Origin of the sequence: Rhodococcus sp. IEGM 1330 (genome assembly GCF_033142445.1) — a bacterium.
Taxonomy (GTDB): Bacteria; Actinomycetota; Actinomycetes; order Mycobacteriales; family Mycobacteriaceae; genus Rhodococcoides.
On record NZ_JAWLSB010000005.1, the window covers coordinates 283128 to 340798 of the forward strand.

Genomic DNA, 57671 nt, shown 5'->3' on the forward strand with positions numbered 1-57671 from the left:
CTCGACAATGTTCACGGTGCTCGCTGCCGCCTGGGCAAGCGTGCTGATGCGCGTATCCGGTCGATCCGACGTGGTCTTCGGCACCGCCGTCGCGGGCCGACCGATGGAGGTGGCGGGATCCGAGCGCGCGATCGGGGCGTTCATCAGCACCGTGCCGATTCGAGTCACGGCGCAGGGATCGGACACAGCCGCGAACATCGCTGCGCGGGTGCAGGATCAGCGACTGGATCTGATGCCGCACGACACGCTCGGCCTCGGCGGTATTCAGAAGGCGATTGGTGCGGGTGCGCTGTTCGACACCCTGTTGGTGCTGCGCAACGCAGCCGGTCCCGCAGCCGATGCTGCCGGCGCGCCGAAGCGGCAGGTGCGGCACATCTCGACCGTAGACGGCTCGGAGTTCCCGGTGTCGATAGCCGTCGACCCCGGGACGGAACTGAACCTGTCGGTGACCTACTTGCCGACGTCGGTGGACGACGAGAGGGCGAGCCACCTGCTCGATTCTTTCGAGCACGCCTTGAATACCGTTGCCGAGCAATCCGATCTGCCGATCTCACGGTGGCCTGCCCCGGCCACCGAATCGGCGAGCATCGCAGACAACGGTTTCGGCGACAGGCTCGAGAGGCTGCGCGATTCCACGATCGCCGAGTTGCTCGCCGACCGCGCCGCGTCCATCCCCGAGACGACGGCGCTGGTGTTCGGAGACGAACGAGTGACGTTCGGAGAAATGGACGCTCGGGTCAGTGCATGTGCGGGTGCTCTGCTGCGCCGCGGTGCCGGCCCGGAGCGAATCGTCGCCCTCGCGCTCCCGCGGTCGATAGAGATGGTGGTGGCGCTCTTCGCGGTGCTGCGCACCGGCTCGGCCTACCTCCCCCTCGAACTGGACTACCCGAACGATCGACTCGACGTCATGTTGGCCGATGCGAAGCCGGCCATCCTGGTGACGACCACCGAAACGCAGTCGCGTGAACTGACGACCGACGCCACCGTGATGATCGTCGACGATCCCTCGGTGGCAACGGAATTGTCGATCCGCGTCGACGCCTCGCAGTTCGCCCGCGGTCCGTTCGCACCCGGTACACCCGGTCGCCTCGAGCACCCGGCCTACGTCATCTACACCTCGGGCTCGACCGGCACGCCCAAAGGCGTCGTCACCCCGTATCGGGGATTGACGAACATGCAGATCAACCACCGAGACGAGATCTTCGTCCCCACCGTTGCCGCGGCCGGGGATCGGACGCTGCGGATCGCGCACACCGTCTCGTTCTCCTTCGACATGTCGTGGGAAGAGCTGCTGTGGCTCGTCGAAGGCCACGAGGTGCATGTCTGTGACGAGGAATTGCGCCGCGACGGTGAGGCATTGGCGCGATACTGCGAGCAGCACCTGATCGACGTGGTGAACGTGACGCCCACGTATGCCGGGCACCTGCTGGATCTGGGACTGCTGAACGAGCACGACGGGCATCGGATTCCACTGGTTCTCCTCGGCGGGGAGGCAGTTCCCGATTCGTTGTGGCACCAACTGGGAGACGTCGGATACAACTTGTACGGCCCCACCGAGTACACGATCAACGCGCTCGGTGCCGGCACGCGGCAGAGCAGCAGCCCGTCGATCGGTGGGCCGATCCTCGGCACCCGCGCCTATGTTCTGGACCAGTGGCTGCGACCCGTTCCAGTGGGATCCGTGGGTGAGCTGCACTTGTCCGGTGTGGGTCTGGCCCGCGGCTATCTGCACCGATACGGCCAGACGGCAACCAGATTCGTCGCGGATCCGTGGGCGCCGGGTGAGCGGATGTACCGCACCGGTGATCTGGTTCGGATCAGGCCCGACGGCCTGTTCGACTATCTGGGCCGTGCCGACGACCAGGTGAAGATCCGTGGTTATCGAGTCGAAACAGCAGAAGTCGAACGGGCAGTGGCGAACTGCGATGCGGTTGCCGGCGCGGTGGTTCGGGCGGTGGAGATCGGCGCGGGTACGCGTGCGCTCGCGGCGTACGTGGTCCCCACAGACGGCGCAGCGTCCGTGGACCGTTCCGAGCTGTTCGGATCGATTCGGGACGAGCTGGCGGCAGTGTTGCCGGAGTACATGGTTCCCACGTTGTTCGCTGCGCTGGAGCGTATTCCGATGACCATCAACGGCAAGCTCGATGTACGGGCTCTCCCGGCTGTCGATGCGGCAGGAGGCGGTACCTTCGTGCCGCCGCGCACTCCGGTGGAGACGATGCTGTGCGAGATCGTCGAGGCGGTTCTCGGGGTCGGCCGGGTCGGCATCGACGACGATTTCTTCGCCCTCGGCGGCGACAGCATCACCTCACTCGCCGTGGCGTCGCGGGCGCGCAAGGCGTCCATCCCGCTGGCACCGCGCGAGGTGATGCGCAAGCGGACGGTGCGGATGTTCGGGGCGGAGCTCGTCACCGAGGACCACGCCCGACCTGCGGTACCTGCCGAGGCGGCCACCGTGGATCTGTCCCAGGACGAGCTCGACGAATTCGAAAGCAGTATGTGAGTGACGAACACGACGGCCGAGACCGCGGGAACTCCGCAATCCAAGATCGCTGCGGTTCTGCCGCTCACGGCGTTGCAGGTCGGTATGTATCTGCAGTCGAGTCTTGCTGCAGCGAACCAGGATCCGTATCTTTCTCAGACGGTGCTGGACCTGTCCGCCCCGATTCGGATCGACCGCCTCACTCGAGCTCTCGAGCACCTACTCGAGCGTCATCCGAACATCAAGGCCTTACTGCGCCAGCGCCGCAACGGTGATCTGGTGTGGGTGGTTCCGCGCGCATCGACACCGGAACTGACAGCTGTCGAAGGTGACTGGAACGATCATCTCGGACGCGACAGGGCCGCCGCTTTTGCGTTCTTCGACGGGCCGTTGATTCGGTTCTCGTATTCGGTCGGTCCTCGGCCGCCGCGGGTACTGATCACCTACCATCACGCCCTGATGGACGGATGGTCCGAGGCCATCTTCGTTCGTGAGCTCATCGCTCTCTATGAGGGCGGGGAGTCGGCTGCGTTGCCGCCGGCACCCGACTACCGCAAATACCTTGCCTGGACGGCAGGTCAGGACCGCGATGCGGCCAGGGCGCACTGGGCGGATCACCTCGACCGCTTCGAGCGTCCCACGCTGATCGCCGGCGATGCGCCGCAATCGAATTCGTGCTCTCGTATCGATCTCGACATCGACGAGGCGCTGGCACGACGCGTGGCGAAATACGCACGCAGCCGCGGTGCGACGACGAACGTCGTGGTGCAGGTTGCCTGGGCGTCGATGCTCGCGACTCGGACCGGAGCAGGCGACGTGTCGTTCGGAATGGCGGCTTCCCTGAGGCCGTTCGATCTCGAGGGTGCGGAGGCAATGGTCGGTCTGTTGCTGAACACCGTGCCTGTTCGGATTCGATTCGGTACGAGCGAGTCCGTCGCCGACGTGGTCGATCGCCTGCAGGCAGATCACCTCGACCTGGAGGAGCACCGATTTCTGGGACTGTCCGAGATCGCCGGAACCGTCGGAGGCAGTGAGCTGTTCGACACGATCGTCGTGTATCAGAACTACCCGGCAGCGGTCCCGAATGCGAACGAGGGTGACGCCGTCTCCGAGCGACCCGTCGTGGACGAGGTCACGGTGCTGGGCGCTCACATGAGTTTCCCGATGGCTCTGATCGTCGGTCCCGACCCTGCTCTGTGGGCCTTCGTGCTGCACGACGACGCAGCCGTCGATCATGGTTCGGCCACGTTGTGCGCCGAGACCTTCGTCGAGATGCTCGACCGGATGACGAGTCGTCCGGACGTCGATGTGCCGCAACTCCTGTCGGCCCCCGATGGCCAGGGATACAGCGTCGGAGCGTCTCGGCGGGTGTCGACACTGGAGGCGGCCCTCGCCGACAGGTTCGCGCAGTCGAGCGAGGACATCGCGTTGACGGTCGGCGGTGAGGCGATCACGTACGCCGAACTCCGATCCCGGGTGGCCGAGGTGTCGACCCGGCTACGTAGCTGGGGTATCGGGACCGAGAGCCGCGTCGCTATCGCTCTCGGCAGAGGCATCGATATGGTGGCTGCGCTGCTGGCGACCATCGACGTGGGTGCGGTGTTCGTACCCATAGACATTCGCTACCCGCGTGAGCGATTCGACTACGTGCTGGCAGACTCTCGCCACGACATTCTGTTGGTCGACGACGCCACCCCCACGACGCTGACCGCTTTCGAGACCGCGACGAGAATCCATTCGAGCTCGACTACCGAGGTGGTGGAAGAACCCTTCGCCCGGAGCATCCCGGGTGACTGCGGGGCCTATCTGGTGTACACCTCGGGTTCGACCGGTATGCCCAAGGGAGTGCTCGGAACCAGAAGCGCGCTGGCCAATCGTCTGTACTGGGCGATGCTGCACTGGGGCGGTCCCACGAGTCGGATTGCCAAGAGCTCACTGTCGTTCATCGACGGAGCAACCGAACTGCTGACCGGAATTCTCGCGGGCCAACGCCTGGTATTGGCGCAGGATCACGAGTATGCCGATGCGAGGGCATTGGTCGAGCTCGTCGCTCGATCCAGGGCCGAGCAGGTCACCACCGTCGGATCACTCGCCGCGGCATTGGCGACGACCTCGCCGCAGGAATGCTGTTCGCTGACCAGTTGGATCCTCAGCGGAGAGCCGTTGACCGGCAGCACGATCGAAGCGATCCGACGCGCCACCCCCAATGCGTCGGTGCACAACTCCTACGGTTCCTCCGAGGTGGCGGGCGACGTTGCCGTGCACAGGGTCGCAGGCGACTCGGCCGTCATCGGAACGGCGGTGGACAACACGGTCCTCGGCGTGCTCGACGACCGAATGCGACCCCTGAGAACAGGGATCGGTGGCGAACTGTACGTCTCGGGCGTGCAGCTCGCCCGCGGATATTTCGGTAGACCGGCCGAGACCGCCGCACGGTTCGTCGCAGACCCGGGCGGGGACGGCGGCCGGATGTATCGCACCGGAGACCGCGCCCGCATCCTCGATGACGGTGCGCTCGAATTCCTGGGACGTGCCGACCGGCAGGTCAAGGTCCGGGGCCATCGCGTCGAGCTGGGAGAGGTCGAAAACCGCACTGTCGATATCGAATCCGTGGATGCGTGCGCTGTGGTCGCGGTGACCGACGACGGGGGTGCAACCGTGCTCGTTGCTTACGTGACCCCCGGCAATGTTGATGCCGCCGCAGTACGCGACGTCCTGCGCGGCCGGGTGCCCGACTATCTGGTGCCGGCGTTCTGGGTAGCGATCGACCGGTTACCGAGTACTCCCAACGGCAAGACGGACCTGGTGACTCTGACGCAGCGCGGGATTCCCGAGAACGGACCGAGCCGGTCACGAGCAGCTGTCACCGACGACGAGCGTTGCCTCGTCGACCTGTTCGCCGATGCGACTCGTGCAGGTGCCGAGTCGATCGGGGTCGACGACGACTTCTTCGCGTTGGGCGGCGACAGCATCACCGCCATCACCATGGTTCATCACGCACGGGGTGCCGGATTGGCGATCACGACCGCCGACGTCTTCGAGTGCCGGACCGTCGCTGGACTGGTCGAACGAGCTCGGAACGCCGAAACTGAGAGCGCTGCAGCAGAACCCGAGAACACTGCGCCGTTACTGGACGCACAGGACCTGACCGAGTTGCGCGCACTCGGTATCGATCCCGAGCTCGCACGTCCCGCCACTCCGTTGCAGCAAGGGTTGGCATTCCAGTCGGTCGCTGCAGGAGACGGACTGGAGGAAATCTACGTCATCGCCACCGAGTTCGAGGTATGGGGCGAGCTACACATCGGAAACCTCGAGGACGCGCTCGACGCATTGTCCGAGCGCCACCCGGCTCTGCGCTCGCGCTTTCTGACCCTGAACACCGGGGTCACCGTCGCGGTCCGCGACACGGAACGAGTGCACGTGCGCAGGCACACGGTCGACGACCCGGATTCGCCCTCGGCGCGCGCGCTGGTCGACGCGGATCGAGGCACCTTCGATATCGAGCACGGCCCCTTGGTGCGAGTTCTCCTGCTGGACTGCGGAGAACAGCTGCATCGTGTGGTTTTGACCGTGCATCACCTTCTCGTCGACGGTTGGTCGATGGCGACCGTCGGCACCGAGTTGTTCATGCTCTACCGTGGCCGGGATCTACCGGCTCCGGCGTCGTTCGACGACTATCTGCGATGGCTGTCGCGGCGGGACGGCTCGTCGATCGATGTGTGGCGTCGAGCGCTCGGTGCCGACGTGGTGCCCACAATCCTGGCCCCGACCGCGTTGGTGTCCGAGGAGCGATCCGAGGCTCGGGAGATCGAGATGCGTTGGGATGTGCAGGACACTGCACGCCTGACTGCCTCCGCTCGTCGTCGATCGGTGACCGCGAGCGAATTGGTCAATGCGGCATGGGCCGTGGTGCTCTCGGCGTTCACCGATTCCGGATCGGTGGTGTTCGGATCCACTGTGTCGGGACGCCCGACCGACCTGGACCGCGTCGGCGATATGGTCGGGCTGTTCATCAACACCATTCCGGTACGTGTCGACATCGGTCCCGACGCCACCGTGTCGTCGGTTCTCTCGGGCCTTCGGGACTTCTCCGTCGCCGTGGCCGCACATCATCACGTCGGTCTCGCAGACGTCCAGAAGGCCCTCGGAGGGGGAACGCTGTTCGACACCCTCGTGGTGTTCGAGAACTTCGCTGCCGCTGATACCTCTTGTGTCGATACCGAGGACTTCTCGGTCTCGGTCGCCGGGTTCCACACGGTGACGCACTACCCGTTGACGTTGACGGTGTTTCCGGGCGAAGAACTGCGGTTGGTAGTGGAATATCGAAGCGACGCAGTATCGGTCGAGCGTGCACGGGCGGTGGCCTCGGCCATGACGGCGGTGCTTCGGACATTTGCCGAGGCGGGCGATCCTTTCGTTGCGTCGGTGCCCCTCGTGGACGAGGCAACGGCGCTCAGGCTCACCGCCGAGCAGGCCGGCATCGCGCGCCCCTATCCGTCCGAAACGTTGGTCGAACTCTTTTCCGAACAGGTGGCGCTGCAGCCCGATACGATCGCCGTTCAGGACGCCGCCACGGCATTGACGTTCGCCGAGTTGGACTGCTTGTCCAACAGAACCGCACGGTGGCTCATCGGTGCAGGCGTGGGTGCCGAGGACCTCGTGGCCGTCGTGGCCCCGCGCACGGTGATCACGATGGCGGCGATCCTCGGCGTGATGAAGTCCGGGGCCGCATATCTGCCGATCGATCCGAACTGGCCGGCCGACCGCACCCGCCAAATTCTCGACGACGCAAAGCCGGTGGTCACGGTGACCGCGGATTCCGTTGTATCGCTTGCTGCCTCGTCCACCGATTCGGTAGGCATCACCGATGTCGAACGGCGGGCGCCGTTGCATCCCGACCACCCCGTGTATTCGATATATACCTCGGGCACGACAGGTGTGCCCAAGGGCGTTCTGGTCCCACACCGTGGCCTGACGAACCTGTACCACTCGCATCGCGAGAACGTGCACGAACCGGCTGCCCGACGCGCGGGTAAGTCGACTCTGAACGTGGCGCACGCGTGGTCGATGGCCTTCGACGCATCCTGGCAGCCGCAGCTGTGGCTGTTCGGCGGACACACAGTGCATTTGATCGATCCCGAGACAGTACTCGACCCAGTGGAACTGACTGCTCGGTTGACTGCGCTGTCGGCAGACTTCATCGAGGTCGTGCCGTCGTTGCTCGAGCAGATGATGAGATCGGGTTCGATCGACACACTCTCGACGGTCGGGGTCGGGGGAGAAGCGGTGTCCGCCGAGCTGTGGAATCGGTTGCGTAGCAGGCAGACCCTGGTGGCGTACAACTTCTACGGGCCGACCGAAGCGACGGTCGATGCGGTGTACACCTCCACCGAACTGTCGAGTGATCCGGTGATAGGCCGGCCGGTGACCAACATGCAGGCCTATGTGCTGGACAGAAGTCTTCGGCTGGTGCCGCCGGGCGTGTTCGGCGAGCTCTACCTCGCCGGGCCAGGCGTCGTGCGGGGATACCGGAATGCGCCGGGGCGCACGGCGCACCGCTTCGTTGCCGATCCCTTCACGCCAGACGGCACGCGGCTGTACCGGACCGGGGACCTCGTCGCGTGGACCGAGAACGGCACACTGCGGTACGGGGGCCGCTCGGACGATCAGGTGAAAATTCGCGGTCATCGCGTCGAAGTGGGCGAGGTCGAGGTCCGGCTGCGCGAGTTCGACGCCGTGGTCGACGCGCGGGTGGTGGTGCGAGGATCCGAGAACGGGAATGCCGTACTCGCCGGCTATGTGGTGGCAGAACAGGGATGTTCGCTGGATCCGAATGTCGTTCGTGCCCGCCTGCGCAGTCTGCTGCCGTCGTACATGGTGCCGGCGTCGCTGACAGTGCTCGATGCGTTTCCCGTCCTGCCGAACGGCAAGCTCGATGCTTCTGCGTTGCCCGAACCCGAGCTCGCGACGCGCTCCGGTCGTCCCCCGAATACCGATGCGGAGCGGCAGATCTGCAGGGCTGCAGCCGCGGTGTTGCACGTGACCGAGATCGGTGCCGACGACGACTTCTTCGACCTGGGCGGCGACAGCATCATGGCGATGGAGCTGGCCGCGAGGCTCCGGTCGGTAGGCCTCACGGTATCGCCGCGGCACATCGTGTCACTCCGAACACCGGAAAGCATTGCAGAAGGAGTCGTTTCGGCAGGGTCACAGCCAGAAGTCGTCACGATCGATCCGTACGGAACCGTGCCGTTGACACCCGTAGTGCGGTGGATGGACGCACTCGACGGGCCCATCGACGAGATCTCGCAGGCGGTGTTGCTGGAGGCTCCGGCGTCGCTCACCGAAGGCTCGCTGACGGAGCTGGTCTCGCTGCTGACCGACCGGCATCCGATTCTGCACTCGTGCTTCGAACGCAATCCTGGCTCCGAGTCGATCTTCACGGTGTTGCCGGGCGGTGCCGACGTGCGTCCGTGGATACGCATCGTCGATGTCGACGGACCGACCGAGTCCGAGCTGGCCGACCGTGTCGGTGTCGAATCACGAGCTGCGCGTGCTCGATTGAACCCGGCCGACGCGAGGATGGTCGACATCGTGTGGCTGCGACACCGAACCGACCCCGAATCGTCCGGAGAGCTGCTCATCACGCTGCATCACCTCGTGGTCGACGGCGTGAGCTGGCGAATCTTGTTGCCCGATCTGGGCGCTCTGTGGAAGCAGACAGCCACCGAACGAAGCCCGATCGGTCCGTCGATGCGGCAGTGGGCGCACGAGGTGCTCGCTCTCGCAAGCGCACCTCGGGTTCTCGCCGACCTCGACTACTGGGCGAGCGTCGGCGACGGAGCGACATCGATCCCTCTGACGCGTCCGCTCGACCCGGCAGTCGATACGGGGGCCCGCGTGCGCACCGTCGACTTTGCGCTGCGGGAGGACGAGAGCGCGCACCTGTTGTCGGCCGCCACAGTTCGCCTCGGCGTCTCCGTCGAACACCTGTTGTTGGCCACATTCGCTGCTGCGACGGCGGAGTGGATCGACAGTGAGATCACCACGACGCATTCGTTCCTGGTGGACGTCGAAGGCCACGGACGGACGGGGGTCGCGTCGGATCGGGTGGATGGTTCGTCGGTGGTCGGCTGGCTCACGGCAGTGTTCCCGCTGCGCATCGCCGCGCAGGGTGGGGATCACCGCACCTTGATCGCGCACGAGTCGAATCCCGCTGCCGCAGAAACTGTTCTGCATGAATTGGCGGAATCGGCCAGGGAATCGAGGGAGTCCGTGCCGGGGGATGGATCCACCTACGGAATGCTGCGGTGGATGGGCGGCGATGCCGAAGAAGTGCTGCGTCGAACTCCCGATGCAGCAATCGAATTCAACTACCTCGGTCGTTTCGACGCGGCAGCCGACGGGCCGTTCGGTGCCAGCCGACTGCGCAGTAGCCTCGACTCGGCCCCCGGCGTGAACACCCCCTGCAGCTATGCGCTGATCGTGGACAGCTACGTCCACGATCACCATGGCTCGTCGGTGATGGGTGTGACGATGGCGTGGGCAGAGGGGGTGGTCGACGGAGTCGAGGAACTCGCGAAGCTCTGGCACGAGGCGTTGTCGGCAACGTGTCGAATTCTCGACACCGCGACCGGCTAGTGAGGCAAGCATTACCTCATTAGTGTTACCTTGTCAGTCGCCTCACCCGGTCGGGTGTGGGACGCAGCAGTGCGTGGTCGAGTCGAGAGGTGCCGAGCAACGATGAAGGTTCGTACGAAGTGGATGAGGAGCGCTGCGTCGATTGCGCTCGCCGGAGGGCTCACCATCGCTCTCGCCGCCGGTTGCAGCAGTACCGAGGAAGCGCCTGCAACCGAGTCCACCACCGCCGCGCAGGAATCCGCATTTCCGGTCACCATCGATTCCGCACTCGGATCCGCAACGATCCCCGAGGCTCCGACGCGCATCGCCACCTGGGGTTGGTCCAACCAGGACGCCGTTCTCGCCCTCGGCGTGGTGCCCGTCGCCATGCCGACCTTCGACGGCGCACAGTACGGAGCGGACGACCGCGGCATCTTGCAGTGGGACGCCACGGTTCTCGCTGACCTCGGCGGCGAGACCCCCACGCTGCTCTCCGGTGACGGAACCGGAGCGGTACCCGTCGAGCAGTTCGCCGCTGCCGCCCCCGATCTGATCTTCGCCCCGTACTCGGGATTGACCCAGGAGGAGTTCGACAAGCTCTCCGACATCGCACCGGTGGTCGCGTACCCGGACGAGCAGTGGACGGCATCCTGGGAAGACCAGCTCACCATCGCGGGCAAGGCGCTCGGCAAGGAGAAGGAGGCCGCAGATCTGGTGTCCGGAGTCGAGAACTCCATCTCCGAGGCGGCCGCGAAGTATCCGGCGCTGCAGGGCAAGACGGTCACGATCGCGCTTCCCAACGCGCCCGGCACGTTCGCCGTCAGCAAGGACGACGACGTCCGTGTCGAGTTCCTCGAACAGCTCGGGCTGGTGAACGAACCCACCATCCAGGAGGCTGACCCGGCCAATGATCCCGAGGCGGTGTACTTCGAGCTCAGTCTCGAGCAGGCGTCCCTGCTGAAGTCGGATGTGTTGTTCGTCGTCGCCTACGACAAGGAATCGCTCGGCGGCTTCCTGGTCGAACCGGCTGTGGCCTCGCAGCCCGTGCTGGCGCAGGGTCGTACCGCGTCGACCGAAAGTCTCAGTGCCGACAAGAACTTCGCGTTCGGTGGTCTGACGGTGCTGACCATTCCGTACATCCTCGACGACGTGGCATCGGCGCTGAACACCGCCGCCGAGAACGTCCAGGGCTGATCCGAGCGCAGGCCCACCCGGCGCACCACACATATGCATTTTCGCGAAGGAGCGTGTTTCACCGTGGCAAGGTCTCATCGACTTCAGGTCGTCTTTCCCGAAGTCATCCGAACAGCCTCGGTGATCGAGACACGGCAACTCAGTTCGGGAATGCGCAGGATCGTGTTGGGCGGGCCGCAGCTGCGGGAATTCTCGCGAGATGGATTCGACTTTCCGGCGCTGCGTAGTGAGGGATTCGACGACTTCGTCCGCTTGTTCTTCCCGCTCGACGACAACGGCACGATAGCTCTACCGGTGCAACACGAGCGCACGGTGGAGTGGCCGCGGGAGCCGCGGCCACTGACCCGCAACTACACCGTGCGCAGCGTCGATGCCGAGACTGCCGAATTGACTCTCGATTTCGTCACTCACGACACCGGAATCGCGTCGACGTGGGGGCGTCGCTGCGCCGTGGGTGATTCAATCCCACTGCTGGGTCCGGTGCGCTCGGGTCACGCACCCGCCGAGGTGGATTGGGTGTTGCTCGTCGGCGACGAGACCGCGTTGCCTGCTATTGCTCGTTACCTCGACGAAGCCGGAGCCGGTGAGCGAATCCGGGTGTTCGTCGAGGTGGCCGACGCCGAGCGAGAACTACCCCTCCCGACGGCCGCCGACGCCGAGATCACCTGGGTCCATCGCGACGGCGCGGTTGCAGGCACCGGTGATCTGCTCGAATCTGCCGTGCGTAGTGCGCCCTGGTGGGAGGGAGCCGTGTTCGCCTGGGTGGCAGGCGAATCCACAACCCTCAAAGGCATCAGGCGATACCTGCGCGAGGATCGCGCGATGCCGCCGGAGATGGTCGAGGTCACCGGCTACTGGCGTCGCGCAGAGGTTCTCACTCGCGCGGACGATCCGGAAGTTCCCGATCTGAACGCCCGCGAATCCGAGCCGTTCGACAGACTCGCCGAACGAGCGGAGATGTTCTCCCCCTTTGCGATCAGGGCTGCCAACACGTTGCGCATCCCGTTGCATGTCTCCCGAGGCATACGCACCATCGACGAACTGGCCACGGCCACGGGCACCGATACGCGGGCCTTGGCGAAATTCGTCCGCTACCTGCGGTCTGTCGACGTGCTCACCGAGGATTCGGACGGCGGTGTGATTCTCGCCGATATCGGTGAAGCCATGCTCGGTGACGACTGGATTTCGCACTGGCTGGATTTCGACGGCATCGAGGCGCGAGTGGAATTGTCGATCACCGGACTCGTCGAGAGCCTGCGCACCGGCGCTGCCAGTGCGAGCCTGCTGACCGGCAAGACGTTGAGCGAGGACCTCGCCGGCTCGCCTCGGCTGACGGAATTGCACCACAACCACATCGCCGACGAGGCAGCGTTCCTGGGTCCTGCTCTGGTACAGGACTATTCGTTCGGCGGCATGTCGACGTTGGCGGTGACCGGTGCGGCATCCGGGGTGGTGCTCGGCTCGATCCTGACGCGCCACGACGCAATGTCGGCAACTGTTCTCGGATTGCCCAGCGAACTCGACCTCGTTCGACGCGATCTGCAGACGTGGCCGGATCTGCACGGGCGCGTCACCGAATGCGCTCAGAGTGTCGTGTCCGAACCGCGCAATGGCCCCGCGGGCGGGTTCGACGCCTACCTGTTGCTCGAGGTCACCGGCCACTACCGTGACGACGATCTGGCGTTGCTGCTGGCGAGCGCGGCAGGGGGCCTGTCCGAGAGCGGGAAACTGGTTGTGGTGGAACGCCTGTCGGACGACGGCGTGATCAACGAGGATCAGGCCGAGTTCGATCTGTTGATGCTCTGTATGCATGGCAGTGGAGTGCGAACCAGAGCCGAGTTCGAGGCGGTGGCAACCGCAGCGGGCCTGGTGGTGACCGCATCTCGTCTCGTCGGCTGGGGTATCGCGGTCCTCGACCTGCAGCGTGCGCCCGAAGCCGTTGTGCGCCAGGTCTAGTTAGGTTAGCGTTGCCTATCGAAGGCGCGCAGCAATGCCGCGAGCATGTCGGTTGCGCGCGATGCGCGGTCGTGGACCGAATCACCGTCAGGAGTGCACACACAATGAGCGTTGTCGAAGAAACGGCGTCGGGCACGGCCGAGACCACCATCCTGCAGCACGGATTGCAGACGGTGGTCACATTGGCCGGGTCCGGCTTGTTCGACGAGTACGTCGTGTACGAGGACAGAGGACGCTGGGTGTTCGCGGGCGGCGTGGTCGCTCGCATCGTCCTGCAACCGGATGTCGTCACGACCACGTGGGGGAGCGGCGAGTCGACGGTGCGTCGGTGGTCCGGTAACCCGTCGACGGCGCTGCGTGAGGCCTGCGACGGTCTGACCCGAGAATCCTGGAATGCGTACGGATTCGTCGGATTCGGGTTCGCGGCCCACCTGCATGGTGTGACGGGCTCGTGCGAGTCCGACGAGGTGCTCGGCCATCTGGTCGTGCCCCGCGTCGAGGTCCGATTCGGTGCCGACCACGACGTCGAGGTGACCGGGAGCGAGGAGGACCGCGCCGCGGTACTGGCCGTACTCGCGGACGCCTCCGCCGAGGAGCCGCCGACGGTGCACTCGCTCGATGTCGGCGGCGATCTCGACGACTATCGCGCTCGGGTACGGCAGGCCGTCACCGAAATTCACCGCGGCGACTACGCCAAAGTGATTCTCTCTCGCACGGTGCGCATTCCGTTCGATCTGGACATGCCGGGTACCTACCGGGCCGGCCGCGCAGCGAACACCCCGGCTCGCTCGTTTCTGCTGCACCTGGGCGACCTGCGCGCAGCCGGCTTCAGCCCGGAGCTGGTGGCCTCCGTCGACGCGCACGGCGTGGTCACCACCGAACCGCTGGCAGGCACGCGGGCCTTCGGTCTCGGCACCGAGGCCGACTCCGCAGCGAAGACCGATCTCGAGCAGGATCCCAAGGAGATCACCGAACACGCTGTGTCCGTCCGTACCTCGTTCGAGGAGCTCGAATCCATCGCGCGCCCCGGGTCGACCGCGGTCTCGGACTTCATGAGCGTGCGCGAGCGCGGAAGCGTCCAACACCTCGCGTCGACCGTGCGGGCACGCCTGCGTGATGACCTGTCCTGCTGGGACGCCTTCGGGGCGCTGTTCCCGGCCGTCACGGCGTCGGGAATTCCCAAACGCGAGGCCATCGAGGCGATCGGTAGGCTCGACGACTCGCCCCGCGGCCTGTACTCGGGTGCCGTCGTGAAGGCATCGTCCACGGGGGAACTCGAAGCAGCCCTGGTGCTTCGAGCCGTCTACGAACAGCGCGGATCGGCATGGCTGCGTGCCGGTGCCGGCATCGTCGGCCAGTCGACACCCGATCGCGAATTCGACGAAACCTGCGAGAAGCTCGCCAGCGTTGCCCCATATCTCGTCCGCAAGAAGGAGGAAGACGCCTGATGCATCGCACCATGTTGGGTGGAAAGATCCACCGCGCCACTGTCACTCATGCCGATCTGCACTACGTCGGCTCGATCACCATCGACTCCACGCTGATGCACGCCGCCGATCTGATCGAGGGCGAACAGGTCCACGTCGTCGACATCACCAACGGAGCACGCCTGGTGACGTACGTGATCGAAGGACCCCCCGGCTCCGGTGTCATCGGAATCAACGGTGCCGCAGCGCATCTGGTGTCCCCGGGCGACCTGGTGATCATCATGTCGTTCCGGCAGGTGGAAGATTCGGAGCTGTCGGCGCACAGTCCTTCGGTGGTGCACGTCGACTCTGCCAACGAGATCGTGGCCCTCGGCGTCGACCCGTCCGAGCCGGTTCCGGGCGCACTCGATCAGATGTCGGGGGCGAGCGTTCGATGACCTCACACAACGATTGTGCCGATGAGAACTACGACATCGTCGGAGTCGGATTCGGGCCGTCTAATCTCGGTCTGGCCATCGCGATCGAGGAACACAACCGAACGTGCGCGCCGGCCGAGCGGCTGACCTCGTGCTTCATCGAGTCCAAGGACGAGTTCGCCTGGCATCCCGGAATGCTGTTGCCGGGGACGTCGATGCAGATCTCGTTCCTCAAGGACCTGGCGACCCAGCGCAATGCCGGCAGTGAGTACACCTTTCTGGCGTATCTGTCGGAGCAGGGTCGGCTCAATCACTTCATCAACCTGCAGACGTTCTTCCCGAGCAGGCTCGAGTTCCACGACTACCTGGCGTGGGCCGCCGGAAAGGTCGACGCGACGGTTCACTACGGCACCCGGGCGGTGGACGTCGTCGACACCGGCGACGGCTACGGCGTCCGCACCGAGGGCCGACGAGCCGGGACCGTGCAGGGGCGCAACATCGTGCTCGCCGGAGGACTGACCGCCACCCTGCCCGACGGAGTCACGGCGTCGGCGCGGCAGTTCCACAACCACGATCTTCTCGGCCATCTCGATCGGTTGCCGTCGCGGTCGCATCGCACGTTCGTCGTCGTCGGTGCCGGGCAGAGCGCCGCCGAGGTGGTGGACTACCTGCACTCGACGTACAGCGACTCCTCGGTGCATGCGGTGCTGCGCAAATACGGGTACAGCCCGGCCGACGACAGCCCCTATGCCAATCGCATCTTCGATCCGACGGCCGTGGACGACTTCTATTCGTCGTCGCATACCCTGCGCGAGCAGCTGCTGCAGTATCACCGCGGCACCAACTACTCCGCCGTCGACCTGCCCCTGATCGAGGAGCTGTACGCGCGCGAATACGCCGAGCGGGTCAGCGGGCAGCGCCGGTTGTTCGTGCACGGAGCATCCCGGTTGATCGGAGCCACCGAGGAGCCGTCGGGCGTGCGTGCCTCCGTCGAGCACGGCCCGACGGGTCTGGCCGAGGACATACTGTGCGACGCTGTCGTTTATGCCACCGGCTTCACGTCCCTCGATCTACCCGAGATCCTCGGTCCACTGTTCGACGCCGTCGAATACGACTCCCGCGGTCCTCGCGTGACGCGTGACTACCGACTCGTGACGCGTGAACCGAGTGCGGGTTCGATCTACCTGCAGGGCGGCACCGAGCACACGCACGGTCTGACCTCGTCGTTGCTTTCGAACATCGCTGTTCGCAGCGGTGAGATAGTGAAGTCCGCTGTGAGCGCGAGGGTGCGATCGGTGGTGTGAATCGGGTGAGCACGAGCGTGGGCGACGGGCCGGAACAGGGAGGTGTTCCGGCTCGAGTCGGTGGTCTCGCTCGCACCGATGCGCGTCGGGCCGCGGGGTTGTTCGTCGTCCTCGGTGTGCTGGCAGCGCTGTGCCTGGTGAGCATTTCGGTGGGCACCGAGTACATCCCGATCGGTGAGGTGTGGCACGGGCTGTTCTTCGCCGACGGATCCACCGAATCCGTGATCGTCCGCGAACTACGGCTTCCGCGTACCGTTCTGGGGTTGCTCGTCGGAATCGCCCTCGGGGTGGCCGGTGCGCTGATTCAGGCGATGACGCGAAATCCGCTGGCCGACCCGGGAATTCTCGGCGTCAACGCCGGGGCAGCGTTCTTCGTGGCGATCGCCGTCGGCGTGCTGGGTGTCACCGGTATTCGGTCCTACATCTGGTTCGCGTTCGCCGGGGCAGTGGTCGCCACGATCGTGGTGTACGCGTTGGGGTCGATGGGGCGAGCGGGAGCCACTCCGATTCGGTTGACGCTGTCCGGAATTGCGCTCGGTGCGGTACTGGGCGGCGTCACCTCGGGCATGCTGTTGCTCGATCCGGATGCCTTCGACAGGATGAGGTTCTGGGGAGCGGGGTCGTTGGCCGGTCGCGGTCTGGACATCGCGTCCGAGGTTGCCCCGTTCATCGCGCTCGGAGTCTTCCTGACGGCGCTGATCGCCCGTCCCCTCAATGCGATCGCACTCGGCGACGATCTGGCCCAGTCGTTGGGGGCCAACGTGGTTCGTACGCGAATCATCGGTGTCGTCGCAGTGACTCTGCTCGCCGGTGCCGCGACGGCGGCGGCCGGGCCCATCGGATTTGTCGGACTGATGATTCCGCACATGGTGCGGTGGTTCGTCGGGCCGGACCAGCGTTGGATTCTGATCTACACGGTGTTCGCGGCACCGGGCTTGCTGCTGCTCTCGGATGTGGTCGGACGCATCGTGATCAGGCCGGGGGAGCTGCAGGTCGGTATCGTCACCGCCTTCGTCGGCGCGCCGGTGTTGATCGTGCTGGTTCGCCGGAAGAAGGCGAGCGGACTGTGACCCGTGAACGACGCGGCGGCGAGATCGATTTCGGCCGAGCGCTGTGGGTCGTGCGAGTGCGGGATCGAGTGGACGGCCGCATCGACATCCGAACAGTGGGCGTCTGCGTGGCCTTGCTGCTCGTGACGGTGGTGGTCTCCGTCGTCGCGGTCGGTACCGGCGACTTCTACATTCCGCCGAACGAGGTGCTCGCCGCGGTGTTCGGCGATGCTCCACGCCTCACCGAGATCGTGGTGATGGAGTGGCGGTTTCCCCGAGTGGCACTGGCCTTCCTGTTCGGAGCCGCCCTCGGCCTATCGGGCGCGGTCTTTCAATCCTTGACGCGAAACCCGTTGGGCAGCCCGGACATCATCGGATTCGGCACCGGTGCCTACACCGGCGCGCTCGTGGCCATCCTCGCTCTCGGTGGTGGCTACTACCGGACCGGAGCGGGCGCGCTCGTCGGCGGACTCGCAACGGCTGCTGTGGTCTACCTGCTCGCCTACCGGCGCGGGGTGCAGGGCTTTCGTTTGATCATCGTCGGGATCGCCGTCAGCGCCGCCCTGTCCTCCGTCAACACCTGGCTCGTGATCAGGGCCGACCTGGACGACGCGATCGCGGCCGCAGTGTGGGGTGCGGGCACCCTCAATGGGTTGGGGTGGGCGCAGGTGGGGCCCGTGCTGGGCGTGTCGGTCGTCATCGCGTCGTGCTTGGCGGTGCTCTCGCGTCGGCTGCCGATGTTGGAGATGGGTGACGATGCGGCGAGGGCGCTCGGTGTGCGCGCAGAGCCGACCCGTCTGATGCTGGTGTTCCTGGGCGTTGCGCTGATCGCGATGGTCACCGCGGCCGCGGGACCCATCTCGTTCATCGCGCTCGCCGCGCCGCAGTTGTCGCGCCGCCTCACCGGCACCTCGGGAGTGGCGATGGTGCCTGCAGCGTGCATGGGAGCGCTGCTGCTGGTCATGAGCGACGTTGTTGCGCAGCGCGTCTTCTCTCCCACCCAGCTGCCGGTGGGTGTGGTGACCGTATCGGTCGGCGGCGCATACTTCGTGTGGTTGTTGGCGCGGGAAGGCAGGAAGCAGTGACGGAGCCTCGGTTGCACACCGACGACATCACGGTCGGATACGACAGGAGCGTCATCAGCGAGAACCTGACCGTCGAGATTCCCGACGGCAAGTTCACCGTCATCGTCGGACCGAATGCCTGCGGCAAATCGACTCTGCTGCGGGCACTCTCGCGGCTGTTGAAACCCTCCAACGGAACCGTTCTGCTGGACGGGAAGGCCATCTCGTCGTATCCGGCGAAAGAAGTTGCCCGCCGCCTCGGCCTGCTTCCGCAGACCTCCATCGCGCCCGACGGTATTTCGGTGGCCGATCTCGTTGCGCGGGGCCGTTATCCGCATCAGAAGCTGATCCGGCAGTGGTCGACGACGGACGAGGCTGCGGTGATCGAGGCCATGAACGCCACCGGAGTGACATCACTGTCCGCTCGTCCGGTGGACGAACTGTCCGGCGGACAGCAGCAACGCGTCTGGGTGGCGATGGTTCTCGCGCAGCAGACGCCGCTGTTGCTGTTGGACGAGCCGACGACCTTCCTCGACATCGCCCACCAGATCGAGCTGCTCGACCTGTTGGCCACTCTGAACCGCGAGAACGGCCGCACTCTCGTTGCGGTACTGCACGACCTCAATCACGCCTGCCGTTACGCCGATCACATCATCGCGATGAAGGACGGCGCAGTGGTCACCGAGGGCGCGCCCGCCGTCGTCGTCACATCCGAGCTGGTCGAGGCGGTCTTCGGGCTGCCGTGCCGCATCATCGACGATCCGGAATCGCACACTCCGTTGGTGATTCCCAAGGTGGTCGGTCGTAGGCTAGGCAAGGCTTAGTTTAGAATCGAGGGAGAATGGCCGCCGAGTCAGCCTGAACGTTCTCGCAAGAGTGACGACGAGATATGTATCGAGGATCGAGATGAACGAACAACCGCGTGGTTACTACTACGCCGATGTCGTTGCGGTGGAACGACTCACGGTGCACATGGTGCGTGTGACGTTCGGCGGCGAGCATGTCGCCGGCTACCGCACGCTCGGTGTGCCCGACGAATGCGTCGGAGTCTATTTCCCCAGGGCAGACGAAGTGATCCCGCCGCCGATGACCGAGGTCGACGGGTTCTGGTGGTTCCACGGTCTCGACGATGCTCCCGAAGGCCGCAACTACACCATCCGTCGTCTCGATCCGGAGCGCGGTGAGCTGACCATCGACTTCTTTGCACACGAGGGCGGCGTCGCATCCACCTGGGCTCAGCAGGCCGTCCCGGGGCAGACGGTGCTGTTCACCCGTCCGCGATCCTGGTATTCACCGCCCGCCGACGTCGAATGGCTGCTGTTGGTCGCGGACATGACCGGGTTGCCTGCCCTCGGCCGGCTCGTCGAGCAGTTGCCCGCGGGAATGCGTGCGCACGCGATCGTCGAGGTGCTCGAACGTGGCGACATCCAATCCCTCGAGACCTCGGCCGACGTCACGTTCGACTGGCGCATCGGATCCGGAAACGGCGACAGCGCAAGCGTTCTCGACGACGCTGCGCTGGCATACCCACTGCCCGAGGGGCGCGGCTACGTGTGGTTCGCCGGCGAGGCGTCGTCCTCGCGTCGGGTGCGCAAGCACTTCCGTAAGGAATTGGGTTACGACATCGCGTATTTCGACATCATCGGATACTGGCGCGCAGACTCCGAGAAGTGGCTCGAGAAGTACAAGCAATACCAGGAGGAGGCGCTGGCGGTGTACAACGGCGTCATCGAATCCGGCCGCTCCGAGCAGGAAGCAAGCGAGGCATTCGATGCGCTGCTCGAGCGGGTGGGGCTCTAGCCTGCGTTGTCGAACTCGTAGTCCGGCAGCTCGAGTGTCGCCGCGTCGGGGCCGAGGAACTTGCTGGTCACGGCCTGTACAGGCTTCGATCCGGCCAGGCGCAGCACAGTGCGGAATGCGGCCACTCCTGCCGAGGTCTTCGGATGCGCGACGCGAGGCACCCCGGGTGGGAGTTTCTGCGCCTGCTCGACGAACGGACGCATCCGCGCCTCGAAGGCCTCGAACCCGGCTCGGTGATCGCTCGCCCGCGCCAGCTCGCCGGCGAGAACGTACGCGCCGGTGACCGACAACGTTGTGCCCATGCCGCTCAACGGTGTTGCGCACCAGGCGGCATCGCCGAGCATGCCGATTCTGCCGTCGGACCAACGCGGGGCTTTCACCTGCGCCAGATAGTCGACGTACAGTTCCGAGTCCGGTCCAAGGGAGTCCAGGATTCGGGGCACTTCCCAACCGGCATCGGCGAACTGCGCGCGCAACGCAGCGACGACCTGTTCGTCCGACGCGCCCTCGAACCCGCCTGCGTCGGACACCCAGGACAGGCTGAATCGCGTCGTGCCGAGGTTGTCCGGTCGTAGATTCGCCACTCGGGATCTTGGGGCGTTGTACCAGCGCCACCAGCCGTCGTCGCTCGGTCCCTTCGGCAGTACGCCGTAGGCGGTGTACAGGCCGACGGGTGTGGTCTCGGCCTCCCCGTCGAACACCAGTTCCCTGCTGCTGGAGCGGATTCCGTCGGCGAAGAGAACCAGGTCGAATCGCTCGGACGGTCCCGACGCGAACGTCACATCGACTCCGTCGGCATCCTGGGCCACGCCGACGACGCGATCGCCGTAGCGATACTCGGTTCGTGGTCCGGCGGATTCGACCAGTATTCGCGCGAACTCGCCGCGCAGAATCTCCAGCTCCGCCGTCGGGCCGTCGTGGGTTCCGTCGCCGGCCGGGAAGGCCGCGATGGTGGCGTCGGCGTCGTCGACGAATCGGGTGCCCTTCTCGGTGGTGCCGTTCGCGAGGAGGGTGGCGTCCAGGCCCATGCGCCGCAGCACCTCGCGGCCGGAGCCGCGGACGTCGATGTTCTGGCCGCCGTGTCGCAGTTGCGGTGAGCGTTCGAGGACGGTGACCTCGAAGCCCGCCCGGTCCAGCCAGAACGCCACGGTGGGACCGGCGATGCTGGCACCGGTGACGAGAACACGAGAAGTCATGGAGTGGGAATGCCCGGGCGGCTGGTCGTTCAATCCCGGAGGGAAAGTAGCTGAGCCTCACCTTTGTGGTTTACTTTCATCAAATTGTCCGAATGACCCGTTTTCGTCAAGGAGAACCGTGTTCACCGTTCGCCGTCTGGCGCTGCTCTCGTTCAGCGCAACCCTCGCCCTCGGTCTCGTCGCGTGCAGCTCGGACGGCTCGTCCGACGAAGGCACGTCCAGCTCCGAGTCCGCCACCGCAGAGTCCGCACTCGTGGTGTACTCCGGCCGCGGGGAAGAGCTCGTCGACCCGCTGATCGAGCGCATCGGTGGCGGTATCGAGGTCGACTACTCGGGCAACACCAATGCCCAGGCCGCAAAGATCCTCGAAGAGGGCGACGCGACCCCGGCGGACGTGTTCTACGGTCAGGACGCAGGCGCACTCGGTGCCCTGGACGAAGCAGGCGCTCTCGCACCGCTGCCCGAGGACATCCTCTCGCTCGTTCCCGAGCAGTACCGCGGTGCCGACGGCACCTGGGTCGCCACCTCCGCACGGGCCCGCGTGCTGGCCTACAACTCCGATTCGGTGCAGGCAGCAGACCTGCCCACCGGTATCGACGGACTGCTCGACCCGCGCTGGCGCGGACAGATCGGCTACGCACCGACCAACGCGTCGTTCCAGGCCTTCGTCACCGCCCTGCGCGTGCAGCGCGGCGAGGACGGTGCCCGCACCTGGCTCGAAGGTTTCGTCGCCAACGAGCCCGTCGCCTTCGAGGGCAACGGCCCGCTGCTGACCGCGGTCAACGACGGACAGGTCTCGACCGGCCTGCTCAATCATTACTACTGGTACCCCTTCAAGGACGAGAACGGCGATGATGCCCCGGTCGAGCTGCACTACTTCGAGCCCGGCGACCCCGGCGCGCTGATCAACGTCGCCGGTGCCGGTGTGCTGGCTGCCTCGGACAACCAGGAAGCGGCCTTCGACTTCGTGCGCGAGTTGCTCTCGACCGAGTCGCAGACGTACTTCGCGAACGAGACGGCCGAATACCCCGTCATCGACGGAGTCACCTCCGACTACGACCTGCCGCCGCTGTCCGAGCTGGGCTCGACCGATCTCGATCTGGGCCGGCTCTCGTCCCTCGAGGCCACCCAGACTCTCCTCACCGACGTCGGAATCATCTAGTCGGTGTTCCCGTCTGCACTCCAGCCGCTTCGGCGGCGCCACTTCGGCGGTCGTCCCGTTCTCGGGACGACCGCGTTGTGCGTGGGAGCGCTGACGCTGACACCCTTGCTGTATCTGTTCGTTCGCGCGTTCGACGGCGGAACCGAGAAGGTTCTCCGACTGCTCCTGCGGCAACGCACACTCGACCTCGCCATCCGCACGACGACCCTGACGCTCACCGTGCTCGTCGCGTCGGTCGTGATCGGGACGCTGCTGGCGTGGTTGACCGTCCGTACCGATCTACCGGGGCGACGTTTCTTCGCGATGGTTCTTGCCGCTCCACTCGCCATCCCGTCCTACGTGTCCGGGTACCTGTGGATCGCCGAATTCCCTTCGTTGGCAGGCTTTTCCGGTGCAGCGCTGGTGCTCACGTTGTCCTGCTTCCCGCTGGTGATGCTGCCGGTGTCCGCGGCGTTCGCCACCGCGGACCCCTCGTTGGCCGAGGTCTCGCGAACCCTCGGTCGAGGCGCTGTGCGCACGGCGCTGACCGTCGAGTGTCGTCGCGTCGTTCCCGCAGCGGCGGCGGGCGCGCTCCTGGTCGCGCTGTACACCATCAGTGACTTCGGGGCGGTGGCTCTGATGCGATACGACGCCTTCACACTCGGCATCTACAGTGCGTACCGCGGGGGACTCGATCGCACTGCGGCCGCCGTCCTCGGGCTGGTGCTCGTGGTGGGCGCGTTGGTGCTCACCCTCCTCGAACGGCGTGCCCGACGCGGCGCCACGGCGAGGGTTGGATCGGGAACCGACCGGATGGCAGAGCCGATCGTCCTGGGCCGGTGGCGTGTGCCGGCTCTGGCCGTTGTCGTTGCGGCACTGAGTTTTTCGGTGCTGGTGCCGATTCTGGCCTTGGCGCGATGGCTGAGTCGATCGTTGCGGTTCACCTTCGACTGGGTGGACGTGCTGGCCGTCACGGCCAAGACCGTCCAGTACTCCGCGACCGCCGCAGTGGTGGTGGCCGTGCTCGCGTTGCCGGTCGCGCTGTTCGCGGCCCGATCCACGTCGAGGGCCGCCCGCGGCGCCGAGTTGTCCACGTACATCGCGCACGGACTACCGGGTATCACCGTCGGGCTCGCCACGGTCTTTCTCGGAATCAGGTTTCTGCCGTCGTTCTACCAGACGGCGGTCCTGCTGGTACTGGCATACGTGGTGCTGTTCCTGCCGCTGGCCGTCGGCAGCACCAGAGCGGTCGTCGACGCCACTCCCGTTGTCCTCGAGGATGTCTCACGGACCCTGGGCGCGGGCCGGCTACGCACCGACCTTCGAGTGACCATTCCGATCGCCGCACCCGGCATCGCAGCCGGGGCTGCGCTGGTCTTCCTGACCGTGGCCAAGGAGCTACCTGCGACGTTGATGCTGCGCCCTCGGGGAGTCGACACGCTCGCGACCACGCTGTGGTCCACCACCGAGGCGTTCCGATACGGCGAGGCGGCCCCCTACGCCCTGGCCCTGATCCTGATCTCGGTGGTCCCGACGGTCGTACTGACACGGGCGCTGGGGCGCACGACGCGGAAGCGAGTAGCACTGCCATGAGCATGGTGATTTCCGGACTCGTTGCTTCGTACGGCAGTACGGCTGTGCTGCACGGGATCGATCTCGACCTCGGCGACGGCGAGATGCTTGCCGTCCTCGGCCCCTCCGGCTGTGGCAAGACGACCCTGTTGCGATCCATCGCGGGACTGCACCGCATCGACGCAGGCCGGATCACCTCCGACGGGCGGGACATCTCGGTTGCGGGGCAGATTCAGGTGCCACCGGAGAAGCGGGGAATAGGCCTGATGCCGCAGGAAGGTGGATTGTTTCCACACCTGACGGTACGCAGGAACATCGAATTCGGTTTGCGTGCAGGGTTTCTGCGTCCCTACCTGTCCGGTCGCGCGGAGCGCACCCGACGGGTCGACGAGATGCTCGAGCTGGTCGGACTACCCGACGCCGGCGGGGTCAAACCCAGCGAACTCTCGGGCGGCCAACAGCAGCGTATCGCGTTGGCGCGTGCGCTCGCGCCGGCTCCGTCGGTGGTGTTGATGGACGAGCCGTTCGCCGCCCTCGATGCGGGGCTGCGTACCTCCATTCGGCAGGACGTACGAGAGTTGTTGCAGTCCAGCAAGACCGCGTCGATCCTCGTCACCCACGACCGGGCCGAGGCGCTCGGAACTGCCGATCGGGTCGCTGTGCTGCTCGGTGGTCGCTGCGCCCAGATCGACACACCGCGTGAGGTGTACGAGCGACCCGCCACACCCGCCGTCGCGCGTTTCGTCGGCGACGCCTACTTCGTCGATGCTGCAGCCCAGGGCGGCCACGTCGACACCGTCCTCGGGCGTCTCGAATCCACCACCCGAGCGACGGGACACGGGCAGGCGTTGCTCCGGCCCGAGCAACTGGTGGTCTCGGAGCGCAAAGGCGGCGCATTCGTCGTCGATCACGAGTTCTTCACCGGTCCCGAATCCTCGGTCACCCTGCGGCACAGCGACACCGGGCTGCGGCTTCGAGCCATCGCCAGGACCGCCGACCGATTCGCCCCTGGCACCGCCGTCGAAGTCTCCGTGACGTCTCCGGTGCACTGGTTCGCGGGCTCTGCGGACTAGGGTCGCAACTCCACGAGCGGGATCGGATCCTGCTGGCCGGGCCAGGTGCCGAACAAGTGCGGCAGCTCGGTGGCATCAGCGTCGATCGCCCGTCGGACATTCAGGCGTGGTGACGGCGTCGTGCGCCCACCGGTACCTCGGACCCGCGTAGTGGATTCACGCACCGATCGAGAACCGTCGGCCGACTGCATCACCAACTCTGCCTGACGTGTGCCCTCGACTATGGCCGCGGTGGTGACCGCCACGTAGACCGGATCGCCGACGCCGTCGTACACCCAGCGTTTGCCGAGGACCGAATGTTCCAACGTGGCAACGAGATACGCGTCTGACCCGTGCAGCGGTGCGCTGCGGTAGGTCAGTGGCACCTGAAACACGGTGCCCGACGCCGAACGCAGCAGATGTGTCTCGATACCGACCTCGCCGTCGGGATCGTCGAATCGATACGCGCCGACGGCTTCGAGTCCGTCGGCGCTCCGACCGGCTGACCACTCTTGCGTCGGAAGCCACGCTGCGATGGCGTCCAGTTTCGATGGAACGAGCGTCGCGGGATGGATGAGGGCCATGCAGAAAAGCTAACCGAAGGGACGCTATCGGGTCGGTTCGGCGGCACGCTTGGGCATGAACAGTGCCGCGATGGCCATCACCGCTGCCGCCGCCAGGACCCCCAGAAAGACTGGATGGATGGCGTCGGACAGTTGTTCGGGACTCGGGTCGTCGGAGATTCGTGAGTTGACGATGGCACCGAACACCGCGACCCCGACTGCGCTGCCGATGGAGCGGGCGAACATGTTGGTCGAGGTGGCGACGCCGCGCTCGGACCATTCGACGCTCGACTGGGCGGCGATGAGGGTGGGGCTCGCGATCAGGCCCATACCGAGGCCGATCACGAAGCACACCGCGCCTACCTGCCACACCTGCGAGCCGGCTCCGAGGCCAGTGGCGAAAGCCGCTCCGACTACCGCTATGAAGGCACCGATGAGCGCCGTGGTGCGGAAACCGAACCGGAGGTACACCCGCCCGGAGAGTGATGCCGCTATGGGCCAGCCGAGCGTGAGGGTGGACAGCGCGAAGCCGGCGACGATCGCCCCGGTTCCGAGAACGCCCTGCACGAACGTCGGAACGTAGGACGTCAGGCCGAGGATCAACGCACCGACGAGCAGCGAGATGGTACTGCTGACCACCAGGACTCGACGCGTGAACACCCACAGCGGCAGGATCGGCTCCTCGACTTTGGTCTGAACCACTGCAAAGGCGGCGAGCATCGAGATCCCGGCGGCGAAGATGGCGATGCTGACGGGGGAGTTCCATGCCCACGACTGTCCGCCCTCGAGCAGCCCGAGCAGCACCATCGCTGCGCCCACCGTCAGCAGCCCGGCACCGAGGTAGTCGATCTTGGGCTTGGTGCGTTCCACGGCTCCCTCGTCGAACTTGCGCCACAGCATCATCGCGGCCAGTGCGCACAGCGGAATGTTGACGAAGAAGATCCAGCGCCACGTCAGGAACTCGGAGAAGATACCGCCGAGGGCCGGGCCGAGTACCGAGGACATCGCCCATACGCTGGCGAGGTAGCCCTGCACCTTGGCGCGCTCGGCGAGGGTGTAGATATCGCCGGCGATGGTGATTGCCATCGGCTGCACGGCACCCGCGCCGAGACCCTGCACCGCCCGGAATGCGATCAGGGCGGGCATACTCCAGGCCAGGCCGCAGAGAATCGAGCCGAGCAGAAACACCGCGATGCCGAACAGCATGATCTTCTTGCGGCCGAACAGGTCGGCCAGTTTTCCGTACAGCGGCACCGACACTGCCTGCGCCAGAAGATAGATGGAGAACAGCCACGGGAACTGGGTGAACCCGCCCAGGTCGTCGACGATGGACAGCACCGCGGTGGCGATGATGGTCGAGTCGAGGGCGACCAAAGAGGTGCTGAGCATCAACGCAACCAGTACCGGTCCGCGTTCGGAGCGGAATCCGACATCCGACGTCGTGTTTTTCGTTGCCACGGCTACCAGTCTGATGCCTACCGGCACCCCCGCCGCCACCGGCCCAGATAGTGTTGAACACCGTGCGACCATCACTGAGTAGCTACGAGCATCTGGCCGGCGGCAAGGTCCGCGATCTGTACACGATCGACGACGCGCATCTGTTGCTCGTCGCGAGCGACCGAATCTCGGCCTACGACCACATCCTCGACACCCCGATCCCGGACAAGGGACGCGTATTGACGGCGATGAGCGTGTTCTTCTTCGAGGAGCTCGGCGGCGTCAACCATCTGGCCGGCGATCCGCTCGACGAACGCATTCCCGCCGAACTGCTCGGCCGCGCCCTGGTGGTCAAGAAGCTGAGCATGGTGCCGGTCGAATGCGTCGCCCGCGGCTACCTCACCGGTTCGGGTCTGTCGGATTACAACGCGACCGGAAAGGTATGCGGCGTCGAACTCCCGCCGGGGCTGATCGAATCCAGCAAGCTCGGCCAGGCGATCTTCACGCCCGCGTCCAAGGCCGAGCTCGGCGACCACGACGAGAACATCACCTTCGATCAGGTCGTCGAGAAGATCGGTGCCGAACTCGCCTTCAAGCTGCGCGAGGACACCATCGAGATCTACTCGCGTGCGGCCAACTTCGCTCTCGAACGCGGAATCATTCTCGCGGACACCAAGTTCGAGTTCGGCACCGATGCGGACGGCAACCTCGTGCTCGCCGACGAGGTGCTCACCCCCGATTCCTCGCGCTACTGGCCTGCCGATTCGTACCAGGAAGGTCGCGTTCAGCCCAGCTTCGACAAGCAGTTCGTCCGTGACTGGCTGACCGGCGAATCCGGCTGGGACCGCAGTTCCGACACCCCGCCACCACCATTGCCCGACGACATCGTCGCAGCCACACGTAGCCGCTACATCGAGGCCTACGAGCGCATCTCGGGCCTGAACTTCGACGATTGGGTCACACCATGACGATCACCCCACCTATTGCCAAGAAGGTGCCGCACGAGCGCACCCATCACGGCGATACGTTCATCGACAACTACGAATGGCTGCGGGTCAAGGACGATCCCGAGTTGATCGCCTACCTCGAAGCCGAGAACGCCTACACCGAGCAGCAGACCGCAGGCCTGGAGTCGTTGCGCGGCAAGATCTTCGACGAGATCAAGTCGCGGACCCAGGAGACCGACCTGTCCGTACCGACGCGCATGGGGCAGTGGTGGTACTACTCGCGCACTGTCGAGGGGCAGTCCTACGGCCTCCAATGCCGTTGCCCCGTCGACTCTCCCGACGACTGGACTCCGCCCACCCTGTCGTCCGACGTGGACGTACCCGGAGAGCAGATCCTGCTCGACGCCAACGAAGAGGCGAAGGGTCACGACTTCTTCTCTCTCGGCGCGTTCTCGATCAGCCTCGACGGCACGCTGCTGGCGTACTCGACCGACACCGAGGGCGACGAACGCTACACGCTGCGCTTCAAGAACCTCGAGACCGGCGAGCTGCTCGCCGACACCATCGAGAACGTTGCACCCGGAGCCACCTGGACCGCCGACGCGACCCACGTGTTCTACCTGACGGTCGACGAGTCCTGGCGGCCCGACACCGTCTGGCGGCACACTCTCGGCAAGGCCGAGGATGTCACGGTCTTCCATGAGCCCGACGAGAGCTACTGGGTCGGCTTCGGGACCACCCGCAGCGAGAAGTACTTGATGATCTGGGTCGGCTCGAAGATCACCTCCGAGTGTCTGGTGCTGGAATCCACCGATCCCGAGGGTGAGTTCCGCGTCGTGCTGCCACGCACGGACGGCGTCGAATACGGCATCGAGCACGCCGTCGTGGCCGGTGAGGATCGATTCCTCATCACCCACAACGGCTCGGTGAACGGTTGGGGCACCGAGGGGGATAAGGCCGAGAACTTCCTGCTCGCCGAGGCTCCGGTCGAGGATCCACTCGACCAGCGCATTCTGGTTCCGCATCGCGACGACGTCCGAGTCGAGGATATCGATGCGTTCGCCGGCCACCTGATCTTCACGTACCGACGAGAAGCCCTGACCCGCATGGCGATCTGGCCACTGACCGACGAGGGTTACGGCGAGTACCGCGAGCTCGAATTCGACGAGGAGCTCTACTCCGTCGGTGCAGGCTCGAACCCGGAATGGGATCAGCCGCTCTTGCGGATGGTCTACACCTCGTTCATCACTCCCGGCCAGGTCTACGACCTCGACATCGCCAGTGGCGAACTGCTGCTCCGCAAATCGCAGCCGGTTCTGGGTAAGTTCGATGCCGGTGACTATGTGCAGCAACGGGAATGGGCCACCGCGCCGGACGGCACTCAGGTTCCGTTGTCGGTCATCCGCCGCAAGGATGTATCCGACGGTCCTGCGCCGACGCTGCTCTACGGCTACGGATCGTACGAGGCCTCGATGGATCCGTCGTTCTCTGTCGCTCGGCTGTCGCTGCTGGACCGTGGCATAGTCTTCGTCGTCGCCCACGTCCGCGGCGGCGGTGAGATGGGTCGGCACTGGTACGACAACGGCAAGACGCTGAAGAAGAAGAACACCTTCACCGACTTCGTCGCTGCCGCACAGCATCTCATCGACACCGGACGCACCTCGCCGAAGCATCTGGTCGCCGATGGCGGCAGTGCGGGTGGACTGCTGATGGGCGCGGTGGCCAACCTCGCGCCTGAACTGTTCAACGGCATCCTCGCCAACGTTCCGTTCGTCGATCCGCTCACCTCCATCCTCGACCCGTCGCTGCCGCTGACGGTCATCGAATGGGACGAGTGGGGAAACCCGTTGGCAGACAAGGAGGTGTACGAGTACATGAAGTCGTACAGCCCCTACGAGAACGTCGAAGCCAAGGACTACCCGTCGATCCTGGCGATCACGTCCATCAACGACACTCGCGTCCTCTACGTCGAGCCCGCGAAATGGGTTGCTGCACTGCGGGCAACGAAGACCGGTGACTCGGATCTGCTGCTCAAGACCGAAATGAGCGCCGGACACGGGGGAGTCAGCGGACGCTACGAGAAATGGAAAGAGGCGGCCTTCGAGTATGCGTGGATCGTAGACAAGACCGGTGCCCATGTGAACGGTTGACTTTCGGGTCGTTCCGCAGGCTCCACTCCTGCCTCGTAGCCTGCTACGAATTTCCACTCACATGCGGCGCAGCCGCTCTAACGCCACACGTAGCGGACCTGCGGTCGCCCGGCCTTGCCGTATTCGGTGTGCCGGGTGACCAGGCCGTCGTCGGCGAGGCGCTCGAGGTAGCGCCAGGCCGTCACTCGGGAGACTCCGACGACCTTGGCGGCCTCGGACGCGTTGAGTCCGTCGGCCGCTTCCTTGATGCTCGCGGTGATTCCGTCCATCGTCTGCGGGGCAATGCCCTTGGGGGTCGAGACGCGTTCGTCGGCCGTCCGCAGGTGCGCCATGGCGCGGTCGATGTCGCGTTGACTCGACGCGTTCTCCCCGGCCGGCAACGCAGCGTGGAATTCGCGATAGCGCTCGAGCTTGTCTCGAAACGCGGCGAACGTGAACGGCTTGAGCAGATACAGCACGATGCCGTGCGCCACTGCCGACCGCACCACCGACAGATCCCGCTCGGAGGTGATGGCGATGACATCGGGACTCGGGCGCAGACCGCCGAGAGCTGCCGCCACGTCGATGCCGCTCGCGTCGGGTAGGCCGATGTCGAGCAACACCAGATCGACGGCCTCGGTGCTGGCGAAACGCATGGCCGCAGCGCCGGTGTGCGCCACCCCGGCCACCTCGAAGCCCGGGGTCCGCTCGACGTAGGTCTTGTGTGCCTCGGCGATCAGCGGTTCGTCGTCGACGATCAATACCTTGATCACGACGAAGATCCCGGAATGGTGGCAACCATGACGGATCCGTACGTCACCTCGGATGTCAAGGTGCCGCGATGGCGACCGATCACCTGAGTCACCAGGGCCAAGCCCAGCCCGCGTGACCCGGACTTGGTCGAGTAGCCCCGCCGCAGAGCAGCTTTGAGCGTCTCCGGCGGCATTCCGGGACCACTGTCGGCGACTCTCACGACGAGTTCACCATCGGCGTCGCGGACCGTCACTTCGACCCACGGCTGGTCGGATTCTTTCGAGGCATCGATGGCATTGTCTATCAGATTGCCTACCAGCGTGACCAATTCGCGTGCAGTGAGCACACCTTCGTGCTCCATCGCCGTGTCGTCGGTGATCGTCAGCTCCACGCCCTGCTCGGCGGCCTGACTGACCTTGCCCAGCAGCAGCGCAGCGAGTGCAGGTTCGCTCACCGCGTTCATCAGGCGATCGATGAGCGCCTGCGAGAGTTCCAGATCGGCCGTCGCGAACTCGACGGCCTCCTCGGGTCGGCCGAGCTCGACCATGGTGATGACGGTGTGCAGCCTGTTCGCCGACTCGTGAGCCTGCGAACGCAGCGACTCCGCGAAGCTGCGTACCGAGTCCAATTCACCCATCAACGAACGCAATTCGGTCTGATCGCGAATCGTCAGCACATTGCCCAGGCGTCGGCCCTCCCACATCACGGGATCCTGGTTGACGACGAGTACGCGATCCTGCGTCAGATGCAATTCGCCGCGCACGATGCCGGTGTCCATCTGCTGCATCGACTCCGGCAACGACTCGAACGAGACCGGGCCCTCCGGTAGATCGAGGAGGCGTCGGGCCTCGTCGTTGACCAACTCCGCCTCGTCGCCGCGGCCGAATACCAACAGTCCCTCGCCGATCGAGTGCAGGACGGCGTCGTGATGTTCGTACATGGTGCGCAGTTCCGCCGGTGCCATTCCCAGCGTCTGACGCCTGAGCCGTCGGCTGAGCAGCGTCGATCCCGCCGCGGCGACGACGAAGGCGGCGAGCACTACCCCGATGATGAGCGGCAGGCCCTGGAAGAACTGATCACTGATCTTCTGGCGAGTGACTCCTGCCGAGACGAGGCCGACGATTTCGCCGGACGAGTCGGTGACCGGGGTGACCGACCGGATCGAGGGGCCGAGGGACCCGACATAGGTCTCGGTGAACGTCTCGCCCTGCAACGCTCGATCGATGTTGCCGCTGAACGGTTTACCGATCAGGTCGACGGTGGTGTGGGTGAAGCGGGTCCGATCCGGTGCCATGACGACGATGAAATCGACACCCGTGACCTGACGGATCTTCTCCGTTTCCGGCTGCAGACGCGACGTCGGATCGTCGGATTCGATGGACAGAGGCGTCGACGGTTCGTTGGCGATGCTCACGGCGATCGCCGTGACTTCGCGTCGGGTCGCGTCGTCGCTGTTGGACCGTTCGTTGAGCACCGTCAGGATGCCGCCGGCGAACACGACGACAGCCATGACGACGAGCTGCAGCACCAACACCTGGCCGGCGACGCTCAGCGGACGTTTGGTGGACAACGAATTCCTTTCGCGCAAGAACAGTCGGTGTGAACGAAATGAACGTATAGGTGACTCCTGTCACTGCGTGCAGCAACATCATCTCTCAGCAGGGGTGATGCACCTCACTCCACTCCCAGTAGTTACGAAGTCAGCCAGTTCGACTCGCGCTTCACCAGAAACCAGAAGGAACACTCATGAGTATCAGCACCGATGCTGAGCGGTTCGACAACCCGCCCACCGAACCCAAGAAGAAGCGCGACAAGACTCACTGGCTCTACATCGCCGTGATCATCGCGGTGATCGCCGGAGTCATCGTCGGTCTGACGGCCAAGGAATTTGCCGTCGAACTCGCGGTGCTCGGCACGCTGTTCGTCAGCCTGATCAAGATGATGATCAGCCCGGTCATCTTCTGCACCATCGTGCTCGGCATCGGATCGGTTCGCGCCGCCGCCAGCGTCGGTCGCGTCGGCGGTCTCGCACTGGCCTACTTCATCAGCATGTCGACCATCGCCCTCGGTATCGGCATGGTCGTCGGCAACCTCATCCAGCCCGGCGAGGGGCTGAACATCGTGGCGGGCGGCGGAGATCAGTACGCCGAGACCGCTGAGGGTGCAGGCGGCACGATGGACTTCATCGCCGGAATCATTCCGGAGACGCTGGTCTCTGCCCTTACTGCCGGAAGTGTGTTGCAGACTCTGTTCGTTGCGATCCTCGTCGGCTTCGCATTGCAGGCCATGGGCAAGCAGGGTGAAGGCATCCTCAAGGGCATCGGCGCAGTGCAGAAGCTCGTCTTCCGCATCCTGACCATGATCCTGTGGCTCGCCCCGATCGGTGCTTTCGGTGCGATCGCCGGAGTCGTCGGCAAGACCGGTTTCGACGCCGTCATCCAGCTCGGCACCCTGATGCTCGCCTTCTACATCACCTGCTTCATCTTCGTCTTCTTCTTCCTCGGCCTCATCCTCAAGTTCGTCTCCGGATTCTCGATCTTCAAGCTGGTCAAGTACCTGGCCCGCGAGTACCTGCTCATCGTCGCCACGTCGTCCTCCGAGTCGGCCCTGCCGCGTCTGATCGCCAAGATGGAGCATGTCGGAGTCGAGCGCACCACCGTCGGTATCGTCGTCCCCACCGGATACTCCTTCAACCTCGACGGCACCGCGATCTACCTGACGATGGCCTCGATCTTCATCGCCGACGCCATGAACATGCCCCTCTCGATCAGCGAGCAGTTCTCGCTGCTGCTGTTCATGATCATCGCCTCCAAGGGCGCAGCCGGAGTGTCCGGTGCCGGCCTGGCTACCTTGGCCGGCGGACTGTCGAGCCACCGCCCCGAGCTGCTCGACGGAGTCGGCCTCATCGTCGGCATCGATCGGTTCATGTCCGAGGCACGTGCTTTGACGAACTTCTCGGGCAATGCCGTCGCAACCCTGCTGGTCGGCACTTGGACCAAGACCATCGACAACGATCGTGTCAATACCGTTCTCGACGGCAACCTGCCGTTCGACGAGGAGACCATGGTCGACGACCACCTCCCCGAGGACGATCGACCCGCGGACAAGCAGGTCATCATCGAAAAAGCCGCCGCCAAGGCATAAGACCTGCCGGGCGACGCGCATCCCCCCGTCGCCCGGTTCGGAGAAACGCAAGTACGACCCCGCTACCAGCGGGGTCGTACTTGCTTTTGTGCCTCGGTTCCATTCTGTCGGTACTCACAGGTAAGTTCGGATGATGACTGAAGTTCAGAACATCGGCATCAACACGCTGGGTGGTGCGCCCACCTCGCTCGACGAGTACGCCGGAAGAGCCGTTCTCGTGGTCAATGTCGCGTCCAAGTGTGGCCTGACCCCGCAGTACGAGAAGCTCGAGAAGCTCGCCAACGAGTACGCGGCCAATGGCCTGTCGGTCGTCGGGGTGCCCTGCAACCAGTTCGGTGGCCAGGAGCCCGGCACCGCCGAAGAAATCGAAACGTTCTGCTCCACCACGTACGGCGTCACGTTCGCGATGACCGAGAAGGTCGATGTCAACGGAGACAACCGGCACCCGCTGTATGCCGAGCTGACCAAGACCGAGGATGCCGAAGGCAAAGCCGGAGATGTTCAGTGGAACTTCGAGAAGTTCCTGATCTCGCCCGAAGGCGTCGTCACCGATCGGTTCCGTCCGCGCACCGAGCCGGATGCACCCGAGGTGCTCGCCGCAATCGACAAGATCCTGCCGAAGGAAACGATGGCCGTTTAGCTTCTGTCTGCATCGACTTCGAGCCTCGTTCACGCTGGTGTGCGAGGCTCGAGTCATGTCTGGACGCCTGATCGTGTCGGTGAGCGGAATCAAGAACGACACCTACGAGCACGCCGCCGAGTTCGCGCGGATCCTCGACGGACGAGGCGTCCCCTTGTCGCTGCTCGTCGCGCCGCGACTCAAGGACAAATACCGACTCGCAGCGGACGTGCCAACCCAGGAATGGCTGCGGGCTCGACGCGACGGAGGCGACGCGATCGTTCTGCACGGCTACGACCAGGCCGCGACGAAGCGTCGACGCTCCGAGTTCTCCGCACTGCCGCGCCACGAAGCTCGACTTCGACTGATGGCAGCGGACCGCGTCATGGAACAGACCGGCCTGCGCACCCGAATCTTCGCCGCTCCGCGCTGGATCGCCTCACCCGGTGCCGTCGAAGCCCTGCCCGACGCAGGCTTCCGAATGCTCGCATCTCTCAACGGTATTCACGACCTCGACCGTGACGGCGTCGTCCGCGCTCGAGTCTGGGGAATCGGCGAAGGATTCAAAGCCGAGCCCTGGTGGTTCAAAGCACTGGTACTCGGTGCAGGGCGCACCGCCCGACGTGACGGAGTTGTGCGCTTGGCCATCAGTGCCAAGCAACTCGGCCGCCCCGGACCGCGACAGGCAATCCTCGATGCCATCGACCTCTCCCTGCACCACGGAGCCGAGGCCGGCGTGTACGAATGGATCCCGCGATCCAAAGCCCGCGTGGCGTAGTTTCGCTGCACCCCGCCCCGCCCCGAGTCAATGGACCATTGCATGCCTCAGACGTATGCAAAGTGCCATTCACGCGCGCCGGGTTGCGGCGTGAATGTGCCATTGCACCGCTCAGACGTATGCAATGGTCCATTGACGCGAACGGGGTGGGTGCGGTCGTAGACTCGCAACAATGAGTGCCTCGACTGTGACCCTGGACGACATCGCCCACGCACATCGACTTCTGCGCGATCGCAATCCGCTGGTCCAGTGTCTGACCAACACCGTGTCGGTGCAGTTCGTCGCCAATGCATTGTTGGCTGCGGGGGCCGCTCCGGCGATGGTGGACAACCCCGAGGAAGCGGCCGGCTTCGCCGAGATCGCCGACGCGGTCCTGGTCAATCTCGGAACTCCGACGGTCGCCCAGGTGGAAAGTTCTCGGCTGGCATCGGCCGCAGCGAGGGCAGCGGGCAAGCCATGGGTACTCGATCCGGTGGGAGCCGGCGGTCTACCGTGGCGAACCCAGGTGGCCGTCGAGCTACTTGCCAACCGGCCCAGCGTGATTCGCGCGAACGCGTCCGAGGTCATGGGACTGGCGGGCGCTGAAGGTGGATCTCGGGGGGTGGATTCGTCTGCACCCGTGGCTGATTCGGTCGATGCGGCCCGGTCGCTACTCGATCGATCGGACGTGGTTGCGGTATCGGGGGAGACCGATCACATCCTCGGCCCCGGCGGCATGGTGAAGGTGGGCGGCGGAAGCGCACTGCTGCAGCGGGTTACGGCGACCGGGTGCGCGCTCGGTGCGCTGACGGCTGCCTACTGCTCCGTATCACCGAATGCGCTGATCGGTGCAGTCGCGGCGCACGCGCATGTCGCCGTCGCGTCGGAGATCGCTGCTCGGTCGACGTCGCGGCCGGGGTCCTTCGCTGCCGCGTTCCTCGACGGACTCGACGCGGTGGACGAGTCGCTACTGCGCGAGCTGGTTCGACTCGACGCTGCCTGACATGGCAAATGGTGCTCCACTGGGCGGCGATATCCGCGGGGATATCGCGGAACCGCTGGGTAGTGGAGCAATGGCTGCAGATCGTGAGGGATGTAACGGGCCCTTGATCCAAATGTGATGTAACGGAACATGTTTGCGAGCAGACATACCTGGCGTCGGACAATACGAACCAGGCGGTCTTCATGAAACGACTTCTACTCCTCGCTGTCGGTGCATCAGCTCTCGTCGCCTGCGGCGGAGCGGAGCAAGGAACGCCCTCGGCAGCACCGTCCTCGGCCGTTTCGGCGACCACGGCGGCAAGCCCGGCACCGATGACGCCCGACCCGGCCACTGTCGCCGAGGGAACCCAGCCGCAGCAGACGCAGCCCGAGGAGGCCGGCGACCTGGTTCCGATGGGACCGCCGGAGACCGAGCCGCAGTGCCTCGATCTGGCGTCGGCACCGGTGACACAGGCCGTGGACTCGCTGCCGCTCGTGTTCGCCGACTCGCCGTGGGTCGCCACCGACATGGGCGATCCGTGTGCGTCGTTCACCTGGGTCGAAGCCTTGCCGTACGGGGCGACGGTGAGTTCGCCGACGCATCTGCTGTTCTTTGACGATGCCGAGTATCTGGGCACCGCCACGCTCGAGCCCTACGGATTCACCTCTGTTGCGGCGCAATCCGCCGACACCGTCACGGTGAACTACCGCTGGCCGCTCGCCAACGACGCCAATGCCAATCCCACCGGCGGACCGGTGACAATCGACTATCGATGGGATGGCACGCAGGTGACCATGATCGGCACCCTCCCGCCCGAGGTCACCGGCTAGATAGAGACGGACGACTCCTCGGGAAGTTCGCGAATTTCGGCGTCGGACATGTCCTTGAAGCGGCCGTAGTAGATGCCCCTGGCCTGTTCCGCGACGATGGCCTGGTGGATGGGAAATGCCATTCTCGGGCCCACTGCGCGCAGGAATTCGACGGTCTCGGAGAGTTTCGACCACGGCGCGGCTGCGGGAAGCGCGAGTACCTCGACCTGCTGCTCGGGGACGAACAGCGAGTCGCCCGGGTGGAACAGCTGGCCTGGATTCTCCGGAGTACCGAGCAGATAGCCGGTGTTGTCGATCTCCGGCAGTTCGGGATGGATGACGGCATGGGTGCCGCCCACGCCGGTGACCGTGATGCCGCCGACAGCGAAGGCTTTGCCCGCCGGAGCCGGCGTCCACTGGCCACCGAGTTGGCCCGCGGTCATCGGATCGGCGTGCAAGGCCGCTCGCGGATTCGCCTCGACGAGAGCGGGAAGTCGTTGCAGATCGACGTGATCCGGGTGCTGATGGGTGACGAGGATGGCGTCGAGTCCGGTGATGCCCTCGAACCCGTGGGAGAACGTGCCGGGGTCGAACAGCACGGTGGTGCCGTTGAGTTCGACGAGAACGCAGGAATGTCCGAAGTGTGTCAGCCGCATGGACCCCACAGTAAGCGCGGTTTCGCGCCTCCCGCCAGGGCTGCGTAGACTCCCACCTGCCGGTAACTGTCTTGCTGTACGTATTTCAAGGAGCGCTTTCGTGGCCCGAGTCGTTGTCGATGTCATGCCCAAGGCCGAGATTCTCGATCCGCAGGGTCAAGCGATCGCGGGCGCACTGGGCCGTTTGGGCATCTCCGGTGTGTCCGACGTGCGACAGGGCAAGCGTTTCGAGCTCGAGGTCGACGACTCCGTCGACGACGCCGAGCTGGAGAAGATCGCGGAATCGCTGCTGGCCAACACCGTGATCGAAGACTGGACGGTCACTCGTGTGTCGGTAGAGCCCGCCGCATGAGCGCCCGTATCGGAGTCATCACCTTCCCCGGGACCCTCGACGACGTCGACGCCTCCCGCGCCGTCACCCTTGCCGGCGGAGAAGCCGTCAGCCTGTGGCACGCCGACGCCGATCTGAAGAACGTCGACGCCATCGTCGTCCCCGGCGGATTCTCCTACGGCGACTACCTGCGGGCCGGCGCCATTGCCCGATTTGCCCCCGTGATGGAGTCAGTCGTCAAGGCTGCCGAGGGCGGTATGCCGGTTCTCGGTATCTGCAACGGATTCCAGGTGCTCTGTGAAGTAGGCCTGCTCCCTGGCGCTCTGACCCGCAACGAGGGCCTGCATTTCGTCTGCCGTGATCAGTGGCTGAAGGTGGAGAATTCCGACACCGCGTGGTCGTCGCGATACGAGCCCGGTGCCGAGATCTTGATTCCGGTCAAGAATGCCGAGGGCCGCTTCCAGGCACCGCAGAACGTGCTCGACGAGCTCGAGGGCGAGGGTCGCGTCGTGTTCCGCTACAGCGGCACCAACCCGAACGGATCGCAGCGGGGGATCGCCGGAATCTCCTCGGCCAACGGTCGAGTCGTCGGCCTGATGCCGCACCCCGAGCACGCCACCGAGCCGCTCACCGGACCGAGCGACGACGGCCTCGGCATCTTCTATTCGGCACTGGACACGATCGTCAACGCCTGACCCGAACTTGTCGGTGTCGGCGGTTACTGTGCCGCCATGACACTGACCCTGGGCATGATCACGTTCGACACCACCGATCCGGGCCCGCTCGCACGCTGGTGGGCGGCGCAGGCGGACGGAACGATCGTGGAGGAGAACGACGGCTGGTTCTACGTCGTCGAACTCGCTGCGGCACCGTATCGAATGGCTTTTCAGAAGATCGACGACCCGACGCCCGGCAAGAATCGCGTCCACCTCGACATGACCACCGGTGACCTCGACGCTGAGGTCGCGCGGCTGGTCGAGGCGGGTGCAAGTGAAGTTGCGCAACACACCATGGGCGACTTTCGCTGGGTCACCCTGACCGATCCCGACGGCAACTCGTTCTGCGTGTCCGGTTCTCACTGAAAATCGGATGCCTGCTCGAGCTTGGGTGACGCTCGTGGTCGGCGTTCTCGCCGTCGTCGGAGTCGCACTCACCGTCCGCCAACGCACCGTTGCCGACAAACGCGCACAGGCCTGGCAGCGAATCACCTGGTGCCTCGATCACACCGTCAGCACAGACGACGCCGAAGCTGCCCTGGGGTGGGATATCTACGGGGCGGTTACCGACTCCCCGCTGATAACCAGAACGGAGCAGGATGTCCTGGTGGCTCTGGCCGATCGCGCCTTGCGGCACGCACTGGCGCAACCCGACGAATACGAGGACACTGACAATCGAGGCGATGAGCTGGAGGAGTTGCGATGACCACCACGGACGAACGCAAGATCAAGGTCGGACGGCCGGAGGTCGCCGCGGCAGCTGCTCGCGCATCGATCGCAATCCGTGAACGCAGCGGACGCGAGGTGCCGCAGTGGATTCGCGACGCCGCAGCGGGTCGACCTACCACCCCACCTCCCGAATAGCGTGGCCTGACCGCACGCGAACACAGTCAGGACGCACGCGCTCGGAGCTCGGTCACGGTCGAGGCGAAGATGCCGGTGGGGTCGATCGTTATCCCGTCGCACACCTGGCTGTACTCGCCGTCTCGCCAGAAGAACACCGAGCGCGACAGTGGGCTCGGTGTGTCACGACAGAACACGTCGGCCAGTTCGGCGAGTGCGGTCACTGCCGCGAGCGTCCCGTCGGCGCTGCGCGGCCGGTGAAAGGTGAACTCGTAGGCGTTGGGAACGATGAACAACACGCCGTACAGGCACTCGCCCAGCTGAGTCGAGATCAACGTGGTCATGTCGGCAACCTTCGACGCGAGGTAGATCGAATCGCCGCTCAGCACCTCGATGTCGATACCGTTTCTGCTGAGGATTTCGGTGTCCTCGAACTTCAGCGCGGCGGTGTTCTTCCGGCCGGCAGCCCATGCAGCGTTCACGTCTCGGCCGACGAGATGGCAATCAGCGAGTGTCACAGCTCGATTGGGGGACGACAGATTCAGCACACGCCTCGGTGCGCCTGGCACTTCCAGCAGCGGGACCGAGTAGTCGTACGCGCCCATTCGCTCGAGGGCAGACGGCGCGATGACGCGTTCGCGCAACCTCGAGTAGAACTCGTCGTCCGACAGACCGGTGATGAACGCGGGATCCGCCTCGCGCATCATCTCGATCATGACGTCGACGTGGCCGCCGATGATGTTGTCCCACGCAGATCGGCTCACCCCCGTACAGCGGGCGAAAGGTTCTCCAGCGGAAAGTGCGCGCCCGAATCCGCCGCCAGCGTCGTCGCATCCTGGCGGTGAACCACCACGCCGCGCGTGCGAAACGCTTCGATCGTCTTCATCCGAACTATCGCTAGTGTGGTTGCGTGACCAGCCTGTTGGCGCAGCGACGACTGAAATGTCATGAAGTTCCCCCCGGTCGGTGTGTGCTCTCGGGGTGTTCGACGCGGCGGCTGCCACAATGGTTCCCATGCCGTCCAACGCTTCTGCAACCGGTCTCTGTACCTTCGTCGATGTCTCGCCGTCCCCGTTCCACGTCTGCAACACGGTGTCGGTGCAGCTCGAGGACGCCGGTTTCGTTCGGCTCGACGAGATCGACGCCTGGCCGACCGAACCAGGTCGCTACTACCTCGTTCGCGGCGGTTCACTCGTCGCCTGGAGTACCGAGCATGACGGTTCTGGTCGTTCCGCAGGCTCCACTCCTGCCGGCCCCTTCCGCATCGTCGGCGGGCACACCGACAGCCCGAACCTCCGCGTGAAGCAGCATCCCGATCTGCAATCCGCGGGCTGGCAGATGGTCGGCCTCGAACCGTACGGCGGCGCCTGGCTCAACTCCTGGCTCGACCGCGATCTGGGTATCTCCGGTCGGTTGAGTGTGCGCGACGGCAACACGGTCCGCGAGGTTCTCGTGAAGGTCGACGAGCCCATTCTGCGAGTTCCGCAGCTGGCGATCCACCTGTCCGAGGATCGAAAGGGCGTCACCCTCGATCCGCAGCGACACGTCAATGCCATTTGGGGCGTCGGTAATTCGCCACAATCGTTCATCGCCTACGTCGCCGAGAGAGAAGGCGTCGACCCGCATTCGGTACTGGGTTGGGAGCTGATGACACACGACCTCGCACCCAGTGCCGTCGTGGGCGTCGAGTCCGAACTGGTCAGTGCGCCGCGTCTGGACAACCAGGGAACCTGCTACGCCGGAACTCAGGCTTTGCTTGCTGCAGTGGACAATCCGACCGCCGTCACGCCGGTGCTGGCACTGTTCGACCATGAGGAAGTCGGCAGTATGTCCGACCGCGGCGCGTTCTCGGATCTGCTGAACACCGTGCTCGAGCGTATCGTGTTGGGACGCGGCGGTGGCCGTGAGGAGTTCCTCCGCACGATGGCCGGATCCGTCTGTGCCTCAGGCGATATGGCGCATGCGACGCATCCGAACTACCCGGATCGGCACGAGCCCGCGCATCGCATCGAACTCGGTAAGGGGCCGGTACTGAAGGTCAACCAGAATCTGCGCTACGCAACGGATTCCGCAGGTGCGGGTGCCTTCGCGCTCGCCTGCGATCAGGCCGGAGTTCCCTTGCAGCGCTACGTACATCGCGCCGATCTGCCCTGCGGTTCGACCATCGGGCCGATCACCGCCTCCCGCACCGGCCTCTCGACGGTGGACGTCGGCGCAGCGCAGCTGGCAATGCACTCGTCGCGAGAATTGATGGGCGCCGCGGACGTGAAGTCCTACGCCGACGCGCTGGCAGCATTCCTGGCCCCTGCCTGAGCCCAATCGGCGGCGCAACTGCGCGCGCGTTTGCGGGGCCGGCGGGGGGTGAGCCGGGGGAGGGTGAGCCTGCGACCTCGAACCCGCGTGCCTCGAATCCGTGAGTTCGGCTATACCGGTCTCAATTGGAGGCATGCGTCGGCCGCGAGCCAGAACAATTGTTCGCGCACCGTCGTTGCCTTGGTCCAGCCGCGGTGATCCCAGTCGGCGGCGAGGGAATCGCCCGCGTACAGCAGTTGCGCGAATCGCACTCCGCGGAATCGGGCAACGGCGCAGAAGGCCGAGGCTTCCATGTCGACTGTTCGGCAGCCCTCTTCGACGCGGCGCGAAACGCGGCCACGTGTCTCGCGGTAGAGCGCATCCGTCGTCCAGGATCGGCCCGTGACGAAGTCGACTCCGGCGTCGGTCAGCACGGATTGCAGCACGGCCACGCCTTCCGGATCGGCGTCGACCACCCGTCCCGGAGGCAGGTAGTGGAACGAGGTGCCCTCGTCGCGGAGGGCGCTGTCGACCACCATCACGTGTCCCATGCCCAGGTCGTCGGACAGTGCTCCCGCGCCGCCGACAGCGACGAACTGGGTGCATCCCATCGCGATGGCCTCTTCGAGGAACAGCGCCGCCAGTGGAGCGCCGACGCCGGGGTGGAAGACGGCAAGTTTCTCCCCGTTCCGCTCGATCTCGTAGACGGGATGTTCGCCGTGCTCGGAGCGCATGACCGAGACAACCCTCGCGTCGCCTTTCGCGCAGATGCTCTCGATCACCTCGGAGAAGAAACAGACGACTGCTTTCGGCGGGACGTCGACCCCCTTGGCCACCATCGACGGGTCGATGACGCCCGTTTCGTCCAGATCGTCCTCGGTCAGTGCGATGTCCATCAGGTGATGTTCGCACGGCCGAAGCACAGCCCTGCACGACCGATGCCGTACATGTCTGCGGGTCCCGATAGACTCTCCCTGGCATTTCGCTCCATCGAAGGGACCTATTCCTCGTGTCCGCTAGCTCTGTACCCACAGACACCGTCTCCAACGCCGTCGCCACCCCCGACGTTGCGCAGCCGTACAAAGAACTCGGACTCAAGGACGACGAATACGTCCGCATCAAGGAAATCCTCGGCCGTCGGCCCACCGACGCCGAATTGGCGATGTATTCCGTCATGTGGAGCGAGCACTGCTCGTACAAGTCCTCCAAGGTGCACCTGAAGTACTTCGGCGAGACCACCACCGACGAGATGCGCAAGCCGATGCTCGCCGGTATCGGTGAGAACGCGGGCGTCGTCGATGTCGGCGACGGCTGGGCCGTCACGTTCAAGGTCGAGAGCCACAATCACCCGTCGTACGTCGAGCCCTACCAGGGCGCGGCGACGGGCGTCGGCGGCATCGTCCGCGACATCATGGCCATGGGCGCTCGCCCGATCGCCGTCATGGACCAGCTGCGATTCGGTGCTGCCGATGCACCCGATACGCGCCGTGTCCTGAGCGGAATCGTCGCAGGCGTCGGCGGTTACGGTAACTCGCTCGGTTTGCCCAACATCGGCGGCGAGACGGTGTTCGACGCCTCCTACGCCGGTAACCCCCTGCTCAACGCTCTGTGTGCCGGCGTCATGCGCGTCGAGGACATGCATCTGGCGTTCGCGTCGGGCCTGGGCAACAAGATCATTCTTTTCGGCGCACGAACCGGTCTCGACGGTATCGGCGGCGTGTCCGTGCTGGCCTCGGAGACTTTCGACGGGGACGAGACCGGCGGGGGCCGCAAGAAGCTCCCCGCGGTGCAGGTCGGCGATCCGTTCACCGAGAAGGTGCTCATCGAAGCCTGCCTCGAGCTGTACTCGAACAAGCTCGTCGTCGGCATCCAGGATCTCGGCGGTGCCGGGTTGTCCTGTGCCACTTCGGAACTGGCATCCGCGGGCAGCGGTGGCATGCACATCGAGCTCGACAAGGTGCCGATGCGCGCCACCGGTATGACTCCCGCCGAGGTGCTCTCGAGCGAATCCCAGGAGCGCATGTGCGCGGTGGTGACGCCCGACAATGTCGACGCGTTCATGGCCGTCTGCCGCAAGTGGGACGTCCTCGCCACGGTGATCGGTGAGGTCACTGACGGTGACAACCTGCAGATCACCTGGCACGGCGATACCGTCGTCGACGTTCCGCCGAAGACCGTCGCGCACGAAGGACCGGTGTACAACCGTCCCGTGCAGCGGCCTGCCGGCCAGGACGATCTGGTCGCGAACACCACGGCGTCGCTGAAGCGTCCGGAAACCGGTGACGAGCTGAAGGCGACGTTGCTGACGATGATCGGCTCGCCGCAGCTGTGCAGTCGTCGCTTCATCACCGAGCAGTACGACCGCTACGTGCGCGGCAACACCGTCCTCGCCGAGAACGCCGATGCCGGCGTCATCCGCATCGACGAGAAGACCGGTCGCGGAATCGCTTTGGCCACCGACGCGTCGGGCCGCTACACCGCACTCGACCCGTATCAGGGTGCGCAGCTCGCATTGGCCGAGGCGTTCCGCAACGTCGCCGTCACCGGCTCGACCCCCATGGCCGTCACCAACTGCCTGAACTTCGGCTCGCCCGAGGACCCGGGCGTCATGTGGCAGTTCCAGCAGGCCGTACGCGGATTGGCGGACGGCTGCGTCACCCTCGGCATTCCCGTCACCGGCGGCAACGTCAGCTTCTACAACCAGACCGGTGCCGAGCCGATCCTGCCGACGCCCGTCGTCGGTGTTCTCGGCGTCATCGACGACGTGCATCGCCGCATCCCCACCGGCCTCGGACTCGAGCCCGGTGAGACGCTGATCCTGCTCGGCGACACCTACGACGAGTTCGACGGGTCCATCTGGGCTCAGGTCGAGCACGATCACCTCGGTGGCGTACCACCCAAGGTCGATCTAGCCCGCGAGCAGCTGCTCGCAGACATTCTGCTCTCGTCCTCGCGTGACGGACTGGTCTCGGCGGCACACGATCTGTCCGAGGGTGGTCTCGCGCAGGCTGTCGTCGAAGCGGCGTTGGCCGGCGAAAGCGGTTGCCGCATCATCGTTCCCGAAGGTGCCGATCCGTTCGTGACGCTGTTCTCGGAGTCCTCGGGCCGGGTTCTGGTCGCCGTGCCTCGCACGGAAGAGATGCGATTCACCGGAATGTGCACCGCCCGCGGACTGCCGTGGGTGCGCATCGGCGTGGTCGACGAGGGTTCGGATTCGATCGAGGTGCAAGGGCAGTTCTCCGTCCCGATGGCGGAACTGCGCGAGACCTTCGAGAGCACTCTTCCCAGACTCTTCGGCTGACCGAGGTGGGGGGACGCACATCGGAGCAGCGCCTCGACGAGGTCGACGCGGCACTCGAGCAGGACCAGCATCATCGGTACCACCTGCCCTCGGTCGAGTTCTCCGTCCCCTCACCCGCCAAGCACCCGTTCGTCATGTGGGCCTGGGGCCTGCTGCGCCTGGACTTCACCGGAATTGCGTTCAGCGCGTTGTTCTTCTGCTGGTCGTTGACTCCGTCGCTGCTCCCACGCGGGTGGCTGTTCCAGGGCATCATCGGCGGCATCAACTCGGCCATCGGCTACGCGTTCGGCGTTGCGGTGGGTTGGGCGGTGACGCGATGGTGGCTCTCGTCCCGATCGTGGTGGCCGTTGCCCCGCAAGGTCGAGCTGGCCGTCAAGGTCGCCGTGCCCGTCGTGGCGGTCGCGGCGTCGATGATCATGCTGGCGATCTCGGCGGAATGGCAGCGTGAGCTGGCCGCACTGATGGACGCGGAGGGAACAACCACAACGGGGTACCTTCGCACCGGTGCGCTCAGTATCGCCATTGCAGCGCTGTTGATTTCGGTGTGGCGGGTGCTGCGTGACCTCGTTCGTCTGCTCGCCCGTCAGATCAACCGCATCGTCAAGATGCCACGCGAAGTGGCCAATGCGCTCGGGGTCGTCGTCCTCGTCGTGCTGTCCGTCGCGCTGGTTCAGGGCGTGCTGCTGCGCGCGGTCTCCGAGGTCACCAACTCCGTGTTCAGTCTGCAGAACGACGAAACCCGGGACGGCGCAGAACAACCCGTGGCCGACGAACGCTCGGGCAGCCCGAACTCGTTGGCACCGTGGGACACCCTCGGATTCGAGGGGCGCAACTTCGTCTCCAGCGGGCTGCGCGCCGACGAGATGGAGCGGGCCACGGGCCGTCCCAGCATCGAGCCGATCAGGGCATACGCGGGCCTGGAAACTGCAGAGACCCAGGACGAGCGACTGAACATCGTGGTCGCCGAACTCGAACGCACCGGGGCATTCCAGCGCGCGGCTCTCGTCGTCGTCCCGACCACCGGCACCGGATGGGTCAATCCCACCGCCATCGAAGCCGAAGAGCTCATGTTCGACGGCGATGTCGCCACCGTCGCATCCCAGTACTCGTACCTGCCGAGTTGGATCTCCTTCATCGCGGAGGGAGACAAGGCCGCGCAGGCGGGCAGAGCTCTGATCGACAAGGTGCACGACCGCTGGCTGCAGGAACCGGAGGCAACGCGCCCCAAGTTCTACGTCTACGGCGAGAGCCTCGGTACCCAGGCGGGGGAGGGCGCGTTCGACGGCTTGGCCGACATCAGGGCCACCACCGACGGTGTCTTGTGGGTGGGGCCGCCGAACAACAACCGCATCTGGAGTCAGTTCGTCAGCCGACGCGACCCGGGAAGCCCGGAGGTTCGGCCGGTCTACTCCGAGGGACTGACGGTCCGATTCGCCGACAACTCGTCGGGCATCCCGCCCGAGGATCAGCCCTGGTACGAGCCGCGAATTCTCTACGTCCAGCATGCGTCGGATCCGGTGGTCTGGTGGTCACCGGACCTGCTGTTCGAGCGCCCCGACTGGCTGTCCGAGCCACCCGGGCCGGACCGTTTGCCGAGCATGCGGTGGTTCCCGGTCGTCACCTTCTGGCAGGTGGCCGCCGACCTGACCAACGCCGCGGGCGTTCCCGACGGGCACGGCCACAACTACGGAACCCTCGTGCTCGACGGCTGGGCGGCCGTCGCCGCGCCCGAGGGGTGGACCGACCGTGACACCGAACGAGTTCGCGGCGTCATGGAGCAATTCGCAGGCCGGGACGGTCCCGAGAAGTGAGAACCGCCCTGACAACCGGACTCGAGACGACGGCGTGGAGTACCTACTTCCTTCCCGCGCTCGGTCTCGATGCCCGGGGACGCGCGGTGGCCAACGCCTCGTTCGCCGTCGGTGTGGCTGCACTGTCCCGAACGAGCGCAGAAGAACTCGGTCTGCGCAACACCGCTGACGGACTGAAGTGGGGCGCTGCGGCGTCGGCAGTTCCGGTGCTCGGATCCGCTGTCGTCGCTGCGATTCCGGCGTTGCGTCGACGCGTCCGACCGTCGCAGGAGAACCTGGCCGAGTGGGTCCTGTTTCGGATTCCGGTGGGGACGGTCCTCACCGAAGAGTTGCTCTTTCGCGGTGTGCTCGACGCCGCGTCGCCCGCTCTGTCGCCGATCTTCTTCGGGCTCTGGCACATTCACCCCGCTCGCGCGGCGGGTGACACCGTGGTCGGAACGGTCGTGGCGACGGCCGCGGCCGGGGTGGTGTTCTCGTGGCTGCGAGCCCGCAGCGGGAGTGTGCTCGCCCCGGCACTGCTGCACTGGTCCCTCAACGCCAGCGGTGCCGTGCTGGCGCATCTCGCTGCACACGACAGGAGTTAGACGTAGTGCCACCACACAAGGAAGTCGGACCCGCCGAGGTGCGCGACGCCGTTCTGGCCGTCGAGGACTGGATCAAGGGTGAGGCGGAGAAGCCTGCGCGTGCGCAGATAGCCGCGGCTGTGCGCACCACTGCCCGAACTCTCGGTCAGAACGCGCCGGGATCCTCGGTGGAGGTGCGGGTGCCGCCGTTCGTCGCGGTGCAATGCATCGTGGGGCCGCGACACACACGGGGAACTCCGCCGAACGTGGTCGAAACCGATGCGCTGACGTGGCTCCAGGTGGTCACCGGAATCCGCGATTTCGCCGACGCTCTCGCCGACGGTTCCATCGATGCGTCGGGCAGTAGGGCGGCCGAAGTGGGTCGCTGGCTGCCACTGTTGTCCATCAGGTGATTCGCTTGAATCGGACACACGTTCACCTACTGGGAATCTCCCGTCCACACGATGCGTTGACTCCGGTCGTGTGCCCGTAGACTCAGGCACGGCCCCCCGCCCCGTCCCCCAAGGGAGCAATGCCCGTGACCAACGCCGATTTGTCGGTCGACAGTCCGAATCTTCTGCTAGGCAAACCGCTCGACGAACCGGAGAACGAGCCGCGCGAAGAGTGCGGAGTGTTCGGAGTATGGGCACCGGGCGAGGATGTGGCCAAGCTCTCGTATTACGGCCTCTATGCGCTGCAACACCGTGGTCAAGAGGCTGCCGGCATCGCAGTGTCCGACGGCTCCCAGGTGTTGGTGTTCAAGGATCTCGGTCTCGTCAGCCAGGTGTTCGACGAGCAGACACTCGGCGCTATGCCCGGGCACGTCGCCATCGGGCACTGCCGCTACTCCACCAGTGGTTCGGTCACGTGGGAGAACGCGCAGCCGATCTTCCGCACCACCACCGCCGGGACCGGGATTGCGCTCGGCCACAACGGAAATCTGGTGAACTTCGCCGAGCTCGCCACCAAGGCCCGCGACGCAGGGCTGATCAGTGACCGGCTGCAGGGCAACGGCACGTCGGATTCCGACGTGGTGACCGCGCTGCTGGCGCACAAGGCCGCCGACTGCACCATCGAGCAGGCGGCGATGGAACTGCTGCCACAGTTGAAAGGCGCGTTCTGCCTTACCTTCATGGACGAGCACACGCTCTACGCCGCCCGTGATCCGCACGGAGTGCGCCCGCTGTGCCTCGGCCGTCTCGACCGCGGCTGGGTGGTTGCCAGCGAGACCTCCGCGCTCGACATCGTCGGAGCGGCGTTCGTTCGCGATATCGAGCCGGGCGAGCTGCTCGCGATCGATGCCGACGGTGTTCGGTCCTCGCGTTTCGCGTCCCCCGAGCCCAAGGGTTGCGTGTTCGAGTACGTCTACCTTGCTCGTCCCGACAGCGTGATCGGTGGCCGATCGGTCAACTCCACCCGGGTCGAGATCGGTCGGCGTCTCGCCAAGGAACACCCGGCCGAGGGTGACCTCGTGATTCCGGTGCCCGAGTCCGGTACGCCGGCGGCAATCGGCTTTGCGCAGGGATCGGGAATTCCCTACGGCCAGGGGCTGATGAAGAACGCCTACGTGGGCCGCACGTTCATTCAGCCGTCGCAGACCATTCGCCAGCTCGGCATCCGGCTCAAGCTCAATCCGCTCAAAGAGGTCATACGGGGCAAAAGGCTGGTGGTGGTGGACGATTCGATCGTTCGCGGCAACACCCAGCGAGCCCTGATCAGGATGCTGCGCGAGGCCGGTGCGCTGGAGATTCACGTGCGTATCGCGTCGCCGCCGGTGCGCTGGCCCTGCTTCTACGGCATCGACTTCGCTTCTCCCGCAGAGCTGATCGCCAACGGGGTCGACTCCGAGGACGGGATTCTCGAGGGCGTTCGGCAGGCGATCGGTGCCGATTCGTTGGGTTACATCTCCATCGACGGCATGATCGCTGCCTCCGAGCAGCCTGAATCTCGCTTGTGTGCAGCATGTTTCACAGGCAAGTACCCGATCGATCTGCCTGCCGACAATGCGCTCGGCAAGCATGTTCTCGAAGGTCTGCTGGCCTCGGCCGCCGGGCAGCCGGTGGACAACGATGCGAATGTGAGTGCTCTGAGTCGTCCGTGAGCTGGGCGTTCCTGCGAGGGAACAGCAGGGTTTTCTCAATGCCACATATTGGAAACAGTCCGTCGGTACTGTCCCGAGTTACATAGGACACACCGATTGGATAGAGGCTTTCAGATGACCCTGTCGCCCGACGACGGACGCATGCAGCGCTACAGCGCGGCATCGAAGACCGCTGCACCCATCAAAGCCGTGCGCAAGCACGGCAAGAAGACCGCTGCAGTGGCAGCACTGTCGGTACTCGCATTGACGGCCGCAGCCTGCGGCTCGGGCCGCACCGACGACGCCGGTGGATCCGGCGACAGCGGCGGCGGCGAGACGATCACGGTCGGCACCACCGACCAGGTGACGTCGCTCGACCCGGCGGGCTCGTACGACAACGGCTCGTTCATGGTGATGAACCAGACGTACCCCTTCCTGATGAACTTCGCGCCCGGTAGTTCCGAGCTCGAGCCCGACGCGGCCGAGAGCTGCGACTTCTCCGAACCGACCGTCTACACGTGCACGCTGAAGGACGACCTGAAGTTCGCGAACGGCAATCCGCTGACGAGCGAAAGCGTCAAGTATTCCTTCGATCGAATCGTCGCGATCAACGATCCCAACGGGCCGGCGTCGTTGCTGACCAACCTCGACAGCATTGCGACGCCGGACGAGAAGACCGTCGAGTTCACTCTGAAGGCCGCGAACGACCAGACCTTCCCGCAGATTCTGGCGACCCCGGCAGGCCCGATCGTCGATCAGACCGTCTTCCCTGCCGATTCGATTCTCGACGACGACGCCATCGTGGCGGGTACGCCGTTCGCCGGCCCGTACTCGATCGCGAGCTACGCCAAGAACTCCCTCGTCAGCTTCACCGCGAACGGTGACTACAACGGCATTCTCGGAACGCCGAAGACGTCGTCGATCAACGTCAAGTACTACACCAGCTCCGACAACCTCAAGCTCGACGTGCAGAACAAGGCCATCGACGTCGCGTGGCGCTCGCTGACGCCGACGGACGTCGAATCGCTCGGCAGTGTGGACGGTCTGACGGTGCACGAGGGACCCGGCGGCGAATCGCGCTACATGGTGTTCAACATGAACACCATGCCCGGCGACACCCCGGAGCAGAAGTTGGCCGTGCGCAAGGCAATTGCGTCCTCGGTCGATCGTCAGGCGTTGTCCGACGGCGTCTACAAGGGCACGTACACCCCGCTGTACTCCGTGGTCCCCACCGGCCTGGCCGGCGCGAACACCGCCTTCGGCGACGTCTACGGCACCACGCCCAATCGTGACGAGGCGGCCGGATTCCTTTCTGCCGCAGGCATTGCCACTCCTGTTCAGCTCAACCTGCAGTACAACCCGGACCACTACGGGTCGAGCTCGAGCGAGGAATACGCCGCGATCAAGAGTCAGCTCGACGCGACCGGCCTGTTCAACGTGAACCTGCAGTCCACCGAGTGGAGCACGTACACCAAGGAACGCGTCGCCGACGCGTACCCGGTGTACCAGCTGGGCTGGTTCCCGGACTACCCCGATGCAGACAACTACCTGACGCCGTTCTTCGCGCCGGACAACTTCCTGCAGTCGCACTTCGAGAGCCCGGCCATCACCTCGCTGCTCGATCTCGAACGCACGACCGCCGACGAGAATGCACGGATGCAGATCATCGGTCAGATTCAGACCGAGCTCGCGACGAACTACCTGCCGACGCTTCCGTTGTTGGAGGGCAAGCAGATCGCCGTCGCCACCGACGAGATCAGCGGTGTGGACGAGACTCTCGACGCCTCGTTCAAGTTCCGTTTCGTCACTCTCGCCAAGAGCTGACCGGTGCCCACTACCGCGGACGCGCCGGTAGGGGAGAAGCAAGCGAAGCAGGCGAGTGCGCCGTCACGATACGGCGCGCTCGCCCGCTACCTCGGGGTCAGATTTCTGCTGATCATTCCGACTGCCTGGATTCTCGTCACCGTCGTCTTCTTTCTCATGCGGGTGATCGGTGATCCGATCACCGCCGCCCTCGGTGGCCGCCTACCCGCCGAACAGATCGCCCAGCGCAAGGCCGAAGCCGGATACGACCGGCCGATCCTGACTCAGTACTGGGAGTACCTGACCGGATTGCTGCGCGGCGACTTCGGCCGCTCGGCCACCGACAATCGCGCGATCAGCGATGTTTTGCTCGTCAACGGCGCTGCCACACTGGAATTGGCGTTCTGGGCACTGTTGGTCGCCTTTGCGGTCGGCATCCCGCTCGGCTTCTTCGCTGCCACCCATCGGGACCGATTCGGCGACGCCTCGCTGCGGATCTTCGCGATTCTGGCGTACGCGGCCCCGGTGTTCTTCGTCGGCATGCTGCTCAAGTTGCTGTTCGCGGTCAAGCTCGGCTGGCTGCCGGTGGCAGGACGAGCCAGCACCAATGTGGAACTGGCGCTGCAGAACGTCTCACCCAAGACCAACATCCTCATCGTCGATTCGTTCCTCTACGGCGAGCCGGGCTACATCGTGGACGTGCTCGAGCATGCCGTTCTTCCCGCTCTCGCCCTGGGTCTGTTGACGGCCGGAGTGTTCCTGAGACTGGTGCGCGTCAACCTGATTCAGACCCTGCAGGCACCCTTCGTCGACGCCGCGCGCGCTCGCGGATTGAGCGAGGGCACGGTGACGCGGCGGCATGCGTTCCGCAACGCCATGATTCCCATCGTCACCGTCATCGGCCTGCAGATCGCCGTACTGCTCGGTGGTGCGGTGCTGACCGAGACGACCTTCGAGTGGCAGGGCCTGGGCTACGAACTCGCCCGCTACCTGCAGGCCCGCGATTTCGTTGCGGTGCAGGGCATCGTGACGTTCCTGGCCGTGGTGGTCGCCGTCGTCAGCTTCGTCACCGACGCGATCGTCGCACTCATCGACCCGAGAGTGAGGTTCTGATGACCACCGAAGTCGTGCTGTCCGACGTCCCTCCGACCCGTCCGCACCGTCGAGGATTTCCCGGCGTCGCGTTCGTCAAGTCCACGTCGGGGTTGCAACGCGTCACCTTGATCGTCGGGTTGGCCCTGATGGTGGCGTTCGTGATCGCCGCCGTGTTCGCTCCGCTTCTCGCGCCGTACGGGTTCTCGCAGACCATCGACGCCGGGCAGGATTTCGCCCGCCAGGCAGCCCCGTCCGCGCAGCATTGGTTCGGCACGTCGGTCCGCGGCGAGGACGTGTTCTCTCGCGTGATCTACGGTGCGAGAACAGCATTGATGGTGATCGCATCGTCGTTGGTGCTCTCGCTGATCATCGGTGTTCCGCTCGGCCTGGCCTCGGGCTACATCGGCCGTTGGTTCGACCGCGTGCTCGTGCTGTTCATGGACGCGATGTACGCGTTTCCATCGCTGCTCCTCGCGGTCGTCATCTCGATCGTCGTCGCAGGCGGACAGTCGTCCAGTTTCGGCGGTATCGCGTCCGCAGCAATCGCCATCACGGCGATCTTCGTGCCGCAGTACTTCCGCGTGGTACGCAACGCCACAGTCGCGGTCAAGACCGAACCGTACGTCGACGCCGCCCGGGTCACCGGGGCCGGAACTCCGCGAATCCTGTTCCGCCACATCCTCGCCAACGTGGTGCAGACGCTGCCGGTCATCATCACCCTCAACGGTGCCGAGGCCATCCTGACCCTCGCCGGACTCGGATTCCTCGGATTCGGCATCGAGCCCACCTCCGCCTCGGAGTGGGGATACGACATCAACAAGGCGCTGCCCGATATCTCCAACGGCATCTGGTGGACGTCGGTGTTCCCTGGCCTGGGCATCGTGCTCGTCGTCCTCGGTCTGACCATGGTGGGTGAAAGTGCAAGCGAGACACTGAATTCGCTGCTGCGCACCCGCAAGAAGTTCAAGAAGGCGGTGAAGGTATGACCTCGAGCGTTGCGACTCCACGCGAGTCCGCACTGTCGGTGAAGTCGTTGTCCGTCACGTTCCTCACCGATGCCGGCGAGGTCGATGCCGTCACCGAGGTCTCGTTCGAGGTGTTCCCCGGCGAGGTACTGGCCGTGGTGGGCGAGTCCGGATCGGGCAAGTCCGTCAGCGTCAGATCCGCCATCGGACTGCTACCCGACACCGCACGCGTGGACGGCCACGTGGTGCTCGGTGGCCAGGACGTGACGACGCTGAGCAACAAGGCGTGGGCGCAGTTGCGCGGCAACAAGATCTCGATGGTGTTCCAGGAACCGGGCAGCGCCCTCGATCCGTTGTTCACCATCGGGTATCAGATCGTCGAGGCGCTGCGCGCACACCCGGGCAGTGACGGCAAGCGCATGTCTGCGAAGGACGCCAAGGTTCGGGCCATCGAACTGTTGACGATGGTGGGTCTGCCCAGCCCCGAGCAACGCTTCTCGTATTACCCGCACGAGCTCTCGGGTGGACAGAAGCAACGCGTCATGATCGCGATCGCCATCTCGTGCGAGGCGAAAGTCATCATCGCCGACGAGCCGACCACTGCCCTCGACGTCACGGTGCAGGCCGAAATCCTGGAGCTGCTCCGCGATCTCAAGGACCGGCTCGGCTGCGCCGTCGTGCTCATCACCCACAGCATGGGCGTCGTCTCCGATCTGGCGGACCGCGTCGTCGTCATGCAGAACGGTCGCGTCGTCGAGGAAGCTCCGGTGGCGCAGCTCTTCGACGCACCCGGGGACGACTACACCAAGAAGCTGCTGGCCGCGGTGCCCACACTCGCCGCTGTGGAGTCCGACAAGACCGTCGACACCTCCGGCGAACCGGTTCTCGACGTCTCGCGTCTGGTGGTGCAGTTCTCCGGTGGTGTCGGCTCCCCGGCCTTCCGGGCGGTCGACGACGTCTCGCTCACCATCCACCGCGGCGAAACCCTCGGGCTGGTGGGCGAATCCGGCTCGGGCAAGTCCACGATCGGCAGATGCGTTGCAGCACTGCAGAAGCCGACGAGTGGCAGCGTGACGGTGATGGGACAGAACATCGCAGGCGTGAGCGAACGCAAGCTCAAACCGCTCCGCAAGCGATTCGGGTTCGTCTTCCAGGACCCGTCGGCCTCACTGAATCCCCGGCTGACCGTCGGACAGTGCATCGCCGAGCCGATGATCGTGCACAAGTACGGCTCCAAGGACGCGATCGCCGCGAGGACGACCGAACTGCTCGACGCCGTGCAACTGCCGTCGGGCACCGACAAGCGCTACCCACACGAGCTCTCGGGTGGGCAGCGGCAGCGCGTCAGCCTGGCGCGGGCACTGGTGCTGGGACCGGATCTGGTGGTCGCGGACGAACCGACCAGCGCACTGGACGTTTCGGTGCAGGCAGCCGTGCTTGACCTGTTCGAGTCACTGCAGCAGGAATTCGGCTTCGCGTGCCTGTTCATCAGTCACGACCTCGCGGTAGTCGATCGCGTTGCCCACCGCGTGGTCGTGCTGCGCAACGGGGCGATCGTGGAAGAGGGAACACCGTGGAAGATCCTTCGATCGCCGGAGGCGGACTACACCGAGAAGCTGTTGGCCGCGATTCCCGGAAAGCGCCTGCACACGTGAGTTCTTCTCCTGACCGGGCACTCCGGTACCGTTGGGGCCGCGCCGCACCGGGCGCTGACATGAACTAGTACACAGGCTGGAGCCGAATGACCGAGGAATCCCAACCCACGAGCGCAACTCACTCGGGCGGTGCCTCCTACGCGGCGGCCGGGGTCGACATCGCCGCAGGAGATCGAGCAGTGCAACTGTTCGCGCCGCTCGCCAAGAAGGCCAGCAGGCCCGAGGTCATGGGCGGTCTCGGTGGTTTCGCCGGTCTCTTCGCGCTCAAGGGCGACTACCGCGAGCCCGTCCTGGCCGCTTCGACCGACGGCGTCGGTACCAAGGTGGCCGTGGCGCAGGCCCTCGGCAAGCACGACACCCTCGGCCTGGACCTGGTCGCAATGGTCGTCGACGATCTCGTCGTCTGTGGTGCCGAGCCGCTGTTCCTGCAGGACTACATCGCCGTGGGCCGCGTTGTTCCCGAGCAGGTCGCCGAATTGGTCAAGGGCATCGCAGAAGGCTGCATCATCGCCGGCTGCGCACTGCTCGGCGGCGAGACGGCCGAGCACCCGGGACTGATGGCCGACGGCGATTACGACCTCTCGGCCACCGGCATCGGCGTCGTCGAGGCGGATTCGATCCTCGGACCCGAGCGGGTGCGTCCCGGTGACGTCGTCATCGGCATGGGATCGTCGGGCCTGCACTCCAACGGCTACTCCCTCGCTCGCAAGGTGCTGCTGGAGATCAACCACATGGATCTCGGCGGACACGTCGATGAGTTCGGCCGCACCCTCGGCGAGGAACTGCTCGAACCCACCAAGATCTACGCCAAGGACTGCCTCGCGCTCGCTGCGGAAACCGACGTCCGCACGTTCTGCCACGTGACCGGCGGCGGATTGGCGAACAACCTCTCACGGGTCATGCCCGAGGGCCTGGTCGCCGAACTCGACCGCACCACGTGGAGCCCGGCTCCGATCTTCTCGCTGATCGCTCAGCGCGGACGCGTCGAGCGGGCCGAGATGGAGCAGACGTTCAACATGGGTGTCGGCATGGTGGCCATCGTGGCACCCGAGGACGTCGACCGAGCACTCGCAGTGCTCACCGCACGCCACATCGACTGCTGGACGCTGGGCACGGTGAAGAAGGCGACCGGTAAGGACGTCGCCGACGAGCGTGCGCTGCTGCTGGGTAACCACCCGCGGTTCTGAGCGGCAAGATTCCGATCGCCCGAACACCGGGCAAACAAGTGAGGGGGAGCCGCACCGCGGCTCCCCCTCAGTCGTTCAGTGCACAGTACTAGCGTCGCCAGTCCTCGTACTCGTCTTCCTCGACTCGGGAATGCACATCCGAGTCAGAGTGGATGCCACGATGGGAGTTGGACGAACCACCGGAGAGTTCTTTCTGCAGACTCTCCAAGTCCGTTGTCGGCGAGCTGTACTTGAGCTCACGAGCGACCTTTGTCTGCTTTGCCTTAGCCCTGCCTCGGCCCATGGCGGTGCCCCCTCGCGGACTTGCGGGGCGGCCTGGGGAAATTTGGCGGCCCCGTTAGAGTTGGTATTTCTTCCTGGCACACACTCTAGCGCGCGAATCGCCGCGATGCGCATACGGCACCACGTGTCGGTGGTGGGCGAACGGGCGCGACACGCCCGGGGCAGGGGTCGGCGCTGCCTGTACCTGCAGATATCCGTGCGCTGGCAAACTATCTTCGTTCTGCGACACGAGAACTACGTGCTGCGCGTCATGGGGAGCGAAGCCTGCAGGAGCGACCGGAGGGTTCAGTTCCGCGTCGATTTCAGCGCTGCTGCCGCATCGCGGTAGACCTTCGGTGCCAATCCCGGCGCGTCCAGCAGAGTCTGCATCGCAGCTGTATCCCTCCCCTCGAAGAGCATCCGCACCGTCACCCCGTGCTCGGGGACCGACGTCACAGTCACGATGTCACCGCCGCCGAAGACGCCGGGCTCGAGCACTCGGAGGTACGCACCCACATCGCCGCGCGCGGTGAATCGACGGATCCAGCCGGGCTCGCCCATCCACCGCGCGAACGTTCCGCAGGGCTTGCGGGCGATCGTCACCTCCAACTCCACACTGCCCACTCGCCACCGCGAGCCGATCACCGCATCGGTCACCGGCACACCGGTGGTCCGCAGGTTCTCACCGAATCGTCCAGG

The 57671-nt window shown here is 65.2% G+C and carries 48 protein-coding genes (2 of these 48 cut by a window edge); 37 read left to right on the forward strand and 11 right to left on the reverse strand.

Going from position 1 to position 57671, the window contains the following annotated elements:
* The 11 genes from R4P57_RS14310 to R4P57_RS14360 form a co-directional block, all read left to right on the forward strand.
* A protein-coding gene (locus tag R4P57_RS14310; RefSeq protein WP_317803487.1) for an amino acid adenylation domain-containing protein crosses the window boundary here: on the forward strand, window positions 1–2503 show its 3' portion. The gene continues 860 nt to the left of window position 1, outside the view; 2503 of the gene's 3363 nt are visible here — the last part of the coding sequence; its start codon lies beyond the left edge, outside the window; it ends in the stop codon at window positions 2501–2503.
* Window positions 2504–10123 (forward strand): non-ribosomal peptide synthetase, encoded by a 7620-nt coding sequence (locus tag R4P57_RS14315; RefSeq protein WP_317803488.1) that lies wholly within the window; start codon window positions 2504–2506, stop codon window positions 10121–10123.
* Window positions 10124–10225: 102 nt separating this feature from the next.
* Complete coding sequence (locus tag R4P57_RS14320; protein ID WP_317803489.1) at window positions 10226–11296, forward strand: ABC transporter substrate-binding protein; 1071 nt, start codon at window positions 10226–10228, stop codon at window positions 11294–11296.
* 63 nt (window positions 11297–11359) lie between these two features.
* The gene (locus R4P57_RS14325; protein ID WP_317803490.1) at window positions 11360–13252 is read left to right on the forward strand and encodes a siderophore-interacting protein; all 1893 of its coding nucleotides are present in this window, start codon (window positions 11360–11362) and stop codon (window positions 13250–13252) included.
* A 104-nt stretch (window positions 13253–13356) separates the two neighbouring features.
* On the forward strand, window positions 13357–14700 hold the full coding sequence (locus tag R4P57_RS14330) for a salicylate synthase (RefSeq protein WP_317803491.1): 1344 nt from the start codon (window positions 13357–13359) through the stop codon (window positions 14698–14700).
* Complete coding sequence (gene panD / locus R4P57_RS14335) at window positions 14700–15116, forward strand: aspartate 1-decarboxylase (protein ID WP_317803492.1); 417 nt, start codon at window positions 14700–14702, stop codon at window positions 15114–15116. Before R4P57_RS14330 ends, panD begins: the two co-directional genes overlap by 1 nt.
* Window positions 15113–16399, forward strand: coding sequence for a lysine N(6)-hydroxylase/L-ornithine N(5)-oxygenase family protein (locus tag R4P57_RS14340; RefSeq protein WP_317803493.1), 1287 nt, complete (start codon window positions 15113–15115; stop codon window positions 16397–16399). The genes panD and R4P57_RS14340 overlap by 4 nt, the downstream gene beginning before the upstream one ends.
* 5 nt (window positions 16400–16404) lie before the next feature.
* A complete protein-coding gene (locus R4P57_RS14345; RefSeq protein ID WP_317803494.1) occupies window positions 16405–17469 on the forward strand; it encodes an iron chelate uptake ABC transporter family permease subunit in 1065 nt (354 codons plus the stop codon).
* The gene (locus tag R4P57_RS14350; protein WP_317803495.1) at window positions 17466–18533 is read left to right on the forward strand and encodes a FecCD family ABC transporter permease; all 1068 of its coding nucleotides are present in this window, start codon (window positions 17466–17468) and stop codon (window positions 18531–18533) included. Before R4P57_RS14345 ends, R4P57_RS14350 begins: the two co-directional genes overlap by 4 nt.
* Window positions 18530–19336 (forward strand): ABC transporter ATP-binding protein, encoded by an 807-nt coding sequence (locus tag R4P57_RS14355; protein WP_317803496.1) that lies wholly within the window; start codon window positions 18530–18532, stop codon window positions 19334–19336. Before R4P57_RS14350 ends, R4P57_RS14355 begins: the two co-directional genes overlap by 4 nt.
* A gap of 82 nt (window positions 19337–19418) precedes the next feature.
* Window positions 19419–20312, forward strand: coding sequence for a siderophore-interacting protein (locus R4P57_RS14360; RefSeq protein ID WP_317803497.1), 894 nt, complete (start codon window positions 19419–19421; stop codon window positions 20310–20312).
* Here R4P57_RS14360 and R4P57_RS14365 read toward each other — a convergent pair.
* Window positions 20309–21508 (reverse strand): FAD-dependent monooxygenase, encoded by a 1200-nt coding sequence (locus R4P57_RS14365; protein WP_317803498.1) that lies wholly within the window; start codon window positions 21506–21508, stop codon window positions 20309–20311. The genes R4P57_RS14360 and R4P57_RS14365 overlap by 4 nt on opposite strands.
* 118 nt (window positions 21509–21626) lie before the next feature.
* On the opposite strand from R4P57_RS14365, the gene R4P57_RS14370 reads away from it, so the two are divergent.
* From R4P57_RS14370 to R4P57_RS14380, 3 genes are read left to right on the forward strand one after another with little or no spacing between them, the layout of a single operon-like run.
* On the forward strand, window positions 21627–22670 hold the full coding sequence (locus tag R4P57_RS14370) for an iron ABC transporter substrate-binding protein (RefSeq protein WP_317803499.1): 1044 nt from the start codon (window positions 21627–21629) through the stop codon (window positions 22668–22670).
* Window positions 22671–22673: 3 nt separating this feature from the next.
* The gene (locus R4P57_RS14375; RefSeq protein ID WP_317803500.1) at window positions 22674–24242 is read left to right on the forward strand and encodes an ABC transporter permease; all 1569 of its coding nucleotides are present in this window, start codon (window positions 22674–22676) and stop codon (window positions 24240–24242) included.
* Window positions 24239–25294, forward strand: a complete 1056-nt coding sequence (locus R4P57_RS14380) for an ABC transporter ATP-binding protein (RefSeq protein ID WP_317803501.1) — start codon at window positions 24239–24241, stop codon at window positions 25292–25294. The genes R4P57_RS14375 and R4P57_RS14380 overlap by 4 nt, the downstream gene beginning before the upstream one ends.
* Here the strand turns inward: R4P57_RS14380 and R4P57_RS14385 are convergent.
* Both R4P57_RS14385 and R4P57_RS14390 read right to left on the reverse strand, forming a co-directional pair.
* A complete protein-coding gene (locus R4P57_RS14385; RefSeq protein WP_317803502.1) occupies window positions 25291–25857 on the reverse strand; it encodes a CG0192-related protein in 567 nt (188 codons plus the stop codon). The two genes, R4P57_RS14380 and R4P57_RS14385, sit on opposite strands and share 4 nt — an antisense overlap.
* A 24-nt stretch (window positions 25858–25881) precedes the next feature.
* A complete protein-coding gene (locus R4P57_RS14390; protein ID WP_317803503.1) occupies window positions 25882–27294 on the reverse strand; it encodes an MDR family MFS transporter in 1413 nt (470 codons plus the stop codon).
* A gap of 62 nt (window positions 27295–27356) precedes the next feature.
* Between R4P57_RS14390 and R4P57_RS14395 the strand changes: the two genes are divergently transcribed.
* Together R4P57_RS14395 and R4P57_RS14400 are read left to right on the forward strand one after the other, a co-directional pair.
* Window positions 27357–28241: a phosphoribosylaminoimidazolesuccinocarboxamide synthase gene (locus tag R4P57_RS14395; protein ID WP_317803504.1), complete on the forward strand. Its 885-nt coding sequence runs from the start codon at window positions 27357–27359 to the stop codon at window positions 28239–28241.
* Window positions 28238–30370 (forward strand): S9 family peptidase, encoded by a 2133-nt coding sequence (locus tag R4P57_RS14400; RefSeq protein WP_317803505.1) that lies wholly within the window; start codon window positions 28238–28240, stop codon window positions 30368–30370. The genes R4P57_RS14395 and R4P57_RS14400 overlap by 4 nt, the downstream gene beginning before the upstream one ends.
* Before the next feature lie 77 nt (window positions 30371–30447).
* On the opposite strand, the gene R4P57_RS14405 is transcribed toward R4P57_RS14400, so the two are convergent.
* Both R4P57_RS14405 and R4P57_RS14410 read right to left on the reverse strand, forming a co-directional pair.
* Window positions 30448–31122: a response regulator gene (locus tag R4P57_RS14405; RefSeq protein WP_317803506.1), complete on the reverse strand. Its 675-nt coding sequence runs from the start codon at window positions 31120–31122 to the stop codon at window positions 30448–30450.
* Window positions 31119–32612, reverse strand: coding sequence for a sensor histidine kinase (locus R4P57_RS14410; protein WP_317803657.1), 1494 nt, complete (start codon window positions 32610–32612; stop codon window positions 31119–31121). Before R4P57_RS14410 ends, R4P57_RS14405 begins: the two co-directional genes overlap by 4 nt.
* 236 nt (window positions 32613–32848) lie before the next feature.
* On the opposite strand from R4P57_RS14410, the gene R4P57_RS14415 reads away from it, so the two are divergent.
* The 5 genes from R4P57_RS14415 (at window position 32849) to R4P57_RS14435 (ending at window position 37434) form a co-directional block, all read left to right on the forward strand.
* Window positions 32849–34246 (forward strand): cation:dicarboxylate symporter family transporter, encoded by a 1398-nt coding sequence (locus R4P57_RS14415; RefSeq protein ID WP_317803507.1) that lies wholly within the window; start codon window positions 32849–32851, stop codon window positions 34244–34246.
* A gap of 130 nt (window positions 34247–34376) precedes the next feature.
* Window positions 34377–34886, forward strand: a complete 510-nt coding sequence (locus tag R4P57_RS14420) for a glutathione peroxidase (protein WP_317803508.1) — start codon at window positions 34377–34379, stop codon at window positions 34884–34886.
* Window positions 34887–34941: 55 nt separating this feature from the next.
* Complete coding sequence (locus R4P57_RS14425; RefSeq protein ID WP_317803509.1) at window positions 34942–35643, forward strand: DUF2334 domain-containing protein; 702 nt, start codon at window positions 34942–34944, stop codon at window positions 35641–35643.
* A gap of 172 nt (window positions 35644–35815) precedes the next feature.
* Complete coding sequence (gene thiM, locus R4P57_RS14430; RefSeq protein ID WP_317803510.1) at window positions 35816–36625, forward strand: hydroxyethylthiazole kinase; 810 nt, start codon at window positions 35816–35818, stop codon at window positions 36623–36625.
* 182 nt (window positions 36626–36807) lie between these two features.
* Window positions 36808–37434: an LppP/LprE family lipoprotein gene (locus tag R4P57_RS14435; protein ID WP_317803511.1), complete on the forward strand. Its 627-nt coding sequence runs from the start codon at window positions 36808–36810 to the stop codon at window positions 37432–37434.
* Here the strand turns inward: R4P57_RS14435 and R4P57_RS14440 are convergent.
* The gene (locus R4P57_RS14440; RefSeq protein ID WP_317803512.1) at window positions 37431–38069 is read right to left on the reverse strand and encodes an MBL fold metallo-hydrolase; all 639 of its coding nucleotides are present in this window, start codon (window positions 38067–38069) and stop codon (window positions 37431–37433) included. The two genes, R4P57_RS14435 and R4P57_RS14440, sit on opposite strands and share 4 nt — an antisense overlap.
* Window positions 38070–38169: 100 nt before the next feature.
* Between R4P57_RS14440 and purS the strand changes: the two genes are divergently transcribed.
* Genes purS through R4P57_RS14465 form a run of 5 tightly spaced genes read left to right on the forward strand, consistent with a single transcriptional unit; the run spans window position 38170 to window position 39980 of the window.
* Window positions 38170–38421 (forward strand): phosphoribosylformylglycinamidine synthase subunit PurS, encoded by a 252-nt coding sequence (purS, locus tag R4P57_RS14445; RefSeq protein ID WP_032376367.1) that lies wholly within the window; start codon window positions 38170–38172, stop codon window positions 38419–38421.
* Window positions 38418–39095 (forward strand): phosphoribosylformylglycinamidine synthase subunit PurQ, encoded by a 678-nt coding sequence (gene purQ / locus R4P57_RS14450; protein WP_317803513.1) that lies wholly within the window; start codon window positions 38418–38420, stop codon window positions 39093–39095. The genes purS and purQ overlap by 4 nt, the downstream gene beginning before the upstream one ends.
* Window positions 39096–39131: 36 nt before the next feature.
* The gene (locus tag R4P57_RS14455; protein WP_317803514.1) at window positions 39132–39482 is read left to right on the forward strand and encodes a VOC family protein; all 351 of its coding nucleotides are present in this window, start codon (window positions 39132–39134) and stop codon (window positions 39480–39482) included.
* A gap of 7 nt (window positions 39483–39489) precedes the next feature.
* Window positions 39490–39822: a hypothetical protein gene (locus R4P57_RS14460; protein ID WP_317803515.1), complete on the forward strand. Its 333-nt coding sequence runs from the start codon at window positions 39490–39492 to the stop codon at window positions 39820–39822.
* On the forward strand, window positions 39819–39980 hold the full coding sequence (locus R4P57_RS14465; RefSeq protein ID WP_317803516.1) for a hypothetical protein: 162 nt from the start codon (window positions 39819–39821) through the stop codon (window positions 39978–39980). The genes R4P57_RS14460 and R4P57_RS14465 overlap by 4 nt, the downstream gene beginning before the upstream one ends.
* A gap of 26 nt (window positions 39981–40006) precedes the next feature.
* Here R4P57_RS14465 and R4P57_RS14470 read toward each other — a convergent pair whose 3' ends face one another.
* Both R4P57_RS14470 and R4P57_RS14475 read right to left on the reverse strand, forming a co-directional pair.
* On the reverse strand, window positions 40007–40723 hold the full coding sequence (locus tag R4P57_RS14470) for a hypothetical protein (protein ID WP_317803517.1): 717 nt from the start codon (window positions 40721–40723) through the stop codon (window positions 40007–40009).
* Window positions 40720–40845: a hypothetical protein gene (locus R4P57_RS14475; protein WP_317803518.1), complete on the reverse strand. Its 126-nt coding sequence runs from the start codon at window positions 40843–40845 to the stop codon at window positions 40720–40722. Before R4P57_RS14475 ends, R4P57_RS14470 begins: the two co-directional genes overlap by 4 nt.
* Before the next feature lie 128 nt (window positions 40846–40973).
* On the opposite strand from R4P57_RS14475, the gene R4P57_RS14480 reads away from it, so the two are divergent.
* On the forward strand, window positions 40974–42272 hold the full coding sequence (locus tag R4P57_RS14480; protein ID WP_317803519.1) for a M18 family aminopeptidase: 1299 nt from the start codon (window positions 40974–40976) through the stop codon (window positions 42270–42272).
* A 110-nt stretch (window positions 42273–42382) separates the two neighbouring features.
* Here R4P57_RS14480 and R4P57_RS14485 read toward each other — a convergent pair whose 3' ends face one another.
* Window positions 42383–43147 carry a nucleoside phosphorylase gene (locus tag R4P57_RS14485; protein WP_317803520.1) on the reverse strand — a complete coding sequence of 255 codons (765 nt, stop codon included), beginning with the start codon at window positions 43145–43147 and terminating at the stop codon, window positions 42383–42385.
* Window positions 43148–43260: 113 nt separating this feature from the next.
* Here R4P57_RS14485 and purL point away from each other — a divergent pair, with 113 nt between their 5' ends.
* The 10 genes from purL to purM all read left to right on the forward strand — a co-directional run bounded on the left by purL (window position 43261) and on the right by purM (window position 56711).
* Window positions 43261–45552 (forward strand): phosphoribosylformylglycinamidine synthase subunit PurL, encoded by a 2292-nt coding sequence (gene purL / locus R4P57_RS14490; protein WP_317803521.1) that lies wholly within the window; start codon window positions 43261–43263, stop codon window positions 45550–45552.
* An 83-nt stretch (window positions 45553–45635) separates the two neighbouring features.
* A complete protein-coding gene (locus R4P57_RS14495) occupies window positions 45636–47363 on the forward strand; it encodes an alpha/beta hydrolase (RefSeq protein WP_317803658.1) in 1728 nt (575 codons plus the stop codon).
* Window positions 47360–47947, forward strand: a complete 588-nt coding sequence (locus R4P57_RS14500) for a CPBP family intramembrane glutamic endopeptidase (RefSeq protein ID WP_317803522.1) — start codon at window positions 47360–47362, stop codon at window positions 47945–47947. Before R4P57_RS14495 ends, R4P57_RS14500 begins: the two co-directional genes overlap by 4 nt.
* Before the next feature lie 5 nt (window positions 47948–47952).
* Window positions 47953–48339, forward strand: a complete 387-nt coding sequence (locus R4P57_RS14505; protein WP_317803523.1) for a sterol carrier family protein — start codon at window positions 47953–47955, stop codon at window positions 48337–48339.
* A 125-nt stretch (window positions 48340–48464) separates the two neighbouring features.
* Window positions 48465–50027, forward strand: coding sequence for an amidophosphoribosyltransferase (gene purF / locus R4P57_RS14510; protein WP_317803524.1), 1563 nt, complete (start codon window positions 48465–48467; stop codon window positions 50025–50027).
* Between the two features lie 114 nt (window positions 50028–50141).
* Window positions 50142–51830, forward strand: coding sequence for an ABC transporter substrate-binding protein (locus tag R4P57_RS14515; RefSeq protein WP_317803525.1), 1689 nt, complete (start codon window positions 50142–50144; stop codon window positions 51828–51830).
* A gap of 105 nt (window positions 51831–51935) precedes the next feature.
* Window positions 51936–52922, forward strand: coding sequence for an ABC transporter permease (locus tag R4P57_RS14520; RefSeq protein WP_411742369.1), 987 nt, complete (start codon window positions 51936–51938; stop codon window positions 52920–52922).
* Window positions 52922–53890 carry an ABC transporter permease gene (locus R4P57_RS14525; protein ID WP_317803527.1) on the forward strand — a complete coding sequence of 323 codons (969 nt, stop codon included), beginning with the start codon at window positions 52922–52924 and terminating at the stop codon, window positions 53888–53890. Before R4P57_RS14520 ends, R4P57_RS14525 begins: the two co-directional genes overlap by 1 nt.
* Window positions 53887–55524, forward strand: a complete 1638-nt coding sequence (locus tag R4P57_RS14530; protein ID WP_317803528.1) for an ABC transporter ATP-binding protein — start codon at window positions 53887–53889, stop codon at window positions 55522–55524. Before R4P57_RS14525 ends, R4P57_RS14530 begins: the two co-directional genes overlap by 4 nt.
* Before the next feature lie 86 nt (window positions 55525–55610).
* Window positions 55611–56711 (forward strand): phosphoribosylformylglycinamidine cyclo-ligase, encoded by a 1101-nt coding sequence (gene purM / locus R4P57_RS14535; RefSeq protein WP_317803529.1) that lies wholly within the window; start codon window positions 55611–55613, stop codon window positions 56709–56711.
* A gap of 88 nt (window positions 56712–56799) precedes the next feature.
* Here purM and R4P57_RS14540 read toward each other — a convergent pair whose 3' ends face one another.
* Both R4P57_RS14540 and R4P57_RS14545 read right to left on the reverse strand, forming a co-directional pair.
* Window positions 56800–56994: a DUF3073 domain-containing protein gene (locus tag R4P57_RS14540; protein ID WP_008719426.1), complete on the reverse strand. Its 195-nt coding sequence runs from the start codon at window positions 56992–56994 to the stop codon at window positions 56800–56802.
* A 284-nt stretch (window positions 56995–57278) separates the two neighbouring features.
* A protein-coding gene (locus tag R4P57_RS14545; protein ID WP_317803530.1) for an MOSC domain-containing protein crosses the window boundary here: on the reverse strand, window positions 57279–57671 show its 3' portion. Its footprint extends 243 nt past the window's final position; only the last 393 of its 636 coding nucleotides appear in the window; its start codon lies beyond the right edge, outside the window; it ends in the stop codon at window positions 57279–57281.

Excerpts from the sequence above, each read along its gene's own strand:
- R4P57_RS14415 (WP_317803507.1), top strand. The coding sequence starts at position 32,849 with ATGAGTATCAGCACCGATGCTGAGCGGTTCGACAACCCGCCCACCGAA.
- purQ (WP_317803513.1), top strand. The coding sequence starts at position 38,418 with ATGAGCGCCCGTATCGGAGTCATCACCTTCCCCGGGACCCTCGACGAC.
- R4P57_RS14540 (WP_008719426.1), bottom strand. The coding sequence starts at position 56,994 with ATGGGCCGAGGCAGGGCTAAGGCAAAGCAGACAAAGGTCGCTCGTGAG.
- R4P57_RS14455 (WP_317803514.1), top strand. The coding sequence starts at position 39,132 with ATGACACTGACCCTGGGCATGATCACGTTCGACACCACCGATCCGGGC.
- R4P57_RS14480 (WP_317803519.1), top strand. The coding sequence starts at position 40,974 with ATGCCGTCCAACGCTTCTGCAACCGGTCTCTGTACCTTCGTCGATGTC.
- R4P57_RS14530 (WP_317803528.1), top strand. The coding sequence starts at position 53,887 with ATGACCTCGAGCGTTGCGACTCCACGCGAGTCCGCACTGTCGGTGAAG.
- R4P57_RS14410 (WP_317803657.1), bottom strand. The coding sequence starts at position 32,612 with ATGGCTGTCGTCGTGTTCGCCGGCGGCATCCTGACGGTGCTCAACGAA.
- R4P57_RS14435 (WP_317803511.1), top strand. The coding sequence starts at position 36,808 with ATGAAACGACTTCTACTCCTCGCTGTCGGTGCATCAGCTCTCGTCGCC.
- R4P57_RS14525 (WP_317803527.1), top strand. The coding sequence starts at position 52,922 with ATGACCACCGAAGTCGTGCTGTCCGACGTCCCTCCGACCCGTCCGCAC.
- R4P57_RS14380 (WP_317803501.1), top strand. The coding sequence starts at position 24,239 with ATGAGCATGGTGATTTCCGGACTCGTTGCTTCGTACGGCAGTACGGCT.
- R4P57_RS14460 (WP_317803515.1), top strand. The coding sequence starts at position 39,490 with ATGCCTGCTCGAGCTTGGGTGACGCTCGTGGTCGGCGTTCTCGCCGTC.
- R4P57_RS14400 (WP_317803505.1), top strand. The coding sequence starts at position 28,238 with ATGACGATCACCCCACCTATTGCCAAGAAGGTGCCGCACGAGCGCACC.
- R4P57_RS14485 (WP_317803520.1), bottom strand. The coding sequence starts at position 43,147 with ATGGACATCGCACTGACCGAGGACGATCTGGACGAAACGGGCGTCATC.
- R4P57_RS14425 (WP_317803509.1), top strand. The coding sequence starts at position 34,942 with ATGTCTGGACGCCTGATCGTGTCGGTGAGCGGAATCAAGAACGACACC.
- R4P57_RS14385 (WP_317803502.1), bottom strand. The coding sequence starts at position 25,857 with ATGGCCCTCATCCATCCCGCGACGCTCGTTCCATCGAAACTGGACGCC.
- R4P57_RS14330 (WP_317803491.1), top strand. The coding sequence starts at position 13,357 with ATGAGCGTTGTCGAAGAAACGGCGTCGGGCACGGCCGAGACCACCATC.
- R4P57_RS14420 (WP_317803508.1), top strand. The coding sequence starts at position 34,377 with ATGATGACTGAAGTTCAGAACATCGGCATCAACACGCTGGGTGGTGCG.
- R4P57_RS14465 (WP_317803516.1), top strand. The coding sequence starts at position 39,819 with ATGACCACCACGGACGAACGCAAGATCAAGGTCGGACGGCCGGAGGTC.
- thiM (WP_317803510.1), top strand. The coding sequence starts at position 35,816 with ATGAGTGCCTCGACTGTGACCCTGGACGACATCGCCCACGCACATCGA.
- R4P57_RS14360 (WP_317803497.1), top strand. The coding sequence starts at position 19,419 with ATGAACGAACAACCGCGTGGTTACTACTACGCCGATGTCGTTGCGGTG.
- R4P57_RS14440 (WP_317803512.1), bottom strand. The coding sequence starts at position 38,069 with ATGCGGCTGACACACTTCGGACATTCCTGCGTTCTCGTCGAACTCAAC.
- panD (WP_317803492.1), top strand. The coding sequence starts at position 14,700 with ATGCATCGCACCATGTTGGGTGGAAAGATCCACCGCGCCACTGTCACT.
- purM (WP_317803529.1), top strand. The coding sequence starts at position 55,611 with ATGACCGAGGAATCCCAACCCACGAGCGCAACTCACTCGGGCGGTGCC.
- R4P57_RS14340 (WP_317803493.1), top strand. The coding sequence starts at position 15,113 with ATGACCTCACACAACGATTGTGCCGATGAGAACTACGACATCGTCGGA.
- R4P57_RS14475 (WP_317803518.1), bottom strand. The coding sequence starts at position 40,845 with ATGAAGACGATCGAAGCGTTTCGCACGCGCGGCGTGGTGGTTCACCGC.
- R4P57_RS14320 (WP_317803489.1), top strand. The coding sequence starts at position 10,226 with ATGAAGGTTCGTACGAAGTGGATGAGGAGCGCTGCGTCGATTGCGCTC.
- R4P57_RS14365 (WP_317803498.1), bottom strand. The coding sequence starts at position 21,508 with ATGACTTCTCGTGTTCTCGTCACCGGTGCCAGCATCGCCGGTCCCACC.
- R4P57_RS14515 (WP_317803525.1), top strand. The coding sequence starts at position 50,142 with ATGACCCTGTCGCCCGACGACGGACGCATGCAGCGCTACAGCGCGGCA.